The organism is Micromonospora sp. NPDC005215 (genome assembly GCF_040607915.1).
Classification (GTDB): domain Bacteria; phylum Actinomycetota; class Actinomycetes; order Mycobacteriales; family Micromonosporaceae; genus Micromonospora.
This window is the reverse complement of record NZ_JBEXHQ010000052.1, coordinates 1-53,540: the sequence shown is the minus strand read 5'-3', so window position 1 is coordinate 53,540 and position 53,540 is coordinate 1. Positions and strand designations below refer to the sequence as shown.

General features: G+C 67.6%; 52 protein-coding genes, 4 tRNA genes and 1 pseudogene. 10 read left to right on the top strand and 47 right to left on the bottom strand.

What is annotated here, in order from left to right; all coding sequences use genetic code 11:
• Window positions 1–138: 138 nt before the first annotated feature.
• The 18 genes from rplA to ABZU25_RS28850 form a co-directional block, all read right to left on the bottom strand.
• On the bottom strand, window positions 139–855 hold the full coding sequence (rplA, locus tag ABZU25_RS28935) for a 50S ribosomal protein L1 (RefSeq protein WP_355032520.1): 717 nt from the start codon (window positions 853–855) through the stop codon (window positions 139–141).
• Between the two features lie 78 nt (window positions 856–933).
• Window positions 934–1,365: a 50S ribosomal protein L11 gene (gene rplK / locus ABZU25_RS28930; RefSeq protein ID WP_110563109.1), complete on the bottom strand. Its 432-nt coding sequence runs from the start codon at window positions 1,363–1,365 to the stop codon at window positions 934–936.
• A gap of 187 nt (window positions 1,366–1,552) precedes the next feature.
• Window positions 1,553–2,275: a transcription termination/antitermination protein NusG gene (gene nusG / locus ABZU25_RS28925; RefSeq protein ID WP_355032519.1), complete on the bottom strand. Its 723-nt coding sequence runs from the start codon at window positions 2,273–2,275 to the stop codon at window positions 1,553–1,555.
• A 39-nt stretch (window positions 2,276–2,314) separates the two neighbouring features.
• Window positions 2,315–2,707 (bottom strand): preprotein translocase subunit SecE, encoded by a 393-nt coding sequence (secE, locus tag ABZU25_RS28920; RefSeq protein ID WP_355032518.1) that lies wholly within the window; start codon window positions 2,705–2,707, stop codon window positions 2,315–2,317.
• A gap of 212 nt (window positions 2,708–2,919) precedes the next feature.
• Window positions 2,920–2,992, bottom strand: a tRNA-Trp gene (locus tag ABZU25_RS28915).
• Window positions 2,993–3,121: 129 nt separating this feature from the next.
• Window positions 3,122–3,514, bottom strand: a complete 393-nt coding sequence (locus tag ABZU25_RS28910; protein WP_355032517.1) for a MaoC family dehydratase — start codon at window positions 3,512–3,514, stop codon at window positions 3,122–3,124.
• Between the two features lies 1 nt (window position 3,515).
• Complete coding sequence (locus ABZU25_RS28905) at window positions 3,516–3,962, bottom strand: MaoC family dehydratase N-terminal domain-containing protein (RefSeq protein WP_355032516.1); 447 nt, start codon at window positions 3,960–3,962, stop codon at window positions 3,516–3,518.
• 125 nt (window positions 3,963–4,087) lie between these two features.
• Window positions 4,088–4,255 (bottom strand): 50S ribosomal protein L33, encoded by a 168-nt coding sequence (rpmG, locus tag ABZU25_RS28900; protein ID WP_007073056.1) that lies wholly within the window; start codon window positions 4,253–4,255, stop codon window positions 4,088–4,090.
• 134 nt (window positions 4,256–4,389) lie between these two features.
• Window positions 4,390–4,462, bottom strand: a tRNA-Met gene (locus ABZU25_RS28895).
• 24 nt (window positions 4,463–4,486) lie between these two features.
• Window positions 4,487–4,559: transfer RNA gene (locus ABZU25_RS28890), tRNA-Thr, on the bottom strand.
• A 93-nt stretch (window positions 4,560–4,652) separates the two neighbouring features.
• Window positions 4,653–7,178, bottom strand: a complete 2,526-nt coding sequence (locus ABZU25_RS28885; protein ID WP_355032515.1) for a bifunctional diguanylate cyclase/phosphodiesterase — start codon at window positions 7,176–7,178, stop codon at window positions 4,653–4,655.
• Between the two features lie 566 nt (window positions 7,179–7,744).
• Window positions 7,745–8,947, bottom strand: a complete 1,203-nt coding sequence (locus tag ABZU25_RS28880) for an epoxide hydrolase family protein (protein ID WP_355032514.1) — start codon at window positions 8,945–8,947, stop codon at window positions 7,745–7,747.
• 128 nt (window positions 8,948–9,075) lie between these two features.
• Window positions 9,076–9,210 (bottom strand): hypothetical protein, encoded by a 135-nt coding sequence (locus tag ABZU25_RS28875; RefSeq protein ID WP_355032513.1) that lies wholly within the window; start codon window positions 9,208–9,210, stop codon window positions 9,076–9,078.
• A 160-nt stretch (window positions 9,211–9,370) separates the two neighbouring features.
• On the bottom strand, window positions 9,371–10,333 hold the full coding sequence (locus ABZU25_RS28870; RefSeq protein ID WP_355032512.1) for a hypothetical protein: 963 nt from the start codon (window positions 10,331–10,333) through the stop codon (window positions 9,371–9,373).
• A gap of 143 nt (window positions 10,334–10,476) precedes the next feature.
• Complete coding sequence (locus ABZU25_RS28865) at window positions 10,477–11,682, bottom strand: WD40 repeat domain-containing protein (RefSeq protein WP_355032511.1); 1,206 nt, start codon at window positions 11,680–11,682, stop codon at window positions 10,477–10,479.
• Window positions 11,679–12,203: a SigE family RNA polymerase sigma factor gene (locus ABZU25_RS28860; protein ID WP_355032510.1), complete on the bottom strand. Its 525-nt coding sequence runs from the start codon at window positions 12,201–12,203 to the stop codon at window positions 11,679–11,681. The genes ABZU25_RS28865 and ABZU25_RS28860 overlap by 4 nt, the downstream gene beginning before the upstream one ends.
• Window positions 12,204–12,514: 311 nt before the next feature.
• Window positions 12,515–13,123, bottom strand: a complete 609-nt coding sequence (locus ABZU25_RS28855; RefSeq protein ID WP_355032509.1) for a hypothetical protein — start codon at window positions 13,121–13,123, stop codon at window positions 12,515–12,517.
• A 475-nt stretch (window positions 13,124–13,598) separates the two neighbouring features.
• The gene (locus ABZU25_RS28850) at window positions 13,599–15,155 is read right to left on the bottom strand and encodes a pentapeptide repeat-containing protein (RefSeq protein WP_355032508.1); all 1,557 of its coding nucleotides are present in this window, start codon (window positions 15,153–15,155) and stop codon (window positions 13,599–13,601) included.
• Between the two features lie 417 nt (window positions 15,156–15,572).
• Here ABZU25_RS28850 and ABZU25_RS28845 point away from each other — a divergent pair, with 417 nt between their 5' ends.
• The 5 genes and pseudogenes from ABZU25_RS28845 (at window position 15,573) to ABZU25_RS28825 (ending at window position 21,298) form a co-directional block, all read left to right on the top strand.
• Window positions 15,573–16,508 carry a restriction endonuclease gene (locus ABZU25_RS28845; RefSeq protein WP_355032507.1) on the top strand — a complete coding sequence of 312 codons (936 nt, stop codon included), beginning with the start codon at window positions 15,573–15,575 and terminating at the stop codon, window positions 16,506–16,508.
• 152 nt (window positions 16,509–16,660) lie between these two features.
• Window positions 16,661–17,917: a hypothetical protein gene (locus ABZU25_RS28840; RefSeq protein ID WP_355032506.1), complete on the top strand. Its 1,257-nt coding sequence runs from the start codon at window positions 16,661–16,663 to the stop codon at window positions 17,915–17,917.
• A gap of 161 nt (window positions 17,918–18,078) precedes the next feature.
• Complete coding sequence (locus ABZU25_RS28835; protein WP_355032505.1) at window positions 18,079–19,242, top strand: hypothetical protein; 1,164 nt, start codon at window positions 18,079–18,081, stop codon at window positions 19,240–19,242.
• Window positions 19,243–19,613: 371 nt separating this feature from the next.
• Window positions 19,614–20,582, top strand: a pseudogene (locus ABZU25_RS28830) (integrase); the annotation flags it as partial.
• Window positions 20,583–20,710: 128 nt separating this feature from the next.
• Window positions 20,711–21,298, top strand: coding sequence for a hypothetical protein (locus ABZU25_RS28825; RefSeq protein ID WP_355032504.1), 588 nt, complete (start codon window positions 20,711–20,713; stop codon window positions 21,296–21,298).
• Window positions 21,299–21,629: 331 nt separating this feature from the next.
• Here ABZU25_RS28825 and ABZU25_RS28820 read toward each other — a convergent pair whose 3' ends face one another.
• The 9 genes from ABZU25_RS28820 to ABZU25_RS28780 all read right to left on the bottom strand — a co-directional run bounded on the left by ABZU25_RS28820 (window position 21,630) and on the right by ABZU25_RS28780 (window position 29,819).
• Complete coding sequence (locus ABZU25_RS28820; RefSeq protein WP_355032503.1) at window positions 21,630–23,156, bottom strand: PIN-like domain-containing protein; 1,527 nt, start codon at window positions 23,154–23,156, stop codon at window positions 21,630–21,632.
• A 127-nt stretch (window positions 23,157–23,283) separates the two neighbouring features.
• Window positions 23,284–24,720 carry a tyrosine-type recombinase/integrase gene (locus tag ABZU25_RS28815; protein WP_355032502.1) on the bottom strand — a complete coding sequence of 479 codons (1,437 nt, stop codon included), beginning with the start codon at window positions 24,718–24,720 and terminating at the stop codon, window positions 23,284–23,286.
• Window positions 24,717–24,902, bottom strand: a complete 186-nt coding sequence (locus ABZU25_RS28810) for a helix-turn-helix domain-containing protein (protein WP_030329852.1) — start codon at window positions 24,900–24,902, stop codon at window positions 24,717–24,719. Before ABZU25_RS28810 ends, ABZU25_RS28815 begins: the two co-directional genes overlap by 4 nt.
• Window positions 24,899–26,653 (bottom strand): replication initiator, encoded by a 1,755-nt coding sequence (locus tag ABZU25_RS28805; protein ID WP_355032501.1) that lies wholly within the window; start codon window positions 26,651–26,653, stop codon window positions 24,899–24,901. Before ABZU25_RS28805 ends, ABZU25_RS28810 begins: the two co-directional genes overlap by 4 nt.
• Window positions 26,650–27,192 carry a DUF2637 domain-containing protein gene (locus tag ABZU25_RS28800; RefSeq protein ID WP_355032500.1) on the bottom strand — a complete coding sequence of 181 codons (543 nt, stop codon included), beginning with the start codon at window positions 27,190–27,192 and terminating at the stop codon, window positions 26,650–26,652. Before ABZU25_RS28800 ends, ABZU25_RS28805 begins: the two co-directional genes overlap by 4 nt.
• Window positions 27,189–27,377, bottom strand: a complete 189-nt coding sequence (locus ABZU25_RS28795; RefSeq protein ID WP_355032499.1) for a hypothetical protein — start codon at window positions 27,375–27,377, stop codon at window positions 27,189–27,191. Before ABZU25_RS28795 ends, ABZU25_RS28800 begins: the two co-directional genes overlap by 4 nt.
• 3 nt (window positions 27,378–27,380) lie before the next feature.
• A complete protein-coding gene (locus ABZU25_RS28790) occupies window positions 27,381–27,647 on the bottom strand; it encodes a hypothetical protein (protein ID WP_355032498.1) in 267 nt (88 codons plus the stop codon).
• On the bottom strand, window positions 27,644–29,248 hold the full coding sequence (locus ABZU25_RS28785) for an FtsK/SpoIIIE domain-containing protein (RefSeq protein ID WP_355032497.1): 1,605 nt from the start codon (window positions 29,246–29,248) through the stop codon (window positions 27,644–27,646). Before ABZU25_RS28785 ends, ABZU25_RS28790 begins: the two co-directional genes overlap by 4 nt.
• 175 nt (window positions 29,249–29,423) lie before the next feature.
• The gene (locus ABZU25_RS28780) at window positions 29,424–29,819 is read right to left on the bottom strand and encodes a transcriptional regulator (RefSeq protein WP_091402451.1); all 396 of its coding nucleotides are present in this window, start codon (window positions 29,817–29,819) and stop codon (window positions 29,424–29,426) included.
• A 1,023-nt stretch (window positions 29,820–30,842) separates the two neighbouring features.
• On the opposite strand from ABZU25_RS28780, the gene ABZU25_RS28775 reads away from it, so the two are divergent.
• Entirely contained in the window at window positions 30,843–31,280 is a 438-nt protein-coding gene (locus ABZU25_RS28775) for a hypothetical protein (protein ID WP_355032496.1), read from the top strand.
• Here ABZU25_RS28775 and ABZU25_RS28770 read toward each other — a convergent pair.
• The 4 genes from ABZU25_RS28770 to ABZU25_RS28755 all read right to left on the bottom strand — a co-directional run bounded on the left by ABZU25_RS28770 (window position 31,270) and on the right by ABZU25_RS28755 (window position 33,677).
• Entirely contained in the window at window positions 31,270–32,046 is a 777-nt protein-coding gene (locus tag ABZU25_RS28770; RefSeq protein WP_355032495.1) for a glycosyltransferase, read from the bottom strand. The genes ABZU25_RS28775 and ABZU25_RS28770 overlap by 11 nt on opposite strands.
• Entirely contained in the window at window positions 32,034–32,855 is an 822-nt protein-coding gene (locus tag ABZU25_RS28765; RefSeq protein ID WP_355032494.1) for a GntR family transcriptional regulator, read from the bottom strand. Before ABZU25_RS28765 ends, ABZU25_RS28770 begins: the two co-directional genes overlap by 13 nt.
• 149 nt (window positions 32,856–33,004) lie before the next feature.
• The gene (locus ABZU25_RS28760) at window positions 33,005–33,349 is read right to left on the bottom strand and encodes a precorrin-4 C11-methyltransferase (RefSeq protein WP_355032493.1); all 345 of its coding nucleotides are present in this window, start codon (window positions 33,347–33,349) and stop codon (window positions 33,005–33,007) included.
• Window positions 33,342–33,677 (bottom strand): hypothetical protein, encoded by a 336-nt coding sequence (locus tag ABZU25_RS28755; protein ID WP_355032492.1) that lies wholly within the window; start codon window positions 33,675–33,677, stop codon window positions 33,342–33,344. The genes ABZU25_RS28760 and ABZU25_RS28755 overlap by 8 nt, the downstream gene beginning before the upstream one ends.
• 551 nt (window positions 33,678–34,228) lie before the next feature.
• On the opposite strand from ABZU25_RS28755, the gene ABZU25_RS28750 reads away from it, so the two are divergent.
• Window positions 34,229–34,651, top strand: a complete 423-nt coding sequence (locus tag ABZU25_RS28750) for a GntR family transcriptional regulator (protein WP_355032491.1) — start codon at window positions 34,229–34,231, stop codon at window positions 34,649–34,651.
• 280 nt (window positions 34,652–34,931) lie between these two features.
• On the opposite strand, the gene ABZU25_RS28745 is transcribed toward ABZU25_RS28750, so the two are convergent.
• The 4 genes from ABZU25_RS28745 to ABZU25_RS28730 all read right to left on the bottom strand — a co-directional run bounded on the left by ABZU25_RS28745 (window position 34,932) and on the right by ABZU25_RS28730 (window position 39,121).
• The gene (locus tag ABZU25_RS28745; RefSeq protein ID WP_355032490.1) at window positions 34,932–36,392 is read right to left on the bottom strand and encodes a hypothetical protein; all 1,461 of its coding nucleotides are present in this window, start codon (window positions 36,390–36,392) and stop codon (window positions 34,932–34,934) included.
• A 254-nt stretch (window positions 36,393–36,646) separates the two neighbouring features.
• On the bottom strand, window positions 36,647–37,885 hold the full coding sequence (locus ABZU25_RS28740; RefSeq protein WP_355032489.1) for an integrase core domain-containing protein: 1,239 nt from the start codon (window positions 37,883–37,885) through the stop codon (window positions 36,647–36,649).
• A 19-nt stretch (window positions 37,886–37,904) separates the two neighbouring features.
• On the bottom strand, window positions 37,905–38,396 hold the full coding sequence (locus ABZU25_RS28735) for a helix-turn-helix domain-containing protein (RefSeq protein ID WP_355032521.1): 492 nt from the start codon (window positions 38,394–38,396) through the stop codon (window positions 37,905–37,907).
• A 641-nt stretch (window positions 38,397–39,037) separates the two neighbouring features.
• A tRNA-Tyr gene (locus tag ABZU25_RS28730) sits at window positions 39,038–39,121 on the bottom strand.
• Between the two features lie 147 nt (window positions 39,122–39,268).
• On the opposite strand from ABZU25_RS28730, the gene ABZU25_RS28725 reads away from it, so the two are divergent.
• Window positions 39,269–39,763 carry a YajQ family cyclic di-GMP-binding protein gene (locus ABZU25_RS28725; protein WP_355032488.1) on the top strand — a complete coding sequence of 165 codons (495 nt, stop codon included), beginning with the start codon at window positions 39,269–39,271 and terminating at the stop codon, window positions 39,761–39,763.
• 23 nt (window positions 39,764–39,786) lie between these two features.
• Here ABZU25_RS28725 and ABZU25_RS28720 read toward each other — a convergent pair whose 3' ends face one another.
• The 10 genes from ABZU25_RS28720 to ABZU25_RS28675 all read right to left on the bottom strand — a co-directional run bounded on the left by ABZU25_RS28720 (window position 39,787) and on the right by ABZU25_RS28675 (window position 49,946).
• Window positions 39,787–40,527, bottom strand: coding sequence for a cation transporter (locus ABZU25_RS28720; protein ID WP_355032487.1), 741 nt, complete (start codon window positions 40,525–40,527; stop codon window positions 39,787–39,789).
• The gene (locus ABZU25_RS28715; protein ID WP_355032486.1) at window positions 40,527–40,856 is read right to left on the bottom strand and encodes a winged helix-turn-helix domain-containing protein; all 330 of its coding nucleotides are present in this window, start codon (window positions 40,854–40,856) and stop codon (window positions 40,527–40,529) included. The genes ABZU25_RS28720 and ABZU25_RS28715 overlap by 1 nt, the downstream gene beginning before the upstream one ends.
• A gap of 92 nt (window positions 40,857–40,948) precedes the next feature.
• On the bottom strand, window positions 40,949–42,208 hold the full coding sequence (locus ABZU25_RS28710; RefSeq protein WP_355032485.1) for an MFS transporter: 1,260 nt from the start codon (window positions 42,206–42,208) through the stop codon (window positions 40,949–40,951).
• Between the two features lie 146 nt (window positions 42,209–42,354).
• Window positions 42,355–43,230 carry a zinc metalloprotease HtpX gene (gene htpX / locus ABZU25_RS28705; protein ID WP_355032484.1) on the bottom strand — a complete coding sequence of 292 codons (876 nt, stop codon included), beginning with the start codon at window positions 43,228–43,230 and terminating at the stop codon, window positions 42,355–42,357.
• A gap of 112 nt (window positions 43,231–43,342) precedes the next feature.
• Entirely contained in the window at window positions 43,343–44,824 is a 1,482-nt protein-coding gene (locus ABZU25_RS28700; RefSeq protein ID WP_355032483.1) for a proton-conducting transporter membrane subunit, read from the bottom strand.
• Complete coding sequence (locus ABZU25_RS28695; protein ID WP_355032482.1) at window positions 44,821–46,329, bottom strand: NADH-quinone oxidoreductase subunit M; 1,509 nt, start codon at window positions 46,327–46,329, stop codon at window positions 44,821–44,823. The genes ABZU25_RS28700 and ABZU25_RS28695 overlap by 4 nt, the downstream gene beginning before the upstream one ends.
• 114 nt (window positions 46,330–46,443) lie before the next feature.
• Window positions 46,444–48,375: an NADH-quinone oxidoreductase subunit L gene (locus ABZU25_RS28690; RefSeq protein WP_355032481.1), complete on the bottom strand. Its 1,932-nt coding sequence runs from the start codon at window positions 48,373–48,375 to the stop codon at window positions 46,444–46,446.
• Window positions 48,372–48,734: an NADH-quinone oxidoreductase subunit NuoK gene (gene nuoK, locus ABZU25_RS28685; protein WP_355032480.1), complete on the bottom strand. Its 363-nt coding sequence runs from the start codon at window positions 48,732–48,734 to the stop codon at window positions 48,372–48,374. Before nuoK ends, ABZU25_RS28690 begins: the two co-directional genes overlap by 4 nt.
• Window positions 48,731–49,294 carry an NADH-quinone oxidoreductase subunit J gene (locus ABZU25_RS28680; RefSeq protein ID WP_355032479.1) on the bottom strand — a complete coding sequence of 188 codons (564 nt, stop codon included), beginning with the start codon at window positions 49,292–49,294 and terminating at the stop codon, window positions 48,731–48,733. The genes nuoK and ABZU25_RS28680 overlap by 4 nt, the downstream gene beginning before the upstream one ends.
• A 40-nt stretch (window positions 49,295–49,334) precedes the next feature.
• The gene (locus tag ABZU25_RS28675; RefSeq protein WP_355032478.1) at window positions 49,335–49,946 is read right to left on the bottom strand and encodes an NADH-quinone oxidoreductase subunit I; all 612 of its coding nucleotides are present in this window, start codon (window positions 49,944–49,946) and stop codon (window positions 49,335–49,337) included.
• Between the two features lie 96 nt (window positions 49,947–50,042).
• Between ABZU25_RS28675 and ABZU25_RS28670 the strand changes: the two genes are divergently transcribed.
• Window positions 50,043–50,615 carry a Uma2 family endonuclease gene (locus ABZU25_RS28670; RefSeq protein ID WP_355032477.1) on the top strand — a complete coding sequence of 191 codons (573 nt, stop codon included), beginning with the start codon at window positions 50,043–50,045 and terminating at the stop codon, window positions 50,613–50,615.
• Here the strand turns inward: ABZU25_RS28670 and ABZU25_RS28665 are convergent.
• Window positions 50,596–51,021 carry an ester cyclase gene (locus ABZU25_RS28665; RefSeq protein WP_355032476.1) on the bottom strand — a complete coding sequence of 142 codons (426 nt, stop codon included), beginning with the start codon at window positions 51,019–51,021 and terminating at the stop codon, window positions 50,596–50,598. The genes ABZU25_RS28670 and ABZU25_RS28665 overlap by 20 nt on opposite strands.
• An 87-nt stretch (window positions 51,022–51,108) precedes the next feature.
• Between ABZU25_RS28665 and ABZU25_RS28660 the strand changes: the two genes are divergently transcribed.
• On the top strand, window positions 51,109–52,128 hold the full coding sequence (locus ABZU25_RS28660; protein WP_355032475.1) for a glutathione S-transferase C-terminal domain-containing protein: 1,020 nt from the start codon (window positions 51,109–51,111) through the stop codon (window positions 52,126–52,128).
• Window positions 52,129–52,337: 209 nt separating this feature from the next.
• On the opposite strand, the gene ABZU25_RS28655 is transcribed toward ABZU25_RS28660, so the two are convergent.
• Window positions 52,338–53,300, bottom strand: coding sequence for a complex I subunit 1 family protein (locus ABZU25_RS28655; RefSeq protein WP_355032474.1), 963 nt, complete (start codon window positions 53,298–53,300; stop codon window positions 52,338–52,340).
• Window positions 53,301–53,540: the final 240 nt, after the last annotated feature.

Below are 53,540 nucleotides of genomic sequence, written 5' to 3'. Positions count from 1 at the left end.
AAGGGGTGGACCTGCTGGCGGTGCCGGATGAGATGATCTCGGCGGCGCCCGGCGCGGCACGGTGACGGTGGGCCCAAGCGGAGCGGGGGAGCCCACCGCCACAGTCGTGGCGGCGCCCCGGTGGAGCAGATTGCCGACTCAGGCGTCGGCGGCGTCTCCCGTGAGGTTCTTCACCAAGTTGGGGTCGACCGGAACGCCCGGGCCCATCGTGGTGGTGAGGATGACCTTACGGAGGTACTTGCCCTTGGCCGCGGACGGCTTGGCACGCAGCACCTCGTCGAGCACCGCCGCGTAGTTGTCCACCAGCTGGCTCTCCGTGAAGGAGGCCTTACCGATGATCAGGTGCAGGTTGGAGTGCTTGTCCACCCGGAAGGTGATCTTGCCGCCCTTGATGTCCTGAACCGCCTTGGTGACGTCCATGGTCACCGTGCCGGTCTTCGGGTTCGGCATGAGACCGCGCGGGCCCAGGATCCGCGCGATCCGGCCGATCTTGGCCATCTGGTCCGGCGTGGCGATCGCCGCGTCGAAGTCGAGCCAACCACCCTGGATCCGGGCGACCAGCTCGTCGGTGCCCACCTCGTCGGCACCCGCGGCAGCGGCCTCTTCGGCCTTCGCGCCGCTGGCGAACACGATCACGCGGGCGGTCTTACCGGTGCCGTGCGGCAGGTTGACCACGCCGCGGACCATCTGGTCCGCCTTGCGGGGGTCGACGCCGAGGCGCATGGCGACCTCGACCGTGGCGTCGAACTTGACGTTGGTGGTCTCCTTGGCCAGCTTCACGGCCTCGGCGGGGGTGTAGAGCTTGTCCCGGTCGATGACGTCGGCGGCCTTGCGGTAGCTCTTGCTGCGCTGCATTGCTGATCACTCCTGTGGTCTCTGGCGGGCCGCTCGGCGCGGGCCCTCCCACTGTCGGGTCGACGGCCTGGGCCGACGTCAGTCGTTGACGGTGATGCCCATCGACCGGGCGGTGCCGGCGATGATCTTCTCGGCCTGGGCCAGGTCGTTGGCGTTGAGGTCGGCCATCTTCTTCTCGGCGATCTCACGCAGCTGGGCGCGGCTGACCGAGCCGACCTTCTCGGCCTGCGGAACGCCCGAACCCTTCTGCACACCGGCAGCCTTGATCAGCAGCCGGGCGGCGGGCGGGGTCTTCAGCACGAACGTGAAGGACCGGTCCTCGTACACGCTGATCTCGGCGGGAACGATGTCGCCCCGCTGGGACTCGGTCTGCGAGTTGTAGGACTTGCAGAACTCCATGATGTTCACGCCGTGCTGGCCGAGCGCGGGGCCGACCGGCGGCGCCGGCGTGGCCTGGCCCGCCGGCAGCTGAAGCGTGAACGTCTTGACGAGCTTCTTCTTCGGAGGCATGTCACTTCCTGGGGCTTGGAGCTGGGAAAATGCGGCTGTCGCCGCCCTCGGAGCGCGCACGGTCAGCGCGGTGCGACAGCGGCGACATTCAAGAGTAGCGCAGGCCGCAGCCCACTCGTCCGCCGAGGTCGAGCGGGAGGGCGTACGCCGACGTCGGCGGCGGGTCGAACCCGCCGCCGACGACCAATCAGATCTTGGCGACCTGGTTGAAGTTGAGCTCCACCGGCGTCTCGCGACCGAAGATCGACACCAGCACCTTGAGCTTCTGCTGGTCGGCGTTGATCTCGCTGATCGTGGCCGGCAGCGACGCGAACGCGCCGTCGGTGACGGTGACCGAGTCGCCCACCTCGAAGTCGAGGACCTTGATCTCCGGCTTCGACTTCTTCTGCTCGGTCTCGATGGCCGGCGCCAGCCACTTCAGCACCTCGTCGAGGGAGAGCGGGGCGGGCCGGTCGGCCCGGTCGGTCGCGCCGACGAAGCCGGTCACGCCCGGGGTGTTCCGCACGCACGAGTAGGACTCGGCGGTCAGCTCCATCCGAACCAGGATGTAGCCCGGGAAGACCTTGGCCTGGATCTGAGAACGCTTACCGTTCTTGACCTCGATCTCTTCCCGGGTCGGCACCTCGACCTGGTAGATGAAGTCCTCCATGTCGAGGCTCGTGATCCGGGTCTCGAGGTTGGTCTTGACCTTGTTCTCGTAGCCGGCGTACGAGTGCACGACGTACCAGTCACCCGGCGCGTAGCGCAGCTTCTGCCTCAACTCCGCGACCGGGTCGAACTCCTCGTCCGGCGCGGGCTCGGTCATGGGGAACTCCGGCTCGCTGGCGGCCTCAACCGACTCGTCACCAGCCGCCGTCGCGACAGTGGACTGCTCGTCCACGGGTCCGGCGGTCTCGTCGTACTCAGGCACGCTCGCTCACTTCCGTCACTATCGGCTGGAGGCAGCCGGTCAGTCCGAGTTGCCGAAGACAAACAGCACGACCTTGGCGAAGCCGAAGTCCAGCACGCTGACGATCGTCAGCATCACCGCGACGAACGTCACCACCACAGCGGTGTAGGTCAGCAACTCCTTGCGGGTCGGCCAGATGACCTTACGCAGTTCGGCTACAACCTCGCGGAAGAACCGGGCGATGCGGCCGAACACGCCCACCCGACCCGTTTCCGACCGCGTGGTCGGCCGGCTGTCCGCCGACTCTGCCCGGGCACGGGACCGCGTGGCGGTGCCTCCCCGGGAAACCGGCTCGTCCGCGCTGGAGGCGTCATCGTCGGCTACGTCGTCGACGACCTCGTCGTCCAGACGATCGTCGCCGGCGTCCTCGCCGCGCCGCTTGTTGTCGGCCACTTCGCCCTCCGTCGCGGAATCTCGGGTCGCACGCCGAGCGGCGTACGCGGCGCTGGTCACGCCGGCCGGACCCAACCGTCCCGCGACGGGCCGCGGCCGGTGGATCATCCGGAGGGCCCGATTGCCTCGGACCACCCCGCCGATGCCACCACCACGGGCCGGACGCCGCCAAGCTGGCGGCGCGACCCACGGGAACGGTCAGGCCTGAGGCGCAGGGGTGACAGGACTTGAACCTGCAGCCTGCGGTTTTGGAGACCGCTGCTCTGCCAATTGAGCTACACCCCTGTGCGGCAACACTCGCCCCACGCGGTCACAGACGACCGAGCAGAGGTCACTTGCCCCACGGCGGACCAGTGTACGGGTAGCCGCCCGACTTTCCCAACCGGTCTCTCCGCCTCGCGTGGCGGGCCAGCTTCAGCGCGTCGTCCGGATGGTCGCGCGGGCCTGCGAGAGCACCTTCTCGCCCCCGCAGGTCGCTGTCACGTCGAGTCGGGTGAGCCCGTCCCCGGTCACCTCACGGACCCGCGCGGTGACCTCGATCTCGGTGCCCCGGTCATCGTCCGGGACCACCACCGGCCGGGTGAAGCGCACGCCGTACTCGACCACCGCGTCCGGCGACCCGGCCCACTCGGTGATCGCCCGGCCGACCAGCGCCATGGTGAACATGCCGTGGGCGATCACCCCGGGCAGACCCACGTCGGTGGCGAACCGGTCGCTCCAGTGGATCGGGTTGAAGTCACCCGACGCGCCGGCGTAGCGGACCAGGTCCCCGCGGGTCACCTGGAACGTCTTGGCTGACAACTCCATCTCAGGCCTCCCCGCGTACGACGATCTTCGACCAGACGGCGACGACCGGTTCCCCGGCCACGGTGCGCACGTCGGTGCGCGTGGTCAGGAAGCCGTGCCCGCCCCTGGTGCTGACGTCCTCGATGGTGTTGACGCAGACCAGCTCGTCGCCGGCGACCACCGCTCGGGTGTACGCGAACCGCTGGTCACCATGCACCACGCGGCTGTAGTCCATACCCAGGGCCGGGTCCTCGACGATCTGGCGGCTCGCGGCCATCGTGACGAGCACCGGGAAGGTCGGCGGAGCCACCACGTCGGGGTGGCCGAGCGCCTGCGCGGCCTCCGGGTCGTGGTGAGCCGGGTCGGTGGCGCCGATCGCGGTGGCGAACTCGCGGATCTTTTCTCGGCCCACCTGGTAGGGGGCGGTCGGCGGATAGGTCCGGCCGACGAAGGAAGGGTCCAGGGACATGCCGCGAACCTACACGGGACGCACAATCGCCGACCTGGTCGGCAGGCTGCGGCGGAGCCGCACCACACCGGTCAGATCGGCGATTGGAAAGCTTGGACACCGGCCGGCACGAGGCCGGCCCCGGGTCAGCGGGTCTCGCGGTGGACCGTGTGCCGACCGTCGCGCGGGCAGAACTTCTTCAGCTCGATGCGGTCGGGGTCGTTGCGCCGATTCTTGCGCGTGATGTAGTTGCGCTCCTTGCACTCCACACACGCCAAAGTGATCTTCGGCCGGACATCGGTAGCCTTCGCCACGGCGGAGTGCCTTCCTCGCTAACGGAAACAACTACGACGCGCCAGCCTAGACGCTGACAGCGCGGACATGCAAAGTGGGCGCCGGAAGCGCCCATTTTCTTACGACCACCGGCAACGAGCCCGGAAGACGAGAGTAGCGGTGGCCGGACTTGAACCGGCGACACAGCGATTATGAGCCGCTTGCTCTACCATCTGAGCTACACCGCTGCGATGGGTCCAGCTGAACCCTCGAGCCCCCTTACGGAATCGAACCGTAGACCTTCTCCTTACCATGGAGACGCTCTGCCGACTGAGCTAAGGGGGCCTGCGCGATCTCCCCTGGGGGCGCGCAGAAGTAAGAGTACACGGCCCGGCTCGACAGGTGAAATCGGATCCCTGGTGATCGTCTACGGCCTGGTCAGGGCACGACGCGAAGGCGCGGCAGCTCCCCGCTGGAGATCGATTCCGGCTCGACCTGGGCGCCGAACCAGGCGGCCAGCCGCTCGTACGGCAGCGGCCGGCTGAACAGGAAGCCCTGCCCGATCTCACAGCCGATGTCCTGGAGAAGCTCCAGGGTCAGCTCACTCTCCACGCCCTCGGCGACCACCGCCAGCCCGAACTGCTGGGAGAGGGTCACCACGGCGTTGACGATGGCCAGGTCCCCCGGGTCGGTCGCCATGCCCTGCACGAACGAGCGGTCCACCTTCACCTCGTGCACCGGCAGCCGGCGCAGGTGCGCCAGAGACGAGTCGCCCGTGCCGAAGTCGTCCACCGACAGCCGGACACCCAGATCACGCAGCCGCTGCAGGGTCGGGATGGGCCGGTCGGTGCCATCCAGCACCCCCGCCTCGGTGATCTCCAGGGTCAGCCGCTGCGCCGGCACCCCGTACTCGGTCAGCAACTCCTGGATCCGGTCCGGGAAGTGCTGGTCGGTGAGCGTACGGGCCGCGATGTTGACAGCGATCGGCAGCGGCTGGTCGGCCAGTGCCCAGTCCCGGCTCCGGCGCAGCCCCTCGCGGAGCACCACCTCGGTGAGCCGGCTCAACTGGCCGGTGTGCTCGGCCACCGCCACGAAGTCCTCGGGAGCGACAGTGCCGTGGGTCGGGTCCTCCCACCGGGCCAGGCACTCGACACCAACCAGACGCCGATCCCGCAGCGTCACCTTCGGCTGGAAGTAGACCTCCAGCTCGCCCTGGTCCAGTGCATGGCGCAGATCGCCCGCCAGACCCAGCCGGCGCAACGATCGGGACTCCAGTGCGGGGTTGAACAGCTGCACGCTGCCCGGCACCGACTTGGCTGCCGTGGCGGCCAGGTCGACCCTGAGCAGCAGGGTCGCCGCGTCGCTGCCGTGATCGGGGTGCACCGCCACCCCGACGGCAGTGTTCACGTCGAGGGTGAGCGCGTCGAAGACCATCTCGTCACGGATCTGGTCGCGTAGCTGGGCGGCCAGCTCGAGTGCCGCCTCCGCGCTCTCCAACCGCAGTGTCACCAGGAACTCGTCCCCACCGGCCCGGCCAACCAGAGCCGACGACGGTGCGCTGGCCCGCAACCGGCTGGCAACCTCGGCGAGGACCTTGTCCCCGGCCGCGTGCCCGAGCGACTCGTTGACCTGGCGCAGCCCGTCCACGTCGAAGAGCAGCAGTGCCACCACCTCGCCGGGGGCAGCGATCTTGAAGGACTCCGCGAGCGCGCCGGTGATCCGCCGGCGGTTGGGCAGCCGGGTCAGCGCGTCGTGGTACGCGTCGTGCCGGAGCCTGTCGACCAGCCGCGAATTCTCCAGGGCGACGGCCGCATGCGCCGCCACGGTCTCGAAGATGGGGATGTCTGCCGGAGCGAAGTGGCCCACGTCGCTGAGCCGGTTGACCACCTCCAGCGTGCCGATCACCGCCTGCCCCGAGCGCAGCGGCACCGCGATGACGTCCTTGACCTTGGAGTCGGCGAGCGCGGACCGCAGCATCGGGTCACCGCCGAAGGCCCGGCCGAGAGCGACCGCCCGGCCCGACTCACGAGTCTTCTCCCGAAACACCGGCGGCGTCGGGGCGACGTCGAGCAGACCCCGGTCGTCCAGGCGGGAGGTCAGCAGGACCTCGGGGTGCCGGCCCTGCGCCGGGAGCCACAACGTGGCGTACTCGGCCTGCATGAGGGAACGGACCCGGCCGAGCAGCGCGTCCGTCAGGTTGCCGTCCTGACCCGCCTCGCTCATCGCCCGGGTCAGCTCGTACAGGTCGCCCAGCGTGCGGTGCTGCCGAATGAACTGCGAGTATGAGCGGTAGAGCAGGACGCCGGCCACCGCCAGGGCCAGCAGAAGCAGACTCGACCAGAGAGTGGTCGCCAGAGCGATCAGGATGATCATCCCGACCGCGACGTTCAGTGCCGTGGTCAGCAGGACCTGGACGGCCGTACTCGTCGTCTCCCGGGTGCCCTGCCAACCCTGCAGGAGAGTGATCACGCCGACCACGGCGACCAGGCTGATCAGCGCGTTGGCGGCGACAGCGGCGAAGACCGCGCTCCAGGTGGCCGGTCCCACCCCCTCGTGCGGGGGCATGGCGGCCAACACCAGCCCGGCGACGGAGAACCCGGCCGCCGCGCGGGCGACGTTGAACCAGAACTTCGGCGGCGCGTAGCCGCGGTGTATCTGGGTGAAGATCTCGGCCGCCGTAGCGACGACGACCATGAGCAGCGGCGACAGCCAGAACAGGGCGAGCACGAGTGGAATCTCGCTGAGGGTCACCACCACCGCTTGGCGGCGGACGACAAAACTGAGCGTTGGTATCCCGGCAGCAGCCATCACCACCAGCAACACCACAGCAGTCGGCCAGTCCGCGAGGCGGATCGGCACCGTCAGCGCGAGGATCAGCGACCCCACCAGGGCGATCCCGGCGAGGGGCGCCGTGATCAGCCAGGCGTGCTCGGTCGTACGACGTCGGACAGCCTTAGGTGACACCGCACCGCCCTGTCATCGGTCACGTCGCCGCCGCGCCGGAGTCACCGAGCGACGACTGACTGCGTTCCACTCGCGGGGGCGCCCCACTCGATGCTCGTGGACTGGAAGCCGCCGCCGAATTGGGCGCCTAGGAGACCAACGGCCAGCGCGGCGAGGACGATCGACGCCATGCGCAGCCGGCCAAACTTTCGACCAGACATGTGGAACTCCTGTCGGCAGGGGAGCTGTGCGGGGATGGAGATTCCACGATGGTGCCACAGCGACGTCCGCCAGGAAAGTTCCCCACCCGCGATCGGGCCAACCGAACCGCGAGCTGACCCGCTCGGCCGGCCAGGCACATCGTCCGGCCAGACCATCTGCTGATCAACCCACGTTGGTATGCCCAAGAAACGACCTAGCAGGGGAAAGCGCACCTACTAGACGTAACAGTTGAATTGACTGTGCGCCCTCCGTCCCGGGTACGCACACTACTCGCCGCTACCTCGCCGCAACAGGTCACTGTCATCTATCTGGTGACCGCATCCGGCGCCCCGATCGCCCTGACGCTGATCCACTCTGGCGCGGGTTCAGGACGTGCGCAGCGGCCGGAACGCGGCCCGCAGCTCGGCGGAGAATGCCTCCGGCTCCTCCCAGGCGGCGAAGTGGCCGCCGCGGTCGGCCTCATTGAAGTACGCGAGGTCCGGGTAGACCGTCTCCACCCAACTGCGCGGGGCAGGCCAGATCTCGTCAGGGAACGTGGTGAAGCTGACCGGAACCGAGACCGGCGGAGGGGCCTGGCCGGCCGCGGCGGCCGCCGCCAGGATCCGTCCGAGTTCCCAGTACCACCGGGAGGACGAGGCGCCGGTGCCGGTGAACCAGTACAGCGTGACGTTGTCGACGATCGTGTCCCGGGTGAGGCCGCCCACGGGCTCGCCGTCGACGAGCGCCCGGGCGATCTTGTAGTAGCTGTCGGTGTCGTGGTCGAACATCCAGGCCGCCAGACCGATGGGTGAGTCCAGCAGGGAGTAGCCGATCGTCTGCGGCCGGGTGGACTGCTCCAGGAAGTAGCCGAACCCATCCTTCGTGAACAGGTTGAGCGCGTCGTGCGCCGCACGTTCCTGCGCCGACTCCGCCGGCAGTTGGTCCTTGATTCCGGTCGCACCGGACAGCAGGTTGACGTGGATGCCGAGCAGCCCCGCAGGTGCCTGGCGGCCCATGGCGTCCGTGACGGCGGCGCCCACATCGCCCCCCTGGGCGACGTAGCGCGTATAGCCGAGGCGATTCATCAGCTCCGCCCACGCCCGTGCGATGCGGCCGTTCTCCCAGCCCAGCTCGGCCGGCTCGCCCGAGAAGCCGTAACCCGGCAGCGACGGCAGGACAAGATGGAAGGCGTCCTCCGCCCGTCCGCCGTGCGCGGTCGGATCGGTGAGCGGGCCGATGACCCCGAGCAGTTCCACTACCGAACCCGGCCAGCCATGCGTCATGATCAGCGGCAGGGCGTCCTCGTGCTGCGACCGCACGTGAATGAAGTGGATCTCGACGCCGTCGATGTGGGTGGTGTACTGCGGCAGGGCATTCAGCTTCGTCTCGAACGCGCGCCAGTCGTAATCCGTCGTCCAGTAGCGGGCCAACTCCTGAACCGTCGCCAACTGCACACCCTGGGAGCGATCGGTTGCCAACTCCCGGGTCGGCCAGCGGGTAGCCGCGATCCGGCGACGCAGGTCCGCGATCGCTTCCTCCGGCGTGTCGAGCCGGAAGGGACGGATCTCGTTGTCGGACAAGAACTCCACCTACCGGGTTGGGACGACGACCGGCGCCGGCGCTCCGACGGAGCTGGCACGCGTTGAGTTTCGCAGCGACCCCGTGGTCAGTAGACCAAAACGACAATTCAGGCCATTCGAACAGGCGCCCTTGGCCCTCATTCGACCCACTGCCGGCGACCCCGCGCGGCCGGCCACTCGCCGGCCTCGACAACGGCGACGGACGCCGCCGAGCCCACCTTGCCACCCTGCGCCACCGGCTGCTGAGCGTGCCAGCCCGGCTGATCCGCCACGCCCGCCAGGTCAGCCTGCGCCTACCCCCAGGACACCACCTGCTTGCCCGGGTGCTGGCCCGGCTGCGACGACTGCCGGTCTGGACCTGACCCACCCGGCCCACCACAGGCCCGAGGAACAACCCACGGAGACCCGCAAAGCCGGCGCCACCCCGTCTGGTCAGCCTCCGGTCAGGGGTCGGGGCACGTTCAGCGCGGCACCCGGTCGCGGGGTCACCAGTTGGGCGGCGACGCTCGCACAGACGCGTGCGCCGTAGTCGAGACCCCGCTGGTCCGGGTAGCGCACCTGCACAGCGAGTATCCAGTTGTTGGTGATGGCCAGACAGTTGACGTGCCAGTTGCCGTCATAGCCGAGCGAGGTCCAGCCGTTCTTGATGCTGACCGGATCCTTCTCGAGCATTTCCATCGGTAAGCCGTCGATGATGCCCCACCGGCCGCCCTCTCTCGTCTGCTGCTGATCTTTCTTGTCGGTGGTGCCCCAGACGTTGCGCATCTCCTTGAGCAACCAATCAGTCCATGTGGGACCTGCGGCCTTGCCGCTCTTGACACACTCGCCCATTCGTACCACGTCTTGGGCGGTCATCTCGGTGAAGCTCCACCAGCCCGCGTAGCCAGGTATGGTGCCCAGCCTCGTTTTGGTCAACCGGCAAAGGCTGATCATCCGTCTGATCACCGTTGTGCGGCCGCCAGCGTTGTAGAGCGCTTCGGCCGAGTCGTTGGAGCTGTAGCGGATCGCTCGGCTGGCCTGTTCCAGGCGTTCGTCCGAGGGCGTTTTGTTCGCCTCCGCCGTTCGGCGCAGGAAGTCCGCGACGATCCAAACCTTGATCATCGATTCGGTGGAGTTTGTCGACTTGGCACTGTTGGCCGAGCCTGCGGTCTGCCCGCTCTCGCGGTCCAGCAGTGCCCACGCGACGAAGCCGTCCACCGGCACCGATATCGGTGCGGCGGCCAGGGTCGGCGGCGGTGGCGGGGTCAGCGCGGGCGGCGGGGTGGTGGGGGTGGCGGATGCGGAGTCGGTCGGATCGGGGGTGGTGGCGAGTCTGGCGTACGCGGCAGGGACCAGCAGGACCCCGCCGAGAACAATCGCCGCGACAGCGAACACCATGATCACGCGAGGGCGCATAGAAGGCGGCTCCAGGGGGATGGGCCAAGGGGGTACGTGTTGCAGATGGGCGGTACGGGGCGGGCCGCGCGGCGGTGACCCGCCCCGTACCGGTGTCAGCTGGTCTGGCCGACTTCGTTGACGATGGCGAGGTCCAGCACGGCTTAGAAGGTGATCTTCGCGGCGCTGCTCGGCAGGCCGGCGGAGGAGCCGATGAAGAGGTGGTCGGCGTACTCGGCCGGTAGGTGCATCGAGTGGGTCACCCGACCGGTCAGGTCGACCACGAGCAGGCGGTCGTACTCGTCATCACCTGGTCCGAGGACCGGGGCGGGCTGGTCCGATGCCGGTATCCCGCCCGCGTCGTGGAAGACGCGGATCAGCAGGTGCTGGTCGTCCGTCCAGCCGATCAGGCCGCCGGAAAGGGGCACCTTGAAGCTGTGCTGGACCGCCCCGGTGACCGGATCGACCACCGTGACGGAGGTCTGCCGCACCCCATCGGAGTACGGGGCTAGCGCCAGTTGACCGCCATCCGGGGAGAAGCTGACGTCGTCCAGCGGCCCGCCGCTGGCGGGAACGGTACGCACCACTCTGCCAGCCAGGTCATAGAAGCGGATCCCGGTCAGCGTGGGCTCATCGACAGACTTGGAGAGCGTCAGCGCGAGCCCGTCACTGTCTGGCGTCCAGATCAGGCCGGTGGCCTGGTCGTTCTGTGCGGCCAGGTCGGGCAGTGGGACGAACGTTGTCGTGAGCGTCTCCGAATCCACCAGCACGAAGCCGGGCTTACCCGTGCGCGGCATGTGGGTGAAGAGGATGCGCTGCCCGTCCGGCGACCAGCGCCCGTCGCTCGAATAGCCGGGGAAGCGGGCGTCGCTGGTGCTGCCGAAGTCGGCGATCCACCGTACGTTCCCGCTGGCCCGGTCCAGTACGCCCGCCCGGGTTGGATAGCGCAGACTGTTGTCACCCGTCGCGACCAGCACCTGGCTGCCGTCCGGGGACGGCATGGCATACCGGTACGGCACCCGGTCGTACCGGCCGGTCTTCGCGTTCAGGAGGAGCGAGTACTGGAAGTTCGGGCTCGGATCATCGATTTTCGGATCGCGGATGCCGCTGTACGCGGTCACCACGAGTGGCCTCAGCCCGTTATCGGCGAACTGGTCGCCGGTCGTACCGCTGATCGGGGCGATGACGGCGACCACGCCGATCAGCGCGGCGCAGATCGCCGCGGCGAAGCCACCGCCGACGGCCAGCCGGGTGACCCGTTGCCGGCGGGCGCTGACCAGTACGGCCTGGGCCAGCCCGACCGGCGCGGGCGCGGTCTCGGCCAGTTCCTCGAATGCGGTCCGGAGCGCTCCGGTGAGGTGCGGGTTCATCGGTCTGCCGCCTCCTTCGTTGCGAGGATGTCGAGCCTGGGACAGAGTTCGCGCAGCCGGGCGAGAGCCCGTGCGGCCTGGCTGCGTACCGTGGATTGGGTGCAGCCCAGAATCTCCGCGATCTCGCTGTCCGGCCGGTCTTCGAAGTAGCGCAGCACAAGCACCGCCCGGTGTTTGGGCGCGAGCTGCGCCAACGCCTGTCTGAGCGCCAGGTTGAGATCGACGGTGGCGGTGGCGTCGGCCGTCGTCGCGACCTCCGGCAACTGTTCAGCGCTCACCTCGCGCCCCCGCCGGAGGCTGCGCCACCAACTCGTCTGCTGGCGGTACAGCGCGGTGCGCAGGTACGCCTCGGGGTTTCCGGTGCGGATCCGCCCCCAGTGTCGGGCGCCCTTGGTCAGTACCGTCTGGAGTAGATCCTCGGCCTGCTGACGGTGCCCAGTCAGGGCGAGCGCGGTCCGGAACAGTGCGTGCGAGCGGGCCGCGATGAAATCGCTGAACTCCCGTTCGAGGTCAGCGTCCATGGGTGTACCGATCCCTCATACCGATAACAACGCCAGGCCCGCGGTGGCTGCTGCCTTGCCGGCCAAGACAATTGCCGCCTGACCCCACCTGGCCCCGGACGAGCACGATCTCAGACCCGAATCCGCTGGGTAGTTGACGCGACACGGTGGGGATTGACGAACGGATGCCTTGGCACACCTGGATGGTTCCCCGTCCGCAGAGGCTGGACGGTCTGGCGACTGCCCGACGGGGAGATCCGCTATTACCCGTCAACAAGCCCACCGGGCCACAGCGCGACAGCCTTGTGTGCCCGCTTTGGGATCAAGCAGTGTCATTCGGCCGGTTTTGGCAGGTCGAGCCTCCGCCGACGACGGGCAACCGAGACCGCGATGAGCAAGCCGACGATGGCGCCCAAGACCAACATCACCAAAGCAATGGCGGTGTCCGAAAGCGGAATACCGAAGGTCGCCCCGCGGAAGAGGCTGCTGTGGCGGAGATCGTAGGACCAAGGGGCCTCACCGATGGACAGCGTCGAGGTGGACGCGCCGGAGGCCTGACAGACGAGCTGGTACGTGTACGCAGGCCTGCCGAGAAGCGTCAGGACCCCTCGCCATCGCTCGCCGCCGACGGTGAGTTCATACACGTCGAACAGTGAGGATTCCTGGGCCATTGGGGCAAACCCATCCCGCGTCGCCTGCTCACACTGCACACCTGGAACACCGTCCGGCCCATCCTTCGCCCACACCATCTGCGGCGACGAAGGGTGCAGCTGCACGGTCACCGGCTCACCCGGCGCGAAGCCGTGGCCAAGGTTTCCGGCAGGAGCCAGGAGCAGCAGGATCCCGGACAGTACGCCGCCGGCGGCGATCAACCCTGCGACGGCGAGCCCAACACGGGACGACTGCAGCACCGGCCGGCCGGCCAACGAACGAACAGTCATGAGACTCATTCTTGATCACCCCGATACCCCGATGCATCGGACGAGGAGGACAGCCCCACTAGGCTGAACAGCCCCGGGGCCCGTATCCCGTCGTCCCAGACGACGAACTCGGCGCCCTGGAGCAACGCCTGCCGGCACGCGCGATGCACTGGTACGTCATCAACAAGCGCGCTCAGAAGTTCGTCTCGCGTCACCAACCAGCTCCCGTCTGGGCCGTACCGCAGCTCTAGGACGTGCCCCGCTACGTGCCCGATCGGCCGGAGGATGAGCGACAGCAGCGGTCAACCAGTGCAGGAGACGACGAAGGCCCCCGAACTACGTTTCCGCAGTTCAGAGGCCTTGCCGTTGCCTGGTGGCGGGTAGAGGATTCGAACCTCTGAAGCTTTCGCGACGGATTTACAGGGCGCCAGCGCCGAGGTTCTGAACTGCTAGTTCACCGCTGAGCGAGGCGGCAGCGACACAGGCGCGACCCAGGTCAACCGATAGGAAAGAGCACGCCAGCCGGAGGCCTCCCGCTTACCCCCGGATCGAACTCTGGCGGAACTCCGAATCTGGCCCGCTCGAAGTCCACCTTCCCGCCCACGAAGATCGCCCTGTTGAAGAACACCGACGCGCCGCTGAACGTCGCACCGCCGAAGAACACCCTCCCGCCGCTGAACGTCGCCTCGGCGAAGGTCACGGTTCCGCCGCTTAAACTCGCCCCAGCGAAAGACGCGTCCCCGCCGCCGAAGGTCGCCATGCCGAAGGACACCCTCCCCCCGCTGAACGTCGCCCTGCTGAAGGTCACCGTTCCGCCGCTCAATGTCATCCCGGCAAAGGACACCGACCCGCCGCTGAACATCGCCTCACCGAAGGTCAACGTTCCGCCGCTAATCTTTACTAGGCCGTACCTCGCTCCGCCGAAGAACACCGACGCGCCGCTGAACATCGCCTCACCGAAGGACACCCTCCCGCCGCTGAACGTCGCCTCACCGAAGGTCACCGTTCCATCGCTGAACGTCGCACCGCCGAAGGACACCCTCCCGCCACTGAACGTCGCCCCGGTAAAAGACACCGTCCCGCCGATGAACATCGCTCCCCTGAACGACACCCTCCCGCCGCTAAACGTCGCCCCGGTAAAAGACACCGTCCCGCCGGTAAACATCGCTTCCCTGAACGACACCATTCCGCCGTCGAACGTCGCCCCTGAGAAGTCGCCACCGTCGAGGACGGCGCCGGTGAAGTCGTAGTCATAGCCGCGCCAGGAGTTGGCGTCGTCCGCCTGAAGTCGAAGGTGCCTACCGATGAGCCGGAAGGCCGAGTGCCGCACCTCCCGCTCCTCCCGAGCGCTTCGTGCCCTTTGATCAATCTTCTCCGACCTTCCATCCTCCTCGGACGTCAACCCGTCGCCAGCCCATTCCCGGGGAGCGTCGTACGGCATGCGGAGGTACGCGCAGAGCACGTCAATGCAGGTTTGCCGGCCCTCCATCCAGTCGTCGGCGAGGCCAGCCATGGCATAGACCCCGGCAAGGCGTACCGCCGCCTTCTCAGAGCCGAGTTGCTCGGACGCCTTGGCAAACCGTTCGTTGAACAGCCGCATCCCGTTGCGGTCGGCCTCGATCTTGGCCCGTTCGTCTGCGGCCTCGGCAAGCGCCTTGGTTACCTCGGCGCGTGCATCGGCGGCGTGGGCCAGTTCGTGGGCAAACTCGGCAAGCTTGTTTCCGTGCTCGGCAACCCGTTGACGCCGGTACGCGACGACCAAGGCTGCGACTCCACCGATGCCCGCGACGACCGCGAAAACTAGCTTCAGTAGGTCGAAGAGTGTGCGAGTTGTGACGGTGCTGTCCTTGGCGAGGCTAGGAAAACCCCCGTACCAAAGCGCACAGGCGATCAGGCCGACAACCATCAACAAGGCAGCACCGATAGACAGGCCGATCGACCGGCGGATCTCCCACAGCTTGAGCGCTGGTACAGGGCTGCTAGCCGCCGAGACGGCAGGCACCGACACAGCAGCGGAAGGGGATGGGGATAGGTTCTCCGCCGGCAGCTCCACAACCTGTCTTCCTACCGTAGGACTGCCGCTAGGGCTGCCGGCGTGTCAGATTGTCGCCAGGCGATCCCCTGGCAGCGGGCTATGACGACAACCGCCTTTGTCGCCGTGGGATGCAGCTCCACGCCGGCTTGGAAGCGCTGACCGCCACGCCCGACGTCCTTGACCAGGGACAGCGGCCTTTCGCCCGGTGTCGGTGACACGCATACGACACAACCGCATCAGGCCTGCCCCACACCAGCCACGATGTGCCTGCACTGCCCCGTAAGACCGGGTGCGCCCAGCACCCACCCGCGCGTTGAGCACGCTGTCCAACAAGGAGCGGCTGTACCATCACCGCCTGCTGTTACACCGGGCAACGCCCAGATGATTCGCATAAAGCCGTACCAAGTAGGCGAAACGGGCATTGCGGGAGGGTATGTGTCGGAACGTCGATCAGCAGCCAAGCGGATCAACCCGAACGCCTACAACGCTCTAGCCGACGCGCTTGCAGTCGTCGTTTGGAACAAGCCAGCCTTCGGACGACTAGTCCGCGGCTTGGTTCGCGGGGCTCCAGAGCTGCTTGCGGATCTCGATTTCGATAACGACACTAAGCGTGAGACAGCTGGACGCCTTGTTGACGCCTTGATGGCGAATGAAACGCGTTACCAGGAACTCACCATATCCATCATGCTGAACCTGGCGCAGATGGAATCCTTCCCCAATCTCGAAATCCAGCGCGACCGCGATGAAAAGTTGGCCGCCGCTAAGGCTGCCGTAGCTCACCTAAGAACTTGGACGAAGGTGCACCGCTCCAAGATCGATGAATGGGAGCGTCGGGCCGCCGAGCGTGAAGCCGCTGCACGGCAAGGGGAACGTGTCCGGACTTTCTCGAAATCTCTGGAGACACTAAAGAACGAGTTCGTGTCAATGGCATCCGCTACTGACCCTCACAAACGCGGAATACAGTTTGAGGTTTTCTTGAACCACCTCTTCAACTTGTTTGACCTTGAGCCACGCGCCTCCTACTCGCTTGAGCGAGAGCAGATCGACGGAGCCTTCTCATTCGACACCGATGACTACATCCTGGAGGCTAAATGGTGGAAGGGGCCAATAGGACGAGATCAGCTCGATATCTTTGCCTCGAAGATACGGCGCAAAGGGAAGAACGCTCTAGGTCTATACATCAGCGTTAACGAGTTCACGAGCGACGCGAAGCAGGAGTTTGCATCTGCCACTCCTTTCATCACCATGACGGGCGAGGATCTTTACTGCATACTCGATGAACGACTGCGGCTCGATGACGTACTCCGCCGGAAAAAGCGACACATGAACGAGACCGGCAACTGCTACCTACCACCGCGCGAGATGCTATAGAAGGCCCGCGTCCGCTTTCTAAGGATTCGAAGGCATACAGACGAGTATTCGATCGAACTGGCATTCCGGCTGGAGGCAAGGCATTGCCAAATTTGAAGGCTTCTCCTAATGTAGGCAGGCCTGACGGAACCGCACTCGTTAAGGAGTAGCCAGTGCTCCACGATTCGCAGCTTCTACTCGGCATGTCACGACACCTATCCGGATATTCGGTGTCCCCCGCTCATGCCGCACTCGAATCACTTCAGTTTGCCGGACAAGTCTACGAAATGGCGTGGCGGCTACGAAATTCGCAAGTGTCATCGGCAGAGCGGATTGAGGCCATCGGCATCGAGGCTAAGATCGGCCCCCGACAGCTGCGCCGAGAGATCCTTCCTACGCTAGAACAGCTAGGGTGGGTTGAGGTAGAGCGCGATAACGACGGTCATCTCCTTAGCATCTCTGCCTTCATTCCACCCGGCGCTGAGCTGGTCGATGCCTCTGGCCAAATGCTAGATATTGTCATGGCAACGGAGGTGCAGCGAGCCGCACTGACTATCTTGCGCGCCACCTCTGTACAGCCATTAGAAAGAGAAGCCGCCCTACAAGCGGCATCATCTCAGAGTGATGAGGCAGCCGAAGAAGCTCTTCGCCACCTGATCTCCATCAACCTTGTCAGGCACGTAGCGAGCGAAGATGGGCGCGTGGCTGTTTTCAACCCGAACATTTTCGCGGGCGATGAGAAGATCGCGCTGGCGGCTCTCAAGACCGAGGACGCACGAGTCCGTACCGAGGTTGGAGCACTTCTCGAAGAGGTAAGCGCGGCCCCCGGCATTCCCGAACCGCACGTGACCAGCACTGAGCAACGATGGATTGACTTTGCCGTCTCTATCGGCTTGGTTGAGCGTTCTGTCGTGCAGACGAATAATGGCGACGAGAAAAGGTTCCTGTTCTCGCCACATCTAGGCAGAGACCCGTTCGGGATCGCCGCTGGTGATCCTTCTGGTCACGTCCGGCAGCTCGTAGGAAGCATGATATACGCTTCCACCTTTGCTAGTTGGCCGTTGCGGAGCCCTGGTGCCTTCTTGCACGTACTTATCCGTGACGGCGAAGCCGGAAATCATATACGGGTAGCCGAAGATTACCCCATGCTCGAAACAGCAGGCACCATACAAGTTGTCGGCACGGGTCACAACTCCAGAATGCGACTCCTGCAAGCAGACGTTGCCGAAGCTGCGCTCGCCATCATCGACTCGCGCGGTGCTGGACACTATTCGGATACTGTGGAGAGGGTGGCCCTAGGTGACCAGCGCTCCTACACGCACCTTGAGCGTGAGCGTGCACAATTAGCTAGCGAGGTGTCTCTAGACGATGAGCATGGTCGCCGAATGATTGCGGCACTGCGTGACGCTGCAGCAAGGCGGGACTTCTGATGGATAGCCGAAAGAGCCGACGCAACACAGAATCACATGCCGCAGGTAGCGCTAAGGCATCGGCGATAGTTGCGGCAAACCCTGGCGCGGAGTTGGAACGTCGAGTTGCTCGTCTTGAATTCGCAGAGGGGGCGCTGACGCGGCTCAGGGTTCCAATCCGCGTGGCAGCCGATCCCGGCCGGGCCATCCTGACAGACCTCGATATTCTAGCCCTCGATATTGACAACAGGCTTCGCCTCGCGCGGTCGATTTTGGAGAGCAAGAGTGGCAGGGGGCAGTCTGGCGAGCCGGATCGACTACTGTGGCTTTCCGGCCTTCAACGTTTCGTCAATGCCGATCGGGCGGTTCTAGTTCGTCAAACTATTACGCAGCGGGGCCGACTCGTTGCCACACAGCTTGGCGTTCAGATTATCGACGTCGCTACAATCGCGTCCCGCGAGACGGCTCATGCCTGGCTTCCGGCACGCTTTGCGCATGTTGACGGCCCGGGATGCGCCTCCATCGAGGCGCGGGCCGATACCCAACTCAAGGGCTTGGCGCAAGTACCGGGCAACCTAGTAGGATTCCTTCGGTACGAAGCACTACTCTCCTCCTCGTATCGATGCTTGAACGCGCTCCAGGCGCTTAGAACGGCATCCGATGTTGGCGGTACGCTTCCACAACCTACGGCGACTGTCTTGGCGGGGCATGCGCTCTTAACTCTGATAGTTGCGGCGCTTCAAGACGCTGGCAGCCTCGACACCGTTCGCATCGAAGATATGCGTGAGCGCGTTGAGCGCGCCGTTACGCTTGGCGAACCTGACAGCGACCGCATCTTGTCTCTTCTGGGACGGGCCGATGACGTTGTACGGACCTTCGTGGAGAGGCTTCACGCTGCGTATGTCGGTAGTGGCGCACAACGGCAAGAAATCACAGGCCCCAGTCTTCGAGACCTTGTTGCTGACCCGCCTTCCTGGCTCGACCGTTACATCGACCTAGTACAGAAACTGCGGGCGAACCCTGCCGTTGCTAGACAACTACCGCAAACGGCTGAGCTGGCCTGCTTTGATGCGCTCGCCGGGGACTCCAACTATCGCGCAGACGCCTTCAACCACCTCTTCACGCCCGAACACCGATATCTGCTAGCCGTCGCAATCAAGTGCCTCCACGACATAGCGGGACGGCAAATCGGCGCGAACGTGGATCCTGCCCTGGATCTCGATTTCTCCCGTTCGGCACCGCTGATTCCCGATCGTACTCAGCCGACTGACGGCAGCCACGACGCTTCACCCCCTCCCAGGACTGCGCGCCAGGTATCCGAGATTCCCGAACCACCGGCAGGATGAGTAGCGGCAGCCACAATGATCATTGCCGGAACCGGCCACCAAGTGGACGGACCCACTTGGCCAGGTCAGCCCGCGATCTACCCAAACCCACGCACCCTCCTGCCAGGTTGCTGCGTCGACGCCCCGCCGCGATGTCCCCGTCAGTTACAGCGGGCGGCAGGGACTAGCCTCGCGGCCAGGCCTCCCAAGCGTCCGCAAGGATTTCACTCAGCTTGGACCTTGCAGGGGTCCAATTAAGAACAGTGCGAGCGCGGCTGACGTCGGCGATCAGGTTCGGCGGTTCGGGCTTAGGCGGTTGACGGTGGACGGTGACCGGATGGCCGGTGACCTGTTCGGCGGTGGCTACCACGGTGGCCATGCTCGTCCCAATGCTGACAGCGCTCGCCGACGCTGCATTGGTGCGGAAGGCGCTCGACACGCTCGCCCTGCGGATGGATGGTGCACCCGCCTCGGCAAGCACGATCGCCCGTAAGCGGGCCGTCTTCTCTGGGGCACTCAAGTACGCCGTTGAGCTGCGGCTACTCGACACGCACCCGATGACCCTGGTGAGCTGGACCGCCCCGAAGACGGCCGATGAGATCGACCGGGGAGCGGTGGTCAACCCGGATCAGGCGCGAGCGCTGCTCGCCGAGGTGGGCCGGACCGTGCCCGAGTTGGAAGCGTTCTTCGGATGCATGTACTACGCCGCTCTGCGCCCCGAAGAGGTGCTCCACCTGCGCAAAGACGAGTACGAGCGGCCCGCCGAGCCTGACGGGTGGGGCGTACTGCGCCTGACCGGCTCGACGGTGGCCGTGGGCCGGGGCCGGGGCCAGGGCTGGGGCGACGGGGACGACACGGCCGAGGAACGAGGGTTGAAGCACCGAGCGAAGGCCGCCACGCGGGACGTGCCGGTGCCGCCGCCGCTCGTGCGACTGCTCGACCACCACGTCAAGGAGTACCCGCCCGGATCAAACGGGAAGCTGTTCGTCACCCGGCGCGGCCCCGGTGGTCGGTACGTACCAACCGCCGGGCAGCCGATCCCGAAAAACACCTACGGGAAGGCTTGGCGCGACGCGCGGGGAAAGGTGCTCACGTCCGCACAGCAGCGCTCCCCGCTGGCTCGCCGGCCGTACGACCTGCGGCACGCCGCCGTGTCGCTCTGGCTCAACGCCGGAGTGCCGGCTACCCAGGTCGCCGAGTGGGCCGGGCACAGCGTGCACGTCCTGATGCGGGTCTACGCGAAGTGCGTCTACGGCCAAGAGGATGCCGCGCGTCAACGCATCGAGGCAGCGCTGGGTGAGCCCAGAGATCGTGCCGGACGGGAGCTGCCCAGCAGCAACCTAGGTGCGGCAAGCACGTAGTCCGCTTGCGCCTCGCATCCAAAGGCTGGATTCCAACATTTATCGTGCTTCCTATGGGTGAGACGGAACCGAGCAGGAGTTGGCGTCAGTGGCGACCTCCCGGAAATGCGTTCACCCTGCTCCTAGTCGTGGCCGGCCTACTCGTCGGTTTCGGAACAGTCATCCGAGGGGGCAAGGACCCGCTCGACCTAGAAGACGTACTTCTGATCATCAGCCTGGTTGCTGGCGCGCTGACGGCTCTAACCGGGGAGGCCGTTGCAGCACGGATCCAGCGTATTCAGGCAGCGGCCAAGTTCGAGGCCGTCGCCGAAGAGGTCCTAGCCAAGGTTGAAAGATCCCTTCCAGCACACGGCCAATCACTCGAACAGGAACTATCCGACGTTTCGAATACTCTTACCCAATCCATCTCCAAGCTGCGTGAAATTAGCCATAAGGCCCAGGCATTCGAAGGTGAGGTGCGAACACTTGTCGAACGGGCTGAGTCGGCGCAGGCAATGGCTGACCTGAACGAAAGTCAAGCCACGAAAATCTCACTACTGCTGAGCGAACGCACGGAGCAACACCTCAAGGATGAGGTTGAGAAGCTGAAGGCCGCTCATGCCGAACAAGCGGACCGCCAACAGAAGAGCAGCAACCGGATCGCCCTCCTCACCTTCGTCGGCGGTGTCATCCTCGGCGTCGTCGGCAACATCCTGACGAACCTGTTGATGCTCTGAGCGCCACGGGTGCAGGTTCCGGCGACACGTATACGACACAGCCAGCGAGATCGAGCGGGCTAGAGCGGGACTGAGCGAGACTCACGAAAGAGGCCCCTGACCGGCGTTCGCGCTGGTCAGGGGCCTCTTTGCGCACCTGGTGGCGGGTAGAGGATTCGAACCTCTGAAGCTTTCGCGACGGATTTACAGGGAGTCCGCGATCTTCTCCGGCTCAGCCGGTCCGACCTGGTGTTTGACGACCCTTGATGTGCACCACCCGGCCGACCGCCCACTATCCGCCCACGCCCACGAGGATTCCACGCACACCCTCCGCCCTGCCGGATATGCAACTTCAATCCGGGGCTTCAGGACCAGGAAGCCCGTCGACGCGCAACTCGCTGAACTTGACCCATATCGTGGTGCCGTCGGGAAGGATCAGCTCTACCCGCGCCTCGATATCCTCCTCATCCGATTTCAGGATATCCGCCACTCGCGCCTCGCCGTACTCGTCGTGAGCAACCCGAGACCCGACATGCAGGGCACCACCCTCCACTTGGGCAGCCTCGGTTGCGGCTGGACTAATTGGTCGCAGCGACCAGTCCTGAAGCATCTCCACTTGACGAATCGCGGACCTCGCAAGGGACAACATCCTTGTCCTAGACGGCCGCCCGCGCCAGCTCAAACGAGCGGAATCCCTAATCGTTGAATGGTCTCCAGAGCGCAACATGTCTACTGCCGCCTGAAGGTCAGCTAGCTCTACCGCCACCTCCTCCGCCTGCGAACGCAGATCATTGAGGCGACGCTCGAAGACATCCCTTGCCCTCCCCTGCCCACGCCCAGCTGCGAGATCATACGTCGATCGATCGATCGATCTCTGAAGGCGCTCGCTTTCCGAGCGCAGATCTTCCACTTGCCGCGATGCAATTTCGGCCATCGTCTCCAGCAGTGATTCCTTGACGACGAACGATCGCGCGGCATCCCGCGAAGCTTGCACTGCGGCACTCTCCGCCTGACGGATGGTCTCCTCGCTGACGTCAGTCTCAAGAAAGGACCGCGCATGATGCAGCAGCGATTGGGTTTGCATTATCATCGCAGACACACCCGCTACGTCCCGCGCTTCGGCAATCAGGGCTGGATGGCCGCAAATCGTCTGGCCTTTTAAGCGGAGAAACCAGTCTTCTTTCGCGTCTCTCGTAACGAATAGCAGAGGCTGATTTCGCATAGCAGCTTCTTTTAGCGTTTCATACCAGACGAGATAATCACCAGTGGGGTCATCCTTGCCGCCATCCTTGTAGCCGGGCGGCTCCTGCGCTTCAACACGCCTCAACGCCTCCTCACGAGCTACGGACAATTCCCCCGCATCGAGCGGCTCACCAACTCGGCCATCGAATAGGCGCTGCAGCCGTTGGAGGATAGGATCCTGAGCATAGCCACCGGGTGAAGCGTGAGCGGCCCGCAACTGAGTCATCACCCGCTCAGCGTCGTCCAACCCCCGAGAAACTAGCTGCACCAGCTCGTCGCTTGATTCCTTGGGCAGGAGCACCCGATTGGCCAACTCTCGGATCCTGGAAACCACGGCAGTTTGCGACTGGCGCACCTCGTCGATGGCCTTCAAGACTTCCTGGTAGCTCTCCTCCTGGCTCGACATGACCTTGAGCCGGTTTCGGTGAAACTCAAGGCGAACCTGGTGAGGTATCCATATCCGCTCACCGATCTTTTCGAGCACCTCGAAAAGCTCGGACCTGGCGGGGGCGGCAAAGCGGTATAACTCAAGCAAGACATTGCTATCGAGCACAACGAGGCCCTTGGTGATGCCCATCTTGATCGAATCGGCATCTGGAACAAGGTATTGCTCGAAGCCTTCACTCAGGCCAGACACCAGAATTCACCCACAACCGCCGAGCAGGACAGGAGGACCACCAAGGTTACGACAGTGCCGGTCAATGCTGCTAGCGGATAAAAGGGGCTTCCCTTCGATACCATACGTAAGCGGTAGCGGGATGGTCTTATCCGAGGGCGTCGCCGATCTTGTCGTTCATGGTGTCGTCGCCGCCGTCGATGCAGTTGGCGTAGACGCGGAGCAGGACGGCGACGCCATGGCCCAGACGCCGGGCTACCTCGGTCGGCGGGACGCCAGCATTAAGCCAGAGCGAGGCCGCCGCGTGCCGCAGGTCGTAGGGCCGGCGGACGAGCGGCGAGGCGACCTGCGATTCGGTCAGCGCCTTCTCGCGGGCAAGCTTCCACCACCGGTCGTAGACCGATTCGGAGAGCGGCCCACCGTGCAGGCCGCGGAAGAATCGACCGTCCGGGCCGACCCCGTGATTCTCGACGTGCGCGCACAGCAGCTCGACGAGCCGGGGCGGGATCGGGACCGTACGAGTCTCAGCCCTCCCCCGGTGCTTGAGTCCCCGCCGCTCGTGGGAGCCACCGTCATCGGTCCAGTGCGAACCGGCACGCGGCGAGGTGCCGGCGAGCACCAGGCGGCCCCAGCGATATTCGATCTTCTCGTGCTCGCAGGACCGGGATGGCTTGACCGCCGCCAGGTCGTCGAAGTCGGCCCCGCAGTCGGCGCACCGGCCGGTAAGGTCGCAGTCCTCCCGCCGTAGGTCCGCGGCTTCCGAGGGACGCATCCCCGCGTAGTAGAGACAGCCGAAGAACGCAGTGACCTTGTCGGCGCGTTTGCCGAGAGATTTCACCGCCTCCAGCAGCGCGGCGACCTGGGCCGGGTTCGCCACCACCCGCCGGTCGATGGACTGGGCGACCTCGGGGGCGGTCCACTGCACCCGATCGACCGGGTTGGAGTCGAGCAGCTCCAGCTCGACGGCGTACCCGAGCACGTTGTAGAAGGTGGCCCGTTTGCGCTGGACGGTGGAGGCAGCCGCGGCCTTGCCGTCGAGGCGTACGCACAGGCTGTCGAGGACCCGGCGGACCATCGCGGGCGAGTCCAGCTCGACGACCGGGAGGGATGCGGTTTCTAGCCAGGTCAGGGCCGCCGCGTGGTCGGCGGGGATCTCGTCTGACCAGCGGCGTGGGTTGAGGCCGTAGAGGTACAGCGCCTCACGGAGCAGGGCGTCAGTCGGTCGACCCCGCTTCGCCGGCCGGGTCAGGGTCACCGTGATCGAGGTCAGAGCTTCGACGATCGAGCGCCGGGTCTTGGCCGCCGCCCGAGGCCACTTCATTCCGACGTACGCGCGGCTGTGCGCGTACCAGGTGGTGGGGTTCTTGGTCCTGGCCTCGGAGACCGGGCGGCCGGTGGCCGGGTCGAACGGCTCCCCCGCGTTGGCCGCCTGGACCAGCTCGGCGCGGAACGAGTGCGCCAGGGCTTTGGTACGGAACATGTCCTCGAAGCGCTGGCCACTCACCGCCCAGCGAACCCGCCACGGCCGAGCCTTCCGGTCGGCGCGCTTAACGATCTCCCAGATCTGGACCTCGTAGCTCTTCACGCGGCGTCCTGCTCCAGGTCGCCGAGCCACCGACCGAGCGCTGACCGGCGGACCCGCAGCTGCCCATTCGGGAGCTTGATCACCCGTGGTCCCTTGCCGGTCTGCCGCCAGTAGAACCAGGTCGAGCGCGGTACGCGCAGCTCGGCGAGCACTTCCGGCACGGTCAACAACTCCTCGTTCACTGCGTTTCCTCCCCGTTGTGCTGTGCGCTGTGCTGAGTTGCCGAAAGATCTGCGGACTCCTGCGCGGCACGGTCCTTCGCGGCGAGAAGTTCGGATCGCCAGCGGGCACGTTCGCTGATCGACCGCATGAGCCGGTGGGTCATCGGGCCGACGTCCGGGTCGTCGGGTCGGGCGAGTTCCCAGGCGTGCCGGACCCGTTCGGCGGTGTCGCCTTGGCCGTCGACGAGCTGGGTGCCGTCGGTGGTGACACCGAGCAGTGCCCGGACCCAGGCCCGCGCGTCGTGCTTGTGGTCAGCGAGGGTCTTGCCGGACCAGTCGCGGGAGATGAGGATGCGCCGGCCACCGATGCCGAGGGTGTCGCGCTGGTGGACCTTGCCCTTGCAGCGGCCGGGCTTGAGCTTGGCGTGTGCCTTCTTGGGCTGGACGCCGTAGAGCAGCCAGTTGGCGCACCGGTCGGTGCAGGGGGTCAGCTGGAGTTGCTGCCAGAGCCGGTCGAGGTGTTTGCGTTGCCGGTCGGTGGTTGCCTTGTGGCAGTCGCCGGTGTGCTTGGTGATGTATTTCGTGACGTACCGGATGGTCCGTTCGGCGTCCTCGGTGCCGGGCATGACGCCGCGGGCGTCGACCTGGGTGCCGAAGCGCACGACGTGGACGGGTTCGGCGTCCGGGTCGTCGTCGATGGCGTCGAGGGCTTCCGTCCAGGTGGTCAGTGGCTCGCGAGAGTCGGGGTCGACCCATGCCGCCGCCTGCTCGTTCCAGACCGGGAGCCGGTCGAGGGTGTAGCGCTGGACGTCGACCGAGGGCCACCACACCTGGTGATAGGTCGCCGCCGCCACGGTGCGGAGCACGTCGCGAGGGATGGTGCCCCGGATGGCGAAGTGGGCGTGCGGGGCGAGTCGGCGTTGCGGCTCAACGCAGCCGGCGTACTGGACGTTCCAGCCCTCGCACCGTCGGAGGTTCTGCCAGAACCGGTCGAGCAACCGAGGGAAGTGCACGGCATCCCAGGCGGCCCGGCGGTAGTCGTAGCGGGCGGGGTTGACGGGGGTGCCGTCGGGGCGGACCGGGCCGTACGAGTCGAGGGTGAGGGTCAGCCACATCGACGGTTGGTAGGTGGAGCCGTCCGGGGCGGTGTAGGTCTTGCCGACCGTACGCCGCTCAACCTTGCGCCGAGGCAACTCGGGGGCGTCCTGGCGCCGTTTCGTGGAGCGCTTGCGTCGCTGACCAGGCTCGTCGTCCTGGTCCTCGTCGCCGGTCGCGTGGGGTGGTCCGACGCGCCCGCGCAGGCCCTCAGCGGCGATGGCTTCCTCTACCTCGCGGATGGCCTCGTCGAGGTCGGTCACCTGGTCCCACTGCGCACCGCGTACGGCCTCGTCGCGGGAGAACTCCAGGTGTGCGCGGAACAGGATCAGGGACTTCTGCGCTTCGGTGGCGGGTTCCGGGCCGGGTAGCGGCTCGTCGTCGCGGTGCCAGCCCTCGCGGATCTGGGCTTGGCGCAGCCGGCGGTTCTTCTTGGCGCACGGCGGGCACTTGTCCTCACGAGTCGCGCCGCAGGGTAGGTCGATGACCTCGGTCAGGCCGGTGTCGAGGTCGGTCCGGCGCATGGCGAGCGGGCGAACGCAGACGCCGTACTCGATGGCGATGTCCTTGAGCACGTCGATCGAGCGGGGTAGCGCCATACGGGCCGCCCGCGACCCCGGGCGAGGAGCAACCGGGGTCGGGGCGGGTTCGAGGCCGGGCAGGGTCGGAGCCGTCATCGGATGATCCCGACGACCTGGGGCCGGTTGGGGTGAACGACGCCGACCGGAGGCAGCACCGCGACTGATGCCGGCGGCATCACCGGAGCCGGCGGCGCGGGTTCGACCGGCTGCGGCTCGTCGTACCAGTCGCCCTGCGGCTGATTGGGCTCGGGTGCCTGCGGGGTGGTGGGTGCGCTGGACAGGACGACCTTGACCAGGGCGAGGAAGGCCAGCGACGGCACCGCCGCGACGATCCAGCCCCAGACGGACGGTTCGGCTTCGGCGACTTGGGCGGCGAGGGAGAGCAACGCGAACGCGATCAGGAGGACGCCGACCAGGCCGACGGGACGACCATCACGGCGACGGGCGCGGATCTCCAGGCCGAGGTAAATGGCCATCAGTTCGACCGCTACGGCGTTGGCCCAGCCGATCCAGTCGGGCTGGCCGTGGGCGACGGTCAGGTCGTGGACGTGGGTGAAGGCTGCGGCGCCGGCCATGGTGCCGACGACGAGCAGGATCAGCACCCGGACTCCGGACTCGGCGCGCTCGCGGATCATCGGCCGCTGCCGTTGTCGCGGACGGAAAGGATGATGCAGATTCGCTGACCGTTCAGGTCGCGGCGGCGGTTGACCATGTGCGCCAGGCCGTGCAGGGCACCGGCGAGACGGTCCGGAGAACCGTTGAGTTCGATGTGCAGCGGCTTGAGGCGGTGGGTGCCGAGGAAGAAGCTCTTGAGGGACATCGGTTACCTCCGGGCCGGGGCGACGCGGGTACGGATGTGGTCGGGCGGCTCGCCGAGGGACGCCACCGCTTCGGAGAGGCAGCGCCACAGCGCCCACGCCTCGTCGGGAGTCAGGTACATGCGGCGCCGACCGCCACCGACGGCGAGATAGACCGGGTACGGATCAGGCCGGTCGGAATCGACGCGCACGGAAACCGCCGTGCTGGTGGCGCCATCGGTGCCGGGTGCGCGGAGCCGGTAGAAGGTTCGGCCGTCGGTCGGTGCGGTCACCGCGGCTCACCCCCGTCGGTGTCCCGGTCGAGGATGTTCAGCAGCGAGTCGGGCAGCAGTGGCCCGCGACGCTGCCGGGGCAGCGACGGTCGGGTCGGTCGGGTCGGTTCGGTGGCGTTTTCCCGGCCGACCTGGGCGAGGATGTCCGCCGCGTCGGCCGGTGCCGGGTACTCGGCGGCCAAATTCCGAATGTGGTCGTCGGAGATGTAGGAGAAGCGCACCCGCGCGGGCTCCGGGGTGCCGTCGAGGATCACGTAGCCGACGCCCTTGGCCCAGCGGGGCATCTGGTCGGCGAGGGCACCTCGGTTGCGGGCGCCGTCGCCCAACACGAGGTCGACTTGAGCGGCTTCGGTCAGGCCGAGCGCGATTCGGGTCGGGAACAGGTCCCGGAACGGCAGCACCTCTTTGCGGGGGTCCTGCAATGCGGCCACCACGAGGACGCCGACGCCGGCACCCTGCGACAGCAGCAGCCCGAGCGAGCCGGCGATGCGCTTGCGAAGGTCAACATCTTGGAGGTACGCGGTCAGTGCCGCCATCTCGTCGATGACGACCACGACCAAGGGGTCAGCCAGGGTCGGAGTGTGGACCCGCACCGCGCCGGCAAGCCGGGTCTGCCGCTCCCGCATCACCGTCACGGCCTCGTCGAGCAGGTCGGCCATGGCCTCGAACGACTTGCAGGCGAACCGAGCGAACAACGGCCGACCCATCGCGAACTCCATGCCGCCCTTTGGGTCAATCACCCAGAGCCGGACCAGCCCGGAGGAGATCCCACCGGCCAGAACCCGGACCAACGACCACAGCACCGAACCCTTCCCCGAGCGGGTGGCGCCGCCGATCAGTACGTGCGTGGCGAGCAGGTGCAGGCACCAGTGCCGCAGGTCTTCCCGTCGTGCCAGGGGCAGAGCGGTGAAGTCGGGCACCGATGGGACGTCGAAGGGGTCGACCAGGGTGCGTAGCGCGTCAGTGCGTACCACCACCAGATAGACCACCGAGGGCCGGTCCCGGAACCGCAGCCGGTCCACCGCGCCCAGGACCAGCGCCCAGTAGCCCGACCGGATCGGCGGGTCATCGGGACGCTCGGAGTAGACCCGGGCGTGCCGCCGGCCGAAGGCGTACGCCAGATTGGCCGTCGCCTTCTGGAACTCCTCCGGTGTCTGGCCGCGAACCATGCGGATGGTCAGCACGTCGAGCGCCTGATCCGAGCGGACCCGCAGCAGCTCCGGCAGGACCGTGCGATGGTCGTACACCTTGGCCAGGCCGCAGAGCGTCATCGCCTCGCGCCAGGCCCGCCGGTAGACGAACAACTGACGAAACCGGCCGAGGACCGGACCTGCGCACCAGGTCCACCACGACGACTCGTGCCGCCACCGCCACAGCGCCGACACGGCAGCGGCCAGGACCACGGGCACGATCACGCCGGTCCGGCCGAACTCCCGGTAGAGGCTCACCCCGGCGACGGCCAGGCCGACGGCGATCGGGTGGCGAAGGCACCACCACAGGCCCCGCCACAGCCACCGCAGCACCAGGCCGAGCGCGATCAGCCAGACCGGTAGCTCCAGCCGGCGCGGGCGGATCACCATCAGGTCCCCGGCGGTGGTCATCACAACCTCGCCACGCGGCCGGCGCATCATCGTTCACCCGCCAGGACGAGCCGCCGCAGGACGGCAGGCATACGCTTGGACATGTCACTACCTCTCTCGACAGAGCAGGGGAAAGAGACAGAGGGCGGGGCTGCCGTCCGCCAAGACCTGACAGCCCCGCCCCCACCAGATGCGGCTACTGCGCCGCCTTCGTCGCCACGCCCGCCGGGGCACGCATCCCGGTCGCCCGCAGCGAATACGCCATCCGACCGTTGTTGCCCACGTACGGCGTGACCGTCATGCCGTCGAACTCCACCGCCTCGAACAGGCCACCCGTCGGCGGCACCGGCTGGTAGTCCGCCGAGATCTTCACCGTCGTCTCCCGCGACCGCTTCCCCAGCTCCGGATCCAGGTCCATGACCCGGACCTGCCACACCCGCTGGCCGGTCAGCTTGTCCTTCGCCGGGCTACGCCGGCCGGTCTTCTCGTCGTAGTCCTCGACCTCGCCTAGGGACTCGGGCACCAACGCGCACCCCGCCGGGAACACGTCCTCACACCGCACCGCGAACCTCGTGCCGCCACGCAGAGCCATCGCTCAACCTCCAACTTGTTAACTTGTCTGCCAAGTTGAGATCCAAGGTAGACGGCACTTGGCAGACAAGTCAACAAGTTTCACCGGTGCGACTGCGCCGCACGGCGGCCTCCGCTACTAATTGAGCGCCCCCGGGGATCACCAAGGCCGCGAGGGCACTGACAGCCGAGTCCTACGCGCGGTGCTCTCGGGATGACGCCGACCATGTCTTCAGGCCGACCTGTGTTGCGGGTAGCCAGTGCGGCAAGGGCCAGGCACAGCCGGAGCGCCGCGCCGGCCACCATCGTTTTGCTGGTCAGACTCACGATCTATGGTTCAATTCGGCTCGTAGCCGGCATCCGCCGCCTACTAGGTTCGAATACTCGGTAGATATAACAGCTACCAATTTCGGCGTGTTGCAAGTTGCTAGGAAACCCGGTGGGTAAGTTGAGGTTCGCACCGAAGGTAAGGTTTGGAACGTTAGGTTCGTTGAACGTTGAACGTTGAACGTTGAACGTTGAACGCAACGCGAAACGTTCTGAACCCACCCGCTGCTGCCGGCCGTCGAGGCCCGGCACGGAGGAAGCCCCCGCTCCCGGCCCGTGAAGACGAGAAGCGGAGGCTCCGCCCGAGAAGGGATGGGCCTTCCTAAACGGAGGGCTCATCCCCCTCACTCTTGGCATCGGTCCCGACTGCCACCAGCGTCAACAGCCTGATGATCAGAGCTACCAGCTCAATCAACGTGCCAACTCCAGCCGTTCGGGAACTCCGCCGCCTGCCAGGAGCGCGTCTTTTGCGGCCCAGGCTTCTTCTACTTGGCATAAACAATGATCTCCAATTGATCGGAGAGGCGCTGGTCGCCTACTGCGGGGTAAGGAAGACGACCGCCCGGCCAGTTTGGTGATCAGTGAAGTGCCATCGTGATGCTAGCGGCCTATCCGAAATTGATGGTGCGACGCGCGCGCGACTGTCGAGACTTGTGAAGCGACTGACTCACCGAACCGATGCGTGTAGAGCGAAGAACGGCAGGGAACCAGTGATCCCATGAACAACGGCAGCCAATCCGTGGATGAGAAGCACTCACGTCCGGCGGGCGTAGACGACACGACTGTCGAAGCGCTCGGCGAGTTGAGCAAGGCGCTGGAGACGATCCATCGAGTGCGAGGGCACCTCTACTCGGCGCATCAGCTCGTCGGCGGTGCGGATCTCACCCTTGACCGGGTGGTGAAGCTGCTCCGCGATGCTGGGCACGACGAGGTGGCCGACCGGGTCGAGCGCGAGCTGTTGGGGCGCAACGTGCTACCTGGCCGGTGGACGTTTCAGATCGTGGAGGAGTTCGACGACGGCTACTACGCCGCGTTCCAGGAGATCGAGCGGGACGCGCGGGAGAAGCTAGCCGGCGGCAGGCGGCACATCTTCGAGGCGGAGATGAAGGAGCGGCGGCGTACCCACGGGATGCCCGGGCACGAGGCTACGCCGTAGCGCCGCCGCCGAAGCCGTTCGGGATCATCGAGGCTAGAGCGTTGGCTCGGGCCTCGATGATCCCCATCCGAGCCCGGTACTCGGCCGGATCACGGTGCGCGACCTGGCTCGTGACTTGGCCGGGCCATTTGCGGTAGAGCAAGCCGTACTCCCGGGTGAAGTAGCCCGCAGTGACCGCGTTGGCGGCAAGTAGGAGGCCGGTGTCCTCGGAGGCGGGCAGGGCCATCCAGCCGCCCAGCGCGAAGACGAGATCCCGCCGCAGGCACAGGGTCGCCGGGTGCACCGAGGCCCGGTAGTCGTTGGCCTTCCAGAACGACAGGACCGAACCGCGGTCGATGACCCCGCCGGCCGGGTCCTTGTCCCATCCGGCGGTCGATCCGTCGGGCAGCAGGTCGAGTACCCGCGAGGTGGTCCAGCCGATCTGCGGGTGCCCGTCGAACGCGGCGATGTCCCGGACGAGTGCGCCGGGGGTCAGCTGGTCGTCGGCGTCCAGGACCTTGATGAGTTGCCCGGAGACGCGAGAGAGCGCCAGGGTACGGGCAACACCAGGCCCACCGGGCCGGCCGGTGCCGAGACTGATCCGGGGATCATCCGGCAGCGCGTCGACCAGGGCGCCGGTCTGCCCATCCTCTTGGACGAGCCATTCCCAGTCCCAGCCGTCAGGCATTTCCTGCTTGGCCAACGACTCATAGGCGCCAGGCAGGTGCTCGATGCTGGGCGCGTGGACCGGGGTGATGACCGAGACGAGCTGCGTCAAGTTTTCCACCGCTGGAGTTTGTGGGAGTAGACAAGCTCGGTGCGGTCGCCCGGCATCACCACGTCGGCGACCTCGACGACTCGGCCTGTGGTGTCGATCGAGGTCTTCCGCACGGTGAGCACGGAGACGCCCGGGTCGATGTCCAGCAACTCGGCCTCATCCGGCGACGGTGGGCGAGCCCGGATCTCGTCGTCGATCCGGTCCAGCTCGATGCCCAGCGTGTAGAGCTGGTGCTGCGTGCCGCCCGGCCACGGTTCCTTGCCCGCGTCGAGCAGGTCCGGGTTCGCGGCCACCAGGTCGTAGGGCAGATAGGAGTACGACACGGTCAGCGGCGCGTTCTCGTGCCGCGACGACGTCCAGTAGACCCGGCGCAGCAGCGAAGTACCCGGCTCGACCTGCAAAGCCGCCGCCATCTCCGCATCAGCCTCCACCTGCGAATACTCGGCGTGGAACTTCAGATCGTCGACGGTCAGGCCGGTGTCGTGCTCGGTGGCGCCAGTCTTCAAACGCTCGCCCTCGTCGAGCAGGACGCGATCCTTCTCCCACTGGTACCGCTCGGTGTTGCGACGGCGTACCCGTTGGCGGGGTGCTCGCACGTAGGTGCCGCGACCCTGCTCCGCGCGGACCAGGCCCCATTCGCGGAGCTGCCGGATGGCGTTGCGGACGCTCGTGCGCGACAGGCCCGAGGTGTCGGCCAACTCGGTTTCGCTGGGCATCAGAGTGCCGGGCGCCAGTTCGCCGCTCACGATCTTCGCCCGCAACTCTTCGGCGAGTTGCAGGTAGCGAGGGCGCCAGTCCCGGCCTTGCACACCGGTCACCGTACCCCCTAGACGTTCCAACGTCTGCCAGGTGGTCCCGCCGGCGGGCCGCTCCGGAACCGGCGGTACGGCTACCGCTGCTCGCGGTGGCGGCGCAGGGCGCAGGCCAGCAGTACGAGGAACGGCTGAGCCCCGACGGGTGTTGGCGTTCACCGCGTCTCCCCGTCCGGCTCGCCGCCATCTGCCGGTGTCAGCATCTCCAGTTGGGCGTATACCAGCTCGTCAATGAGCCGATCCACCTGCGCGGACGACAGGAGTACGGTCTGCGTCGCGCCGTACCGGGTCGCGTCGAGCTTCACGGCCAGGTCCCGGCGGGCGAAGCGGTCAACGACCAGTTGGACGGTGACCCAGCCGGTCCGCTCCCGTCCAATGGTGGAGAGAAGCCCGCGGTGCCTCGGGTCGTTCGGTCCGCAGCCTCGACAGCACTCGGGGCACACGGCCGGCGCGATCGATGACGGCGACCGGCCCTGCGTGACAGGGACGCCCTCACTCATCGTCGGCCCCTTCCAGCCCGAGTGCCTGCGTTACGAGGTCGCTAAGTTGCTCGGCCAGTTCGACCGCCTGCGGCAAAGACAACTCAGCCCAAGCGTTCCCGCCTCGGCACGACACGTGAACACCGACCATGGCACCACCCAGAGCCTCAGCACTGATGAGGTACGTGACGACGAGCCCGCCAGCCCGACTTTCGCCGACCCGCTGGATCGAGCCGCGATGACGACGGGCCATGTGCGACATCACCGGCGGCACGAGGTAGCCGCAGCGATCCGGGGCGCACCAGTCCGGGTGGTTCGTGATTTCGGCTGGCATGTTCGTACGACTCACCGCAGCCACCGCCCGCCGTTGCCTCGGTAGAGCTGGGCACGCGTCACCAAGGGGGCGTGCCGAAGCGCAGGCAATTTACGAGTGGCGCCCGTCGACCACCACGGCGAGGAGATCGCAGAAGCCGCGCGGGGACTCGACAAGACGTTACTGCTGGCACCCCGGGCAGATGAGCGTTGCCGGGACCACCAGGACGAGAGCCATTGGTGCCGACGACGAGAGCCGGACATCGCACCTCCACAGGTAGGCGGGGACCGGTGGCCAACCATTGGGGAATGCGGCCGGCCACCGGTCCGGATGAAGGCACGGCGCACCGTCCGACGCCGGACGGGTCGGGTAGCGCCGAGCCAACTTGTACGCGCGGCTACCGCAACCGGTCCGACAGGACGCCGCGCATCAGGTGCGACCAGGGCCAGCGCTAGACCACTCCTGATACGAGCCGTCACTCCAGCCGCACACCACGAAACGTATCTACAAGTGGACGAGTTGTCTAGACGTCGAAACGGGTCACTTGGTTGGCACTTGGTAAGACAAGTGCCAGGTACGGTGAGCAAGTGCCCACCCCGCACTACGGACAACCCCGCTACCGCGCAATCGCCGAAGAGCTGAGAGAACGCATCGAGAACGGCGTCATCTCGCCCGGAGCCCTCTTGCCGGCCGAGAGCGCGCTCACCGCTGAATTCCGGGCAGCGCGCGGCACGATTCGTCAAGCCATGGCCGTACTGCGTGAGGCAGGCTTGGTGGCCACCGAACACGGCCGCGGCACTTATGCAAACCCACGCCCGATTGAAAGCGCGCCTTCCAGCGGATCCGAATCGGAGACGCGACAGCGCCGGATCCCTGCGAGCCCTGACCTCGCAGCCCTCTTCGCTGTGGAAGCTGGAACAGCCCTGATCGAACAAGAGAGGGTTAACCGAACGAATGGGGCTGTCGTGACCGTCGTCAGAAATTACCAACTAGCTCCGGTGGCCGACTGAGTCTGTGGACATTCTCGCCGCACATCCAAATTCCCAATCGGGCCCCAGGTCACCCAAATGCACGTTGCCGCCCGCTAATACTTCAAACAGTGAGCGCGCAAAGAGCTTCACGAGACGCACTCACAGGGCCTCCCCACCCGCGACCGGAACTAGCACGAGAGAATGTACTGGGCCACCGCCACAGCATGTAACAAGTCGGCCGAACTGCCGCGCGACTCGCCTCAGAAAGAGCGGAGTGAGCGGCCCGGTCAGAAGCCAGGACACAAGGACGAAAAGACGATTAGCGGCTGATACCAAGAGCTTCCTTGAATCCCGGGTGCACCCGAAAAACCTCTGCGGTTGAGTCAAAGCGAGCACGCGGGTCTCTGTACCGCCACACGTACTCTGATCCACCTGACCGGCCACCCGGCTTCAAATACCCGACGACCGAAAACTCGAACATCCGCTCAAGCGCATCGACACCCCCACCGGTTTGCTCTGAATACTTAGCGTCCCACTTCACGACAAAGTCATTCATGGAGAATCGTTCGGTCCCGAGCGACTTCAAGACCTCCAGAATATCCTTATAGTTAGGCACATGTTTGGCAATCTCATCATCAAGCTCGGCCAAGAGATAGTCGGAATACCTCCCCCGCGCTCCGTGAATAGAGGGGTTGTCGAACTTATTTCCATCGGAGGCACCCTGCAGCTTGTACGCGTACAGGATTTCGTTGCAGAACTGGATCATGTCCCGCGGTCGCAGGAAGGTCCGGTCGCAGATGTGCTTATACTTCGGCTGCCTGTTTGGCATTTCTTGGTCGTCGAAGACATCCGCCCATGCGATCTTCCTCTCCTCCTCGGTAGACAGGACAGCGGAAAATCGGCTTTCCATCAGTTGCTGGAGAGTGAGGCCAGCACCAAAATCTTCCCACTGGACCGTTGAGGTGTAGTTCTGCGTGACTTTGTTCTTATCTTCAAACTGAAGGTCCTGGTAAATGTCGTCCCTGAGAAACACAATCACATTTAGCTTCTTCCCCAGCTCCTTTGCGGCCAAGAAGAGCTCGCGCGCCGCCAGAACCAAGCCGATCAGGCGGTGTGCATACAAAGGGTCGGTTTTCGAGAACCCCAGGTCCAACTGGTCGAAGCAAACATAGTATGAGTTGTCCGGATTGAGACCTGAAAGCAAGCGATCCTGAATTGCGCGGTTCACTTCCTGAACGTGGGCGGGCAGTTCACGCACTCGCACGCGCTCGCCGACAACTTGCAGAAATGGCGCTTTGAAGGTTGACTTGAAACGTAGCTCTTTGTCAGGACTAAAAAGTTGACTCAGGTCGGGATCTCGTGAGCCATAGGAGTCAACGACGAATTCCTGCAATGCAACCAAATCGTCCATTGCCTCAAGACTCCAAGGCTGACTCTGATCCTGATTGAGTACAACCTTAGCGAGACTCATCAGGATCAGATACTTCCAGCTGTGGATAAACCTGCGCTCCTCCGGAACGCCAATTTGGGCCTGGAGATCGTGGTGGTGCCACGGATAATCCTCGAATGAATGGCCGAAGGAGAATACGTCGTGCGATCTTTCCAATACGAATCGACGGTAGATAGCGGTCTTTCCTGAACCCTTACGGCCCAAAATCAAAAACGATCGAAACTCACGAGCCCGCGTATACGCCTCGTGGTCTTGAAAGCACGCTCGCAGCAATTCGTCTGCGTCGGCATCTACAGCGCCGAAATGTTCAGCGGTATGTAGCTCGATCACTCTTCCTCCACTGACGCCGTCCGATTGGCCGAGCTGGCATCCTATCGGAACACTTCAACACGATGGGTTTCCGCGCTTGGTCAGCTCGTGATGGTCGGATGATAGACGCGTCCAGCTGGCAGCCAGCCCAGGCCGCGACTGCGGTCGACGACGAAGACGAGCCGCGCGGGGCACCTCTTCTGCGCATTGCCCCCATATGTCTAGTCCCACCTGATGCTTGACGGATCCGTCCCAGGTGTTGCTTGACGGTTGGTCTAGGTTTTGTTGCTGGCCTTGCGGGGCCGGTGAGCTTTGATGCTACGGACGGGTTGATCGTTGGTGCGTCTGACGGTGCGGGGTCCGGAGTCGGTGTGGATAGTCAGGTCGGTGTCGGTGACCTCGATCGTGACGGTCTTGCCGGCGTGGGTCCGGCCGAGAGCGACTTTCTGCCCGACGACCATGACCACGCCGGAGTTCGATGCCCGGCGCTGAACGGGCACCGGTCCGGTCGCTGGTTGTGGTGGCGGGCCGGCTGGGCGGACACCCCGCAACCGGCTGATGTCAGCCGGGGTCAGCGGGTTTGGTCGGGTCCGCAGCAGCTGACGGGTGTCGAGGTCGAAGAAGCTCAGCGTCGCTGTGTCGATGCGGATCCCGACCCGGCGCCCGCCGAGGATTTCCGCGGCCAGGACCAGGTGCTGACCTAGCGACACGCTGCCGGCCCGATTCACGGTCCGGTCCACCTCGACCGCTTCACCCTGCTCGGCCGGCGGCAGCGGTGGCGGACCGGCCGGGCGGCCGCCCTGACGCAGCAGGGCAGCGAGGTCAGCGACCGACAGGTGCGAACGCACTGACTTGATCCGGGCGCCGGCGATCAGCAGGTGGATGACGTCGGTGTCGGCCCAGAACGTCACCGTGACTCCGGAGCGGACCGGGCCGAGCCAGAACTGTTTCCCGGCCACCTGCAGATTGCCTGACGGTGGGACGACTCGGTCGAACTCCACCGCTGACGGTGACCAGCGCTGCACCGGTTGCGGGGCGATGACCGGCTCTGGCCAGGCCGGTGGTTCGGCTGGTGTCGACACCGAGACGGGCAACTTGACCGGCACCACGCCGGGTTCGGCCGGTCGGAAGCGGCTGGCGGGAAACGCCATGTCGAGGGACTGATGCGGCCGGTCGGTGTTGTATTCGTGCCGGAACACCTCGATCGCCGCTTGAGCGGTGTCGATGTCCGGCCAGACCGGCACGTCATCGAGCAGCTCGCGCCGCAGGCTCTGGTGGAAACGTTCCACCTTGCCCGTGGTGGTTGGTGTCGCGGGCTGGGTGAGCCGGTGCACGATGCCGTTCTCCCGGCAGATCCGGTCGAACATCACCTCACCGCCGTTGCCGAACCGGGCGGTGAATTGCTTGCCGTTGTCGGTCAGCACCTCCTCAGGCACCCCGAACCGCTGCAACGCCTCGGCGAACGCAAGGCAGACCGCACGGCCGGTGGCGCGGCGCACCACCGAAGCGATCACGCAATACCGGGAATGGTCATCAATCCCGGTGACGACCTTGGCCTCCGAACCGTCGGGGCAGGAAGATCCCACCGACGATGTCCATCTGCCACAGCTCCATCGGTCGATCACGTTCCCAGCGCACGTAGTCCTTGCGGCCCCGACGACGCTTGGCCGGGGTCATCAAACCGTGACGAATCAAGATCCGATAGACCGTCATCCGCGACGGCACCGGCTCGGGACAGCCATGACGGCCCAACTCGAACGCGATCCGCCGCGAGCCCCATCTCGGGTGGTGTCGGCGCAGCTCACACACCAATGCCTCCACCTCCGGCGAAGCCTGATGAGCACACCCGTCCGGGCGATGAGACCGGTCCTGCAATCCGACCAGGCCCTCGTCGGCATAACGGCGCAACCACCCATGCACGCTCTGCCGCGACACCCCGACCTTCTCGGCCACGTCCACAACCGGATCACCAGCCAGGACCGCCATCACGGCCTGATACCGCTGTTCCACGATCGACATCTCCACCAGTGCCAATCCCGGCTCCCAGATCGAGTGCTACCGCAACAACACGCGATGAAGAAGCCAAACGGTGATCATGTCAAGCATCAGGTGGGACGCGAGTGTCAAGCATCAGCCGTGACGGGACAAGTGTCTAGTCCGCGGCTGTTGCCGATTTCTTCTGTTCTGGATCAAGGCGCCGCGCTCCGCGCGGCGCGGGCGGTGAGCCGGCCGGCGGCAAGCCGCCCCGGCCGCCTCCGGCGCCGGGGCGGAGAGCCACCGACTGCCGCCGGACCGCCGCCCCGAACTTCACGGATCCAGACGCAGCACGACCGCGGCAAGGCGGCACGGAAGCCGGCAGGTCGACCTCATCGAGGGCAAGGGCTTCCGACTGCCGCGCCAGTCCAACCCCGGGACTGGCTTGCCCCCGGCCTAGCCCCGCAGTCAGCGAAGCCCACAAGCAGCCCTCAGCCAGTCACTCCAGGCGTGTTCGCGCCGGGCCGGCAACTCCGCGTTCGCAGCCCCAGAGGAGCCCTCCGCGGCAAGATCGACCTGCCCACCATCTGCCCACAACCAGTCGTCAACGGCTGGACTCAGCCGGACTCGGCTAGATCAACGACAACGGCCCCCGATCAGCATCTCTGCTGGTCAGGGGCCGTGTCTGCACCTGGTGGCGGGTAGAGGATTCGAACCTCTGAAGCTTTCGCGACGGATTTACAGTCCGCTCCCATTGGCCGCTCGGGCAACCCGCCAGGGCACCCCACCGCGTCGCAACGCGGCGGCGGAAGCAAGGATAGCGGCTCCCCCCGGTGCCGACGCAACCGGGTACGGTCAGGGGGTCGTGCCGCTGGTCGGCGGCCGACGGCAGGCCCAGACCGCCGGACAGCAGGAGCAGATACATGGCAGCGAACCCGTCGTTTGACATTGTGAGCAAGGTTGACCGCCAGGAGGTCGACAACGCCCTCCGGCAGGCGGTGAAGGAGCTCGCGACTCGGTTCGACTTCCGCGGCACCGGGGCGGAGATCTCCTGGTCCGGCGAGGAGGCGATCGGCCTTCAGGCGGAGACCGAGGAGCGTGTTCGTGCCGCACTGGACGTGTTCAAGGAGAAGCTCGTCAAGCGGAACATCTCGTTGAAGGCGCTGGACGCTGGCGAGCCGCGCCCGTCCGGCAAGATTTTCAAGATTGACTGCAAGGTCGTCCAGGGCATCGAGGCGGACAAGGCCAAGGCCATCAGCAAGAAGATCCGCGATGAGGGTCCCAAGGGCGTGCAGGCGCAGATTCAGGGCGAGCAGCTGCGCGTCACCGGCAAGAAGAGGGACGACCTCCAGGCGGTCATCTCGCTGCTCAAGGGCGAGGACTTCGGCGTCGCCCTTCAGTTCGACAACTACCGGTAGTCGCGGCCTCGACCGCAGGCAACCTACGGTCGCGCCTCGTTCTCTGGCGTACAGCACGAGCAGCCGGGTCGGCACCCGCAGGTGTCACCGAGGGTCGTGGCGGTGGGCGGTTGAGGCGGGCCGAGGGGCGCGGCGCAGCAGGCGTCACCGCGCCACGCCTCGCGGCCCTCTTTGACCGCGACCGCCGCGATGACCAGGGCGGCCAGCGGGTCGGCCCAGGACCATCCCAGGAGGCTGTTGAGTCCGAGCCCGACCAGCAGCACGGCCGAGAGGTACGTGCAGAGCAGGGTCTGCTTGGAGTCGGCCACCGCTGACCGGGAATTCAGCTCACGGCCGGCCCGACGCTGGGCGTGGGACAGCACCGGCATGATGAGCAGCGACAGCGCGGCCAGGGTCAGTCCGACGGTGGAGTGCTCGGCCTCCCTGCCGCCGAGCAGCGCCCGAGCCGACTCGACGGTTATGTAGGCGGCCAGGGCGAAGAACGACACCGCGATGATCCGCAGTGCCGTCTTCTCCCGCGCCTCCGGGTCGCGTCCGGCGAACTGCCACGCCACCGCAGCCGCGGAGGACACCTCGATCACGGAGTCCAGGCCGAAGCCGATCAGCGCCGTGGATGACGCCGCCGCTCCGGCGGTGATCGCGACCGCCGCCTCGATGACGTTGTACGTGATCGAGGCGGCCACCAGCAGTCGTACCCGTCGGGCAAGCATCCGCCGCCGCTGCACCCCGTCGGGCGACCGCACCTGGGTCGTCGGGTCGCCCATCAGCAGCAGCCCTTGTCGTCTGCGGCGGCGCAGGAGGCCGGGTCGACGGTCAGGACGAGGCCGAGCAGGTCGCCCAGGGCATGTGCCAACCGCCGGTCGGTCAGCTCGTAGCGGGTGCGTCGCCCCTCGGGCACGGCCACGACGAGGCCGCAGCCGCGCAGGCAGGCCAGGTGGTTGGAGAGGTTTTGTCGGCTGGTGCCCACCAGCTCGGCCAGCTCGGCCGGGTAACCAGGGCCTTCGCAAAGGGCCAGCAGCAGCCGGGCGCGAATCGGATCGGACAGGGCATGACCGAACCGGGCCAGCACCTGCCCGTGCGTCAGCGTCTCCACAACTTAGACGGTACACAATCGGCTGTATTCAGCGCAGGGTGTACCGCCGGCGCCGCCGCGGAAGGAACGCCCGGCGCCCGGGTACGGACGGGTCAGACCGGGACGGGGTCTTCGGCGCGTACCGCTGTGGTTTCGGCGCGGGCGATGGGCCCGGCGGGCAGGGCCGCGACCGCGGCCCCGACGGCGACGGCCGCCCCGGCGAACAGGAACGCCCAGCGGACGCCACCGGCGTGATCCACGATCAGGCCGGCCACCGAGCCACCGGCCGCGCTCGCCGCCACCGCGACGGTGACCACCCAGGTGTACGCCTCGTTCAGCATGCCGGTCGGGGCGATCCGGCCGACCAGGGTGTTCTCCAGGGTGAGCGCGGGCGCGATGGTGGCTCCGCCGACGACCAGGGCGACGCCCAGCGCCAGCGGGGTGGGCATCACCGCGAACACGGCAAAGGTGCCGGCCAGCGCGGCGAGCAGCAGGGCGAACTGCCGGGTCATGTTCGCCGCCGGCTTGCGGACGCCGAACCAGAACCCCCCGATGGCGCTGCCGATCCCCCAGACCGCCAGGAGAAGTCCGGCCAGGCTCTCCGGGTCGCCGGTGGTGTGGCCGCTCGCGTAGGCGGGGACGATCACCCCGGCGGCGCCGAATGCGATGCCCAGGCCGGCCACGCAGACCAGCAGGGCCGGGAAGCCGGCGACCCGCAGCGGGCCGAGCCCTCGGGCGTGGTGCTCGCGTGGGTGCGGACGCCAACCGCGCATCACCTGGCCGAGGGCCACGGCGGTGGTGCCGACCAGGGTGACCACTGCGGCACCGATCAGCGCGGCCGCCGCGTCGGCGACGAGCACGAAACCGGCGACGAGCAGCGGGCCGAGCACGAAGACGATTTCGAACAGCGAGGTCTCGGCGGCGAGCGCCGTGTTGCGCAGGGGGTACCGGCCGGAGTTGGGGCCGGTCAGGTCGTTCCACGCGCCACGGATGGCGGCGGTGAGCGGCGGGTAGGTGGCGCCGGCCACTCCCGCGGCGAGATAGATGGCGGGGAGAGCGTCGTCGCCCGAGCGGCTGGCCAGCAGCAGTCCGATGAGCGCCAGCGGGTGAGCCACTGCGGTGACCAGCAGGACGGGGCTGGGGCCGACCCGGTCGGCGATCCGTCCGGCCACCGGGCTGAGGGCGGCACCGGCGACGGCGTAGATCCCGCCCGCGATGGCGGCCAGCGCGTACCGTCCGGTCACCTGTTCGACCACCAGCAGCAGCGCCAGCGGGGTCATGCCGATTCCGAGCCGCCCGACGATGCCGAGGATCAGCAACATCGGGGCGCCGGGAATCCGCCAGACACCCAGATACTGACGCAGCGCGGCCACCGTGAACCTCCCGGGGATGTAATGAGCGTTAGCCGTTACGACCCTAACGCCGTCGCCCGCCGGGACGACACCAGATATCCGCCCCGACACGGGACTCCGCCCGTACCCGGGGCGACCGGATACGGGCGGAGGAGGTGCTCAGTGGGTCAGCGTTGGAACTGGACCGGCCCCGCGTTGGCGGCCATCTGCTCCAGCCGTGCGACGCGGTCCTCCATCTTCGGGTGGGTGGAGAAGAGAGCGGCCATGCCGCCACCTTTGAACGGGTTGGCGATCATCAGGTGCGCGGTGCTGGTGAGCTGGCCCTGAGCCGGCAGCGGCCGACGTCGGGCCACCGCGTCGATCTTGCGGAGCGCGCTCGCCAGGGCCAGCGGGTCACGGCTCAACTCGGCGCCCGAGGCGTCCGCCTGGAACTCGCGGCTCCGGCTGATCGCCAACTGGATCACGGTCGCCGCGATCGGGCCGAGGATCAGGGTGAGCAGCAGCACTGCCGGGTTCGGCCGGTCCTCGTCGTCCCCACCGCCCAGCGGGATGAAGAAGGCGAGGTTCGCCAGCAGGGTGATGATGCTGGCCAGACCGGCCGCCACGCTGGAGATCAGAATGTCCCGGTTGTAGACGTGGGACAGCTCATGCCCGATCACGCCGCGCAGCTCGCGGTAGTCGAGGATCTCGGTGATGCCCTGGGTCACGCAGACCGCCGCGTGCTGCGGGTTACGACCCGTGGCGAACGCGTTCGGCTGCGCGGTCGGGCTGACGTACAGGCGCGGCATCGGCTGCTGGGCGTCGGTCGCCAACTCCCGCACCATCCGGTACAGCTCGGGGAACTGTGCCTCGGTGACCGGTTGCGCACCCATCGAGCGCAGCGCGAGCTTGTCGGAGTAGAAGTAGGTGACGCCGTTCATGACAAGCGAGATGAGGACGGCGATGACCAGGCCGCCGCTGCCACCGAACCCGTAGCCCACGGCGAGGATCAGCGCGGAGAGCAGGCCGAGCAGGGCGGCGGTCTTCAGACGGTTGTGGTGCACGATGTCTCCTTCGGTGCACGGATCGCCGGGATCCGCTGACCGGTGCAACAACCCGGTACCCGCCAACCATCCGTCTCAACGCTGAGAGTTCACTGAGACTGGAATTCGCAGGTCAGCGGCCAGCGAGGTCGAGCACCACCTGCGGGGCGAGGCCGAGCACCACGGCGGCCACAGTCGTCACCGCCAGCACCACGGCCACCACACCCACCACGGGTACGGCGGCGATGCCGCCGCGGGGGGCAGGAGACGCCGGTGCCCAGAGCGCGGCGGTCACCCGCAGGTAGTACGCCAGCCCGATCACCGCGTTCAACGCCACCACCAGCGCCAGCCAGGCCGCCCCGCCGTCCAGCAGCGCCCGCACCACTGTCACCTTGGCGAACAGGCCGGCCAGGCCGGGCGGCAGGCCAGCCAGACCCACCAGCGCGAGACCGAGCGCCGCGGCCCGCCACGGGTGCCGGCGGGCCGCCCCGCGCAGGTCGTCAAGCGTGCCGCCGTCCGCACCAGCCGGGCGCAACGCGGTCACCCCGGCGAACGCGGCCAGCTCCAACACCACGAAGAAGACGGCGTACGCCAGTGCGGCGGCGTACGCGGCGGAGCGCGCCTCGTCCGTGCGGCCGGCGGCCAGCGCCAACGCTCCCAGCGGGGCGAGGATGTAGCCGGCCTGCGCGACGGACGACCAGGCGAGCAGCCGGACGGTACGCCGCTGACGCAGCGCGACCAGGTTGCCGACGGTCATGGTGAGCACCGCGAGCAGGGCGAGCACCGGCCCGGTCTGCTCCGCCGGCAGCGCCCGCTGCACCACGGCGAGCAGCGCGACGAGGCCACCCAGCTTCGACGCCGTGGACAGGTACGCGGCCACCGGCAGCGGCGCCCCGTCGTAGGTGGCCGGCGCCCAGGCGTGGAACGGCACCGCCGCCACCTTGAACGCCAACCCGGCAAGCAGCAACGCCACCGCGGCGGTGGTCAGCGGCAGGTCCCGCAACTCCGGCCGCTCGGCGAGCAGCGCACCGAGCCGGTCCAGGTGCAGCCCGCCGGTCACCGCGTACAGCAGCGCCGCGCCGAGCAGCGTGATGGTGGTCGCCACCACGCTGACCACGAAGAAGGTCAGTGCCGCCTCGGCGCTGGCGAGGCTGCCCCGACGCAGGCCGACAAGCACGTACAGCGGCAGGGTCAGCGTCTCCAGGGCGACGATCAACGTGATCAGGTCGCCCGCAGCGCCGAGCACCACGCCACCGGTCATCGAGCAGGCCAGTAGGAAGGCGTACTCCCCCACCGGCGACCGCCCGCCCCGCAGCGCCGGCACGGACAGCCCGAGCACGCCCAGGGTCAGCAGCGCCACCACCGTGCCGACCAGCGCGGCCCGGCCGTTGAAGATCCAGGAGCAGTCGGCGCCGACACAGAACGTCCGCCGCTCCCCGGCCGCTCCGACCACTGCGGCACCGACGGCGGTGCCGAGCGCGCCGAGCGCCGCCACCACGATCGTGGCCCGTGGCCGCGCCAGGAGCAGGTCGGTGAGGAGCACGAGCACGGCGGTGCCGGCGGCCAGGTAGGCCGGCAGCAGCGCGACGTTGTCCACGCTCTGCACGCCAGTCATGGGAAGACCACCCCGATCAGGGCGTCGACGGGAGCCTCGGCGACGCCGAGGACCAGTGCCGGGGCCAGCCCGATGGCCAACGCGAGCAGCACCAGCGGCACCCACGCGGTCAGCTCCGCACCGGCCAGGCCCGGGCCGACCCGACCGACTGCGGCACTCGGCCGATTGTGGGTGACCTGGCGCAGCAGGCGCAGGAAGTACGCGGCGGTGAGCGCCGCACCGACGGCGGCCAACACCCCGAGGGTGGTCCAGAGCGGGCCGCCCACCTGGACGGCGGCGATCACCGCGAACGCCTCGCCCCAGAAGCCGGCCAACCCGGGCAGGCCGAGCGAGCCGATCGCCGCGAACGCGAGCAGGCCGGCCAACCGGGGCGCGGTCTCCCGCAGCCCGGACAACTCGGCGAGCGTGCCCGTGCCGGTACGGTCCTTCACCGCCCCGGCCAGGAAGAACAGCAGAGCGGTGAGCACCCCGTGCGCGATGTTGCCGATCAACGCCGCCTGGATGCCGACGGTCGTCAGCGTGGCAACGCCCAGCAGCACGAAGCCCATGTGCCCCACACTGGAGTACGCGATCAGCCGCTTCACGTCGGCCTGCGCCAGACAGACCAGCGAACCGACCAGGATCGCGGCGACGGCCAGCACGCCGAGCACCGGCGCCGCCCACCGGGCGCCCTCCGGTGCCACCCCCACCGCCACCCGGATCAGACCGTAGGTGCCCATCTTCAGCAGCACCCCGGCCAACACGACACTGCCCACCGTGGGCGCCTGGGTGTGTGCGTCGGGCAGCCAGGAGTGCAGCGGCCACAGCGGGCTCTTCACCGCGAACGCCACAGCGAACAGGGTGAACGCTGCCCATTGGGTGCCCCTGGACATCCCCGCGCCACCGGTCAGCGCCACCAGATCGGCGGTGCCGGTGGCCGCGACCACCACGTACACGCCGACCAGCAGCAACACCGAGCCGAAGAGCGTGTAGAGCGCGAACTTGCGGGCCGCTCGACGCCGGTCCACGCCGCCCCAGCCGGCGATGATCGCGTACATCGGCAGCAGGACGACCTCGAAGAAGAGGAAGAACAGCACCAGGTCCAGGGCGAGGAAGGTGCCCAGGATGCCCACCTCGACCACCAACAGCAACGCCACAAGCGCCCGGCCACTGCCGCCGTCCGGCACCCGCCACATCGTGTACGCGCAGCAGAGCAGCGTGAGCAGCGCGGTCAACACGACAAGTGGCCAGGAGATGCCGTCGACGCCGAGGTGGAAGCGCAACTCCAGGCCGGGCACCCAGGGCAGGTCCAGCTGGTGCCACGGACGCACCGCCGGCCCGTCCGCCGACCAGGCCAACCAGCCGCGACCGCCGAACACCAGCGGCACCGCCGCCAGCAGGGTCAGCGCCGCCGCGACGGTGCCGACCAGCCGGGCCGCCCGGTCCCGGGGTGTCGCCGCCACCGCGACAGCACCCAGCGCCGGCACCGCCAGCACGGCAACCAGCAACACCTGCCCAACGCTCACCGGACCGCCTTCGTTCGCGACTGCGGGGCTCGCAACCCCGGCACACTCCTCGCGCTCACCGGACCGCCTTCGTTCGCGACTGCGGGGCTCGCAACCCCGGCACACTCCTCGCGCTCACCGGACCGCCCCGATCGCGGCGGCGGCCAGCCCGATCAGCAGCGCGCCGGCCAGGACCCCGGCGGCGGCCCGGGGCAGCGCCGCCCGGTGCAGCGCGGCCAGCCCGGCACCCAGACCGGTGGCGGCCCGCCCGCTGCCCTCGACGGCACCGTCCACCACCACCTCGTCACCGGCGCGAACGACGCGGGCCAGCGCGCGGACGGGGCGTACGACAAGGGTGTGCTGGACGTCGTCGAGCCGGAACGCGCGGGCGAAGACCGGCCGCAGCGGACCCAGCGCGTCCGCCGGGTCGGCGGCCGGGTTCCGCCGCCACCCGAGCGTGACCAGCACCGCCCCGACCAGCAGGAACGCGAGCGGCAGCAGCACCCCCGACCCCACGTGGACCAGGCCGTCCTCGGAGCCCGCCACCGGCACTGTCGGGAACCGCAGGCGATCGGCGAACGCTCCGACGAACCCGACCACACCGAGCAGCGCGGCCGGCACGGTCAGCAGCAGCACCGGCCAGCGCAGCACCGCCGGCGGGTCGTGCGGCCGGACCAGCGGCAGGCGTGGAGCACCGAAGAATGCGCGCAGCAGCAGCCGGCCGGCGTACCAGGCGGTGATCGCCACGCCGAGCAAGCCGGCGATCCAGACGATCCACCCCACCCAGGACGGTGCCGGGCCGGTGCCCTCCAGCGCGGCGGACTCGGCCACCGTGAGGACGCCGTCCTTGCTCCAGAAGCCCGCCAACGGCGGCACTCCGGCCAGCGCACCGAGGCCCACCACTGTGCACCAGAACGTGACAGGCATGCTGCGCCGCAGCCCGCCCATCTCCGACATCAGGGTGGTGCCCACGGCGTGGATCACCGCGCCGGCGGCGAGGAACAGCAACGCCTTGAACGCGGCGTGGGTGAGCAGGTGGAACAGCGCCGCCGACGGTGAACCGACCGCCAGCGCGCCGGTCATGTAACCCAACTGGGAGACTGTCGACCAGGCCAGCACCCGCTTGATGTCGTCCTGGGCGGTGGCGGCGAGCGCACCGAGCAGCAGGGTGATCGCGCCGAGCACCCCCAGCACCGTCAGCGTCACCGGCGCGGCGGTGAACAGCGGGTAGAGCCGGGCCACCGCGTACACCCCGGCGGCGACCATCGTCGCGGCGTGGATCAGCGCGGAGATCGGCGTCGGGCCGGCCATCGCGTCCGGCAGCCAGGTGTGCAGCGGGAACTGCGCGCTCTTGCCGGCCACCCCGGCGAGCAGCAGCAGACCGGCGGCGGTCAGCGTCGCGGTGGAGTGGTCGTGGGCGAGCACGTCGGCGATCCGGAAGCTGCCCGTCGACACACCCAGCAACGCGATGCCCAGCAGGAACCCGACGTCACCGACCCGGGTCACCAGGAACGCCTTCATCGCGGCGGCCGGCGCGCCGGGCAGTCGGCGGTCGTGGGCGATGAGCAGGTACGAGCAGAGGCCCATCACCTCCCAACCGACCAACAGCATGATCAGGTCACCGGCGACCACCACCAGCAGCATGGCGCCGGTGAAGAGGCTGATCTGCGCGGCGTACGGCGGGTAGCGGTGGTCGACGTCGACGTCGTCGTGCGGACCGCGCCGCAGGTAGCCGATGGAGTAGACCTGCACGGCCAACGCGACAGCGGTGACCGCCACCGCGACCAGCGCGGCGGCGCCGTCCAGCCGTACGCCGAGCGTCACCGCCAGCCCGCCGACGTCGACCCAGGTGGCCGACGTCTCCGTCGGCCCGTCGACGGTGAGCAGCAGCGCGACGGCCAGCGCCAACGCGCCGGCCGCGCCGGTCACGCCGAGCGCCACGGCTGCCCGTCGGGCCCGGCCGCCGCCGGTCGTGTCGTTGTGGCGCGGGGCCGGCGGCAACAGCAGGCCGGCCAGGCCGGCGACCAGCGGTACGGCGGGCAGCAACGCCCCGAGCAGCCCGGTCACCGGCCCGCCTCCGTGTCCAGGACGGCCGGCTCTCGCCCGCCGACGGTCTGCGCCGGCTCGGTCAGCGGCACGTCGTCCACAGCGACGGTGGCCCGCAGCCGATAGAGCTGGAGGACGATCGCCAGCCCCACCCCGATCTCGGCGGCGGCGAGGACGATCACGAACAGCGCGAAGACCTGCCCGGAGTGCGGCAGCACGGCGCGGGCGGTGGTGTCCGCGGTGACCAGGATCAGGTTGACCGCGTTGAGCATCAACTCGACCGACATCAGCACCAGCACCGCGTTGCGCCGGCGCAGCACGCCGTACACGCCGAGGCCGAACAGCAGCGCGGCGGTGACGTACGGGATGACCGGCCTCACCGGCGCCCCCCGGTCCCTACGCCGGCCCCGGGCCGGTCGGCGGTGGCAGCCGCGTCGGGGCCAGCTCGGCCGATGTCCGGCCGGGACAGCACGATCGCACCCACCAGGGCGGACAGCAGCAGCACCGAGAGCACCTCGAACGGCAGCACCCAGGACTGGAAGATCTGCTCACCCAGCCGCTCGGCGGTGCCCGCGGCGGGCAGCGCGACGGTGCTCCAGCGGTACGCGTCGACGAGCAGGACGGTCAGCCCCAGCCCGGCGCCACCACCGATCAGGGCGGCCGGCCAGCCGGGCCGGTCCAGGTCGTCGGAGGCGCCGATCGGCGCCCGGGTCAGCATCACCGCGAACAGCAGCAGGACCACCACCGCGCCCACGTAGATCAGCACCTGCACCCAGGCCACCAGCTCGGCGCTGAGCACCAGGAAGTCACCGGCCAGCGCGCCCAGGCACACCACCAGGTAGAGCCCTGCCCGGACCAGGTGCTTCGTGGTCACCACCAGCACGCCAGCGCCGACCGCCACCGCGCCGAGGGCGAGCAGCAGCACGTCCGCGCCGGTCACCGAGCCGCCCCCGACGCTCGGGCGGTCACCCAACGCGCGGTCACGACGCCGGGCCGGGCTCGGGGCGTACCGATGGGGGAGCCGGACGCGCGGCGGCGGCCTTGCGGGCGGCGGCGGTCTCCTCCTTGGCCGGTTCCCCGTTCGGGTCGTGCGCGGGCGGCGCGGGGACGGTCGCCATCCACTCGCCGAGGTGGTCCTTGTCGTGCAGCAGGTCCTTGATGTCGTACTCGGCGTACTCGAACTCGGGTGACCAGTAGAGCGCGTCGAACGGGCAGACCTCGATGCAGATGCCGCAGTACATGCAGAGCGAGAAGTCGATGTCGAACTTGTCGAGCACGTTGCGCTGGCGGGGGCGGGCGGCGCCCGGCACCACCACCTCCTCCTTGTGCGAGTCGATGTAGATGCACCAGTCCGGACACTCCCGGGCGCAGAGCATGCAGACCGTGCAGTTCTCCTCCGACAGCGCGATCACGCCACGCGAGCGGGGCGGCAGGTCGGGGGCCACGTCCGGGTACTGCTGGGTGGTCGAGCGGCTGGTCATCGTCTTGAGGGTGACCGCCAGCCCCTTTACCAGGCCCGCGCCGGGCAGGCCGCGCGCGCCGGTGGCGCCGGCCGGGTCGCCGTGCTCGCTGGGGTGGGTCATGTCGACCATCCTGCCCTGTGGCCCCGGCGCGCGCGACCACCACCCACAGGTCCGAGGCGGTACCGTGGTCGCGGGGAGAACGAACGCACCGGAAAGGACCCGTCGATGACCGCCGCGCTGCACGACGACGCTCCGCCGCCGGGCGAGTGGACGACCGACGACCTCGACCGCCTGCCCGACGATGGGCGCCGTTACGAGCTCCTGGACGGAAACCTGATGATGTCGCCCTCCCCCACGCGACTACACCAGTCCATCGCTGGTCGGCTGATGGCCGCACTCGACGAGACCTGCCCCGCGGACCTGGACGTGACCCAGGCGGTCGAGGTGAGGCTCTCCCGAACCCGCGCGTTCATCCCCGACGTGCTGGTCACCGAGCTCGACGCAGCCGCCCGGAACCCGTCGCACTACCGGCCACACGAGGTGATGCTGGTGGTCGAAATCGTCTCCGACGGCTCGCGCGCTATCGACCGAGTGCTCAAGCCGGCCCTGTACGCCGAGGCAGACATCCCCTACTTCTGGCGGATCGAGACCGAGGGCGGCATCGTGGTGCACGCCCACAAACTCGACCCGATGAAACGCATCTACGTCGAGAAGGCCCGGATGACCGACGGCATCCTCCTGCCCGAGCCCTGGGAGATGGACATTCCGCTGGAGCGGATCACGCCCCGGGTCCGCTGACGGTCGGGGGGAGCATCTCCACGCCGAGCTGTTGGAGCAACTGGAACAGCTCGTTGCAGCTCCACACCTCGACGATCCGGCCCGCGGGGTCGAAGCGCAGGAACGTCGCCCCGGAGTAGCTGACCACCTGCCCGGTCGGCGGCACCGGCCCGAACTGCCCGGCGTGCGTGCCGGCGGCCCGCCAGTGCACGGCCACCCGCTCGCCGGCCGCCACCACGTCCACGATCTTGTAGCGCAGGTCCGGGAAGGCCGCCCGCCGCTCCCGGTGCCAGGCCAGCGTCGCCTCCGGCCCGGTGCCGCCCAGCCCCGGGCACTCCTCCGCGATCAACTCGTACGCCGACTCCTCCTGACGCGCGTTCCACACATCGGTGATGAACCGCCGGGCCGCCGCCTCCACATCCGTCATGCCGGCGAGGGTATCCGGGGCTCACCGCGTCGACAGGTCGGAGATCGGTAAGGATGGGGAGCAGGCGGCAACAGACCGGAGGATGACGTGGGCGAGGAAACAGGCGGGAAGTACGTCGAGCCGGGTGGCGAGTTCACCCGCGACCAGCGGTACATCGCCACTCGGATCACCGAGGACGGGCGCAACGGGTACCCGGTGGAGCCCGGCCGGTACCGGCTGGCGGTCAGTCGGGCCTGCCCGTGGGCCAACCGCCTGATCATCGTGCGGCGACTCCTCGGCCTGGAGGACGCCATCTCGATGGCGGTGGCCGGGCCGACCCACGACGCCCGGAGCTGGACCTTCGACCTCGACCCGGGCGGGCGGGACCCGGTGCTCGACATCGAGCGCATCCAGGAGGCGTACTTCAAGCGCTTCCCGGGCTACGAGCGCGGCATCACCGTCCCGGCGATCGTCGACGTGCCGACCGGGCAGGTGGTGACAAACGACTACGCGCAGATGAGCCTCGACCTGTCCACCCAGTGGGGCGCGTACCACCGGCCGGGTGCCCCGCAGCTGTATCCCGAGCATCTGCGGGCGCAGATCGACGAGGTCAACGACGTGGTCTTCCGAGACGTCAACAACGGCGTCTACCGGTGCGGGTTCGCCGGCAGCCAGGAGGCGTACGACAAGGCGTACCACCGGCTCTTCGACCGGCTGGACTGGTTGACCGAGCGGCTGACCGACCAGCGCTTCCTGGTCGGCGACACCATCACCGAGGCCGACGTGCGGCTGTTCACCACGCTGGTCCGCTTCGACCCGGTCTATCACGGCCACTTCAAGTGCAACCGGCAGAAGCTGAGCGAGATGCCGGTGCTGTGGGGGTACGCCCGGGACCTGTTCCAGACCCCCGGCTTCGGCGACACAATCGACTTCGACCACATCAAGCGGCACTACTACGAGGTGCACCGCGACATCAACCCGACCGGGATCGTGCCGCTCGGCCCCGACCTGTCCAACTGGGTCACCCCGCACGGTCGGGGGGCACTTGGTGGCCGCCCCTTCGGCGACGGCACCCCACCCCCGCCGCCGGCCGAGCCCGTCGACCTAGCGCACACCCCGCTGACCTGACCGCCCACGGGCCGCGCGGCCCGGCCGTCCTCTGCCGAGTGCTCGTCGCCAAGATCCGCGCAACATCAGGGTTGTTGGTGTCTCCCGAGAGTCGGAGGCAGCAACATCCGGGAAGTTGCTCGGATCTTGGCGAAGGCGTCTCTCGGGACCAGCTCGAAGCGCCGCCGACGGATTCAGCCGGCGCCCAGCCGATCGCGAGGGAGCACTGTCTACAGGGCGATGCGGACGGCTGCCGTGAGGACCAGTTGCGCGAGGGATGCCGGCACCAGCACCAGCCAGCAGAGACGCTGGAGCTGGTCCTCACGTAGCCGGGGGTAGGACACCCGGAGCCAGATGATCACGAAGGACACCGCGAAGATCTTGAGCAGCGTCCACAGCCAGCCCAGCTGATCGTCGGCGAACGGGCCCTGCCACCCACCGAGGAACAGCACAGTGGTCAGCGCGGCGATCACCACGATGCCGACGTACTCGGCGAGCAGGAAGAACGCGAAACGCAGACCCGTGTATTCGGTCATGTAGCCGAAGACCAGCTCCGAGTCCGCCACCGGCATGTCGAACGGTGGCCGGCGGATCTCGGCCAGCCCGGCGACGAAGAAAACGATCATCGCGGGCGCCTGCCAGAGCAGCCACCACGGCTGCCACGCCTCGACGATGCCGGAGAGGCTGAGCGTGCCCGCCGCCATCGCCACCGAGGCGGCGGCCAGCACCAGCGGCAGCTCGTACCCGAGCAACTGGGCGGCCCCCCGCAGCCCACCGAGCAGGCTGTACTTGTTGGCCGACGCCCACGCCGACATGAGCACCGCCACGACCCCGACACCGACCACGGCCAGCACGAAGAACAAGCCGATGTCCAACGGTTGCCCGACCAGGTCGTTCGGACCGAGCGGGATGACAAGCAGCACCAGCAGGTAGGGCACCAGGGCCACCGCCGGGGCCAGCCGGAACACCGCCCGGTCGGCCTCGCGCGGGGTCACGTCCTCCTTCTGCACGAACTTGACCCCGTCCGCGATCAACTGGGCCCAGCCGTGGAAGCCGCCGGCATACATCGGACCGAGCCGGCCCTGCATGTGCGCCATCACCTTGTGCTCGGCCTGGCCGACCAGCAACGGCAGGGTGAGGAACGCGACAAGCACGCCACCCACCCGCAGCACCAGCTCCACCCAGAGCGGCATCAGGTCGTACCCCCGTCGTCGTCGGTGCGGCCGTCGCCGGCCGGCGGGTCCGCGACCGGACCCGACCCCGCCTGGTCAGCCGAGCCCGGCCCGCCAGCGGGCGCGGGCGGATCGGCAACGGGCGCGGGCGGGCCGTCAGCGGGCGCGGGTCGCGCAGGCGCGGCCGGGCCGTCAGCGGGCGCGGGTCGTGCGAAGCAGCAGATCCGGCCGGGCGTGCAGAGCCTGCTGGACGCGATGACC

Coding starts and splice junctions, on each gene's coding strand:
- rplA (WP_355032520.1), bottom strand. CDS start 855: ATGCAGCGCAGCAAGAGCTACCGCAAGGCCGCCGACGTCATCGACCGG.
- rplK (WP_110563109.1), bottom strand. CDS start 1,365: ATGCCTCCGAAGAAGAAGCTCGTCAAGACGTTCACGCTTCAGCTGCCG.
- ABZU25_RS28910 (WP_355032517.1), bottom strand. CDS start 3,514: ATGGAGTTGTCAGCCAAGACGTTCCAGGTGACCCGCGGGGACCTGGTC.
- ABZU25_RS28905 (WP_355032516.1), bottom strand. CDS start 3,962: ATGTCCCTGGACCCTTCCTTCGTCGGCCGGACCTATCCGCCGACCGCC.
- ABZU25_RS28870 (WP_355032512.1), bottom strand. CDS start 10,333: ATGCGCCCTCGCGTGATCATGGTGTTCGCTGTCGCGGCGATTGTTCTC.
- ABZU25_RS28865 (WP_355032511.1), bottom strand. CDS start 11,682: ATGAACCCGCACCTCACCGGAGCGCTCCGGACCGCATTCGAGGAACTG.
- ABZU25_RS28860 (WP_355032510.1), bottom strand. CDS start 12,203: ATGGACGCTGACCTCGAACGGGAGTTCAGCGATTTCATCGCGGCCCGC.
- ABZU25_RS28855 (WP_355032509.1), bottom strand. CDS start 13,123: ATGACTGTTCGTTCGTTGGCCGGCCGGCCGGTGCTGCAGTCGTCCCGT.
- ABZU25_RS28805 (WP_355032501.1), bottom strand. CDS start 26,653: ATGACGGCTCCGACCCTGCCCGGCCTCGAACCCGCCCCGACCCCGGTT.
- ABZU25_RS28800 (WP_355032500.1), bottom strand. CDS start 27,192: ATGATCCGCGAGCGCGCCGAGTCCGGAGTCCGGGTGCTGATCCTGCTC.
- ABZU25_RS28795 (WP_355032499.1), bottom strand. CDS start 27,377: ATGTCCCTCAAGAGCTTCTTCCTCGGCACCCACCGCCTCAAGCCGCTG.
- ABZU25_RS28785 (WP_355032497.1), bottom strand. CDS start 29,248: ATGACCACCGCCGGGGACCTGATGGTGATCCGCCCGCGCCGGCTGGAG.
- ABZU25_RS28780 (WP_091402451.1), bottom strand. CDS start 29,819: ATGGCTCTGCGTGGCGGCACGAGGTTCGCGGTGCGGTGTGAGGACGTG.
- ABZU25_RS28775 (WP_355032496.1), top strand. CDS start 30,843: ATGAACAACGGCAGCCAATCCGTGGATGAGAAGCACTCACGTCCGGCG.
- ABZU25_RS28760 (WP_355032493.1), bottom strand. CDS start 33,349: ATGAGTGAGGGCGTCCCTGTCACGCAGGGCCGGTCGCCGTCATCGATC.
- ABZU25_RS28725 (WP_355032488.1), top strand. CDS start 39,269: ATGGCAGCGAACCCGTCGTTTGACATTGTGAGCAAGGTTGACCGCCAG.
- ABZU25_RS28720 (WP_355032487.1), bottom strand. CDS start 40,527: ATGGGCGACCCGACGACCCAGGTGCGGTCGCCCGACGGGGTGCAGCGG.
- ABZU25_RS28700 (WP_355032483.1), bottom strand. CDS start 44,824: ATGACTGGCGTGCAGAGCGTGGACAACGTCGCGCTGCTGCCGGCCTAC.
- ABZU25_RS28675 (WP_355032478.1), bottom strand. CDS start 49,946: ATGGTCGACATGACCCACCCCAGCGAGCACGGCGACCCGGCCGGCGCC.
- ABZU25_RS28670 (WP_355032477.1), top strand. CDS start 50,043: ATGACCGCCGCGCTGCACGACGACGCTCCGCCGCCGGGCGAGTGGACG.
- ABZU25_RS28665 (WP_355032476.1), bottom strand. CDS start 51,021: ATGACGGATGTGGAGGCGGCGGCCCGGCGGTTCATCACCGATGTGTGG.
- ABZU25_RS28655 (WP_355032474.1), bottom strand. CDS start 53,300: ATGCCGCTCTGGGTGGAGCTGGTGCTGCGGGTGGGTGGCGTGCTTGTC.